Below are 57,532 nucleotides of genomic sequence, written 5' to 3' on the forward strand. Positions count from 1 at the left end.
TGCATTTCCGCTTTATTGTTATTTATTTAGCTCAATACTAAATAAATAAACGTGTTCATTTTCTTTTAAGAGTAAATCAATACCTGTTTCTTCATCAATTGTAGGGACACTTACAGTTTCTTTGCTTGTTTGGGTTACAGCAGCTAAAATCGTTTTCTGATTGTATTTTAAATTTTTTATAGATTGGATTGTAGTAGTTGCAGAGCTATTTACGCTTGGTGGCGCTTCTTCAGGAACAAGTGTTGAGCCACCATCAATATTAATATACCATTGACCTTTTCCTTGTATATCTTTATTAGATTGGAAATATGGTGCTATGAAAGAAAGCCTTATTTTCTTTTCTGAAAAATATGATGAAGATAGGTTAGCGATTTCTTTTACTTTTTTACCATTTTGATAATATTCAATCGTAGCCTGTAGTTCATCTTTATTATTTTTGATTGTAACATCATAAAACATTCTATTTCCTTCATCTATAGGAGTCATTTGTAAAATGTCAGATTGCTGTTTTGTTAACTTATATGGTTTAACAGTGGCACCTTCATTGTTTTTTAATGAGTTACAACTAGTGAGAAATAACAAAGAAAGAATAAATAGTAATTTTACACGCATATAACCCCTCCTTTTTACAATTATATTATTTTCTAGGACTAAAGACTTAGAAAAAACTCCGATTGTAGTGCGATGTTTAAAATGTCATATTTTTATACACTAGTAGTATAGAATGAGTATGTTATGAAATAAGGTAGGGGAAAGAATGTATGTCTTTATGTCGGTTAGTGAGAAAAAATATAAGAACATTCGCTGTCAAAAGGATGAAGCAATTCATGTGGATTGCTATGAGCACTATGATTTTGTTTTTTATGATATCGCTACAATTTAATGAAGTAGCTATTGGGGAATTAGGGGCTGCACTTTTATTTCAAATGTGTTTTTATGCGCTGTTTATTGCATTAATTTTCATATGTATTTTTACTACATATAAAATGATGTACTCTCTTTTGCAAGTGAGGAGAGAGGAGTTTAAATCTTATGTAGCAGAAAATATGAAAAGAAAAGAAATACTATGTTTATTATGTCAGGAGCAATTATTTATTTATGGAGCTGCGTTTGTTTTCGGATTAGTTAATGGGATGTTGTTTTTGAAATTATTCACGATTATCTTTATGAAAATAGCAGGGATACAAGGGATAAATAGTGCACCGATTGTAATATATGCGATAGCAGTTATTAGTGTAATTATGATGGTTATCGTTCTATTATCGATGATGCAGTGCTTTCGATTTGTTCAAAATTTACAAGATGAAAATTCGTTTCATTTCAAGGAAAAGGCATGAGAAATCATGCTTTTTTCCATTTTACACATAAAAATAATCATGTTACAGTGTAAAGACCTGACAAAGAATGGGAAAGAAAGGTTGTATAGAATGACAAATGAACAATCAATTATAAAAGTTGATCGGTTAACGAAGCGAATCGGCTCAAAGACACTTGTACAAAATATTAGTTTTGAAGTGAAAAAAGGTGAGGTTGTTGGTTTACTCGGACCCAATGGTGCTGGAAAAACGACTTTAATGAGAATGATGGTTGGCATGATTCGTATGACAGAAGGTGAAGTATGGATTGATGGTCAATCTGTGAAACAGCAATTTGAAAAGACTGCTGCGAAAATTGGAGCGGTAATTGAGACACCTGAATTTTATCCTTTTTTGAGTGGCTATGAAAATTTAACATATTTCGGACGAATGAATGGTAATGTGACCGAAGAACGTATCGATGAAGTAGTGAAATTGTTAGGAATGGGACAAGTAATTGATCGCAAAGTAAAAGCATATTCACTCGGCATGAGACAACGTTTAGGAATCGCTCAGGCGCTTATTCACGATCCAGACGTATTGATACTAGACGAACCGACAAATGGATTAGACCCTAGTGGAATACATGAAATGAGAATGTACATAAAAAAAATTGCACATGAACAAGGAAAAGCTGTACTTGTATCGAGTCACTTACTTTCAGAAGTTGAATTAATGTGTGACAGAGTTATCATTATTCAGCACGGGGAATATGTGGCTACGCAAAACATTCAGCATAGTCAAGGCGAAGAGATGGAGACGATCCGTATACGTGTAGATGATGCGAATAAAGCGGCGGAAATGTTGTGTCATGATGTTTTAGTAAAAGATAATGAATTACTTATTAAGGTAAAAGATGAAGAAATCCCAAATGTTATTCGTACATTGCTTGAGAAAGATATTCAAGTGTATCGTGTATATGAAGAAAGAAAAACGTTAGAAGAGCAATTTTTAGAATTAACAGGGGGAAAAGATATTGTTTAATTTAGTATATAACGAACTGTATAAAATATTTAAGCGGAAGCGAACGATCATTCCATTTGCAGTTATTGCAGTGTTAATAATTGGATTAGGATGGGTTACGGTAAAGTATTTTGAACCGGAAACAAAAGGATGGAAAGCAGATTATACAGAACGTACTGTAGAAATTGAGAAAAAGCTTGGCATGAAAAAAGAAGCTATTTTAGCAGAAAAATCAGGGGACGAGCTTGTAAAGGAATACCAGCTTAAGATGAAGCATTTAGATACGGATACAGCACCGGCAAGTAGTTCTCCACTTTCTTTCATGAGAGATACAGGTTTTATCGTATTTCCAATTTTACTCCCATTTATCCTCGTGTATGCAAGTACAATTTTCGCGAATGAATATAGCTGGGGAACATATAAATTTTTAACGATCCGCCCGGCAAGTCGATTTAAAATTTTAACAGCAAAATTTTTAGCAATCGTTATATTTGCAGCTTTATTGTTTATATTTAATATGATTTTCTCCACTTTATGTGGACTTGTTATTTATAAATTCCAACAGCCTGCATGGAGTGAGTTTATTTTCCAAGATGGAAATATTATTAAACAAAATATTTTTGTAGAGGCAAGTAAATATTATGTTTTATCGTGGTTACCAACAGTTGTGTACGCATCATTTGCATTTATGATTTCTGTGTTAACGAGATCTAGTGGAGGGGCGATTGGTATTTCACTATTTCTTGCTTTATCAGGCAATATTGCGCTATTAGCAGCCACTAGATATAACTGGGCGAAATATTTATTGCCGGCAAACACAGATTTATATAGTATTTCAAAGAATGGAAGTTTTATTGATGGAGTAACATTCCCATTCGCATCATGTATGTTACTACTTTATTTGTTCGTATTTTTATGTATTTCATATACTGTGTTTTTAAAACGCGATTTAACTTAATCAAAAAACCGTTCAGAGTGCTGAGATGCACTTTGAACGGTTTTTTTTATGAGAATTGTTTGAGTGCACTTTCGGCTAGTAAAGCAAAGTATTCTGCACTTATAGGCAGTGCCTCTTCATTAATTGTAAAAGCAGGATGATGCCATTCATGTGTACCACTCGTTCCCATAAAGACGAATGAACCTGGTACTTCCTGTTGGTAAAAGGAAAAATCTTCTCCAGCCATTGACGGACTAGGCGAGATGATATTAAGATTCAACTTTGTGGCAACTTGAGTAGATAAGTTTGTAAGAGCTTTATCGTTGTGAACAGCAGGAGGACCTGAATAAAAACGGAATTCCGTTTTTACACCTAATGCATCAGACACACCTTTAATAATACGCTCCATGAGTGCTGGAATCTTTTCGCGTGTTTCAGCTTGGAACGTGCGAATCGTTCCTTCTAACATAGCTTTTTCAGGAATTACGTTCCACGTATTTCCTGAATGAATATTTGTAACACTAACAACTGCATTATGAGATGAACTTATATTTCGGCTTACAATTGTTTGAAGTGCCATCACAATTTGAGAAGAGGCGACAATTGGATCTACGCCAGCATCGGGTACAGCCGCGTGTGTACCAACTCCGTGAATTTCAATTTCAAATCGATCAACTCCGGCCATCAGTGGTCCAGCTTTAATGCCAATTGTGCCTACTGGTAAATCAGGTTTATTATGCATGCCGAAAATAGCTTGCACATTATGTAAATGTCCAGCGTCAATAACTTTGCAAGCACCATTACTGCTTTCTTCAGCTGGTTGGAATATGAAGCGAACAGTTCCATTTAGGGAAGATTCTCTTTCTTTTAATAAGAAAGCAGTACCTAAAATAGCGGCTGTATGAAAATCGTGTCCACAAGCATGCATTTTCCCTGGCACTTTAGATGCATAGGACAAATGAGTTTCTTCTTGAATAGGAAGGGCGTCAATATCAGCACGAACTGCTACCACAGGCCCGTTTTTATTACCAGAAACTTCAGCGATAATTCCTGTTTCTAAATTGGAATCAATGATAGTAATGTTTTTTTCTTCTAACCAATTTTTTATTGCTTTTGTTGTTTCGAACTCTTCATATGATAGTTCTGGATACTCATGTAAATGTCGGCGGATGGAAATAAGTTTTTCTTTTAGCTGATTTGAAATAGATACCATATAGTATGCCTTCTTTCTTAAGCAAAATCTTTACCATAAGTATACAACAATAAAAGAGAGGATTCTCAAATGAAAATCCCCTCTCGTTCAGGCTGCTACTTTTTTATGTGTATGATGTTTACGATAACGTCCACGCATTGCATATGCAATTTGCGGGATTGCAATACCGATTAAAATAAGTGATACACCGAACCATTGTGAAGATAGTACAGCCTCTTTTAAAACGAATACTGACATAATTGTTGTAACTGGTAGTTCCGCTGCACCAAGAATAGTCGCTAAGCCAGAACCGATTTTTGGAATGCCGATTGTAAAGGCAATAGATGGAATTACGATACTAAATGTCCCTAATCCTAAACCGTATTTCCAAAGACCTTGAGAAATGGCACCACTAAAAATAAATGTTGGTGGGAATACAATCATGACTAAAGTTAAAGCACCAGCCATTAAAAGAACACCGCGTGGTAATGAAGGTACTTCAACAGCAACTTTTCCGCTCACGAAAATGTATGTTGCGAATGTAACAGCAGATAATAAACCTAAAATGATTCCAGTCGTATCGAAAGCACCTGCTGATTCTTCTAGTAAACCACTTGATAAAAATGTCCCTATAAGTAAGAAAATAACAGAAATAACTTTTTCTCTTGAAGGTAATGTTTTTGTTGCGACTGCTTCAATGATAATCCCGACCCAAACGAATTGGAATAAAAGAATAATTGCAATAGAAGCTGGTACAGTTTTTAATGAAGCATAATAAAAAATTCCGGTAAAACTTGCAGATGTTCCTGCAACGAATAAAAGTAGCGCTTGCTTTAAAGGAACGCGATGTCTAGAAAATAGAAGTGTAATAGCAAGCAAAATAATCCAACCGAATAAATATTGGCTGCCAATTACCTCTCCAAGTGAAAATCCTTCTGCATATGCAAGCTTTACAAAAATAGCTAAAATTCCATAACTACACGCTCCTAATAAAACTAAAAGAGAATAACGAAGCATGAAAAATTCCTCCCATCTATATGAAGTTGTTCCGTATCAAAAATATATAACTAGAGGGAGTATACAAAATTAGAAATAAAGGGTCAAATGAAAGAAAAGTATGAAATTTTATAGAATAATAATAAAAGTATGATATTTATGCATAATCTTGAAATTGTTAATAGTAGAAGTATTATAAAATCGACTTTACATTGTATAAAGAGAGCATTTTAAAAATATTTTTTAAATCAATATGTATATAGACGTACTAGTAACGTGCTAATTATTTGAGAAACTATGTTACCTTTGTTATGTTAATAACAATTAAAGGAGTTTCATAATCCATTTGATTTTTTTCTATATAAATAGAAGGAATTGAAAACGTTTTATTAGAAACTGTGAGAAAGCGCGGTTTTTCTTATTACCACGTTGTAAAAGTGATTTCACGAATTGTTCATAGTATTTTTATGTGTTTTTGTTACAATATTTAAGGAGAGGAGTGGAATGATGCAAGATATTAGTATTTTTTTAGCGTTTGGCGCCGGGTTCTTATCATTTATTTCCCCATGTTGCTTACCGCTTTATCCGGCATTTTTATCGTATATAACAGGTATGTCGGTTTCTGAATTGAAAGAAGAAAATGCAATGCTTCGCAAAAGAAGTATGATACATACAGCGTTTTTCTTACTTGGATTTTCAATTATATTTATTGCAATTGGATTTGGTACAAGTTTTATCGGAGGCATCTTTACAGATTATAAAGATTTAATTAGACAGTTAGGTGGTATATTTATCATTGTGTTCGGTTTAATTATTGTCGGGGTGTTTAAGCCGAAGTTTTTAATGCAAGACCGTAAATTTACATTTAAAAATCGTCCAAGTGGCTATTTTGGATCAGTACTTATTGGATTAGCATTTGCAGCAGGGTGGACGCCATGTACCGGACCAATTCTAGTGTCTGTAATTGGATTAGCAGCAACAAACCCAGAATCTGCAATGATTTATATGATTGCATACATACTTGGATTTGCTATCCCGTTTTTCGTACTTTCATTCTTTATTACGAAAATGTCTTGGATTAAAAGAAATAGTATGGCCTTCATGAAAGTCGGAGGATACATTATGATTGTTATGGGTGTCTTCCTATACTTTAATTGGATGACGAAAATTATCGTATATTTCTCAAGTTTATTTGGTGGTTTTACCGGTTTTTAGTATTATTCTGCGAAAATGTTGGAAATACTAACGGAAAAGCATATAATGAAAGTATATTTTGCATATAGCCACAAAAAAGGATGAGAAAATATGAACATAGTTCTTTTATCAAGTATCGTTGCTGTTTGTATGGCTGTCGGTGCGATGTTTATTCGTTTAAAAGCAGCTAAGAAACCTGCAACATTGAAAAAAATTATACTTCCGCCATTTTTTATGAGCACGGGAGCATTGATGTATGTTTTTCCTGAATTTCGATTAACTCCAGCGGAAATGTTAGAAGCAATTGGTGTCGGTTTGTTTTTCTCTATTTTTCTTATTAAAACATCTAAATTTGAAATTAGAGGGCAAGAAATTTATTTAAAGCGTTCAAAAGCATTTGTTTTTATATTAATTGGATTACTTGTAGTGAGGATTGTGTTTAAAACATACTTAAGTCAATCTCTTGATTTAGGACAACTTAGTGGCATGTTCTTCTTACTTGCGTTTGCGATGATTGTGTCATGGAGAATTGCGATGTACCGTTCCTTTACGAAATTACAAAAGGAAATGGAAAAAGAAGATGGTTTTTATAATGAAAAAGATATGAAGTTAACTTAAAGACTGTATATGTATTAAATAAAAAAGACAGCGTCAAAGGCGCTGTTTTTTTTATCGAAAATAATATGAATTTACTTTGCGAGTAAAGATTGATAGTTAGAATAATCAATCTTTTTTTCTTGTAGTTTTTTTATTAAAAATTTATGATCACGCTTTGGTGTGGCAATGATATATCCTTTAATAATTAAGTCTTGTGTAATTTGAGCGGCATTTTCTTGTAATGCAAGTTCCCCGATTTTTCCAGCAATCTTTGATTTTGCAACATCGCGAAATAGTTCTGGAACAGGACTTACAAGCTCTTCTAGCAATTGTTTTTGTTCGTCAGCCCATAAATGTCTCGTTTTATTTATGTAGTGTTCTTCCCAATCTAAAATGGACATGCCGTCTTCTTTTGGTAATCGTTTTAAAAATTTTCTGAACATAAAGTATCCACCGATAGACATAAGCCCTAATAAAATAATCGTCCATAATACAATGAACCAACTGAACCATCCTTCGAGCAAGCATATCCCCCCTTAATGATTGCGGTTTTCTTTTATTCATATTATATACAGTGAGATTCATAGAAAGCAAGAACGCTTGGTCATTTTGACCAAGCGTTATAGTTTAAACGAAGTATAGTTGTTCAACACATAAATTATTATTATCGTCTTCAACATACTCAATAATAAGTGTGCCAACTTTACGATCTTTATCTTCAGTTGTGAAAATAGAGTAAGAAGTAAAACGTGTTTTTGATAGGCCGCTTATATGTGTAGGTAAAGAAATGTAGTCATTATCGCTGAAGAATTCCATCAGTTCAATATCTTCAAATTTTTTTCGGTCAACTTGTTTGTTTGTATAGCGGCGTTGAAGTTGTTTTAAAGATTCATTCCAAGAAATTGCTTTTGTGTCGTATACCATTGCTCTATCTCCTTACTGTATGTAATCATTAAGAACATACGTTCTAATCTAGTATACTCTTTTTATTAGAAAAGGGAAAGCAAAAAATAATGTAAGCTTGGATTTCCAAGCTTACATTATTGATGCGTCCGTCATAATCTCTATTTTTCATTATAAGTTAGATAAGAATAAGAAACAAGATGATATATATATTGTTGATGATTTTCAAAGTTCTGTATATTATCAATGTATTATAGGGAAAAGGAATGAGTGGGATGGCATACGTAATTTCACTGCAAGGGCCGATGGCTAGCGGAAAAACAACATTGGCAAAAAGGCTAGAAAAGAGGGGGTTTCAAGTTATATATGAAAATCCATATCCAATTGTAGAGAAGCGGAAAAAAATGAATTTAGATATGAGTTTAAAAGAGGATTATATAACAAATCAAAAAATGTTCATTGAAGCAAAAATAAAAGAGTTTCAAAATATCGAGGAGTCGACTGTGATTTTTGACCGTGGGCCAGAAGATATTGAATTCTATACACTTTTTTATCCGAAATTAATAGGGGAGGAGTGGGATATAGAAACAGAATTAAAAGGTGAACTGTATAAATTAAGAGAATGCCGTTCGGACGCGGTTTTATATTTAGATGTTTTGAAAGAAAATGTATATGATAGAAAAAATAATGATAAGACAAAAAATCGAAGTACATTTGAGGAACAATGTAAATTAATAGAAATTGAAAAGGAATGGTATAAACAATTTCCTGTAACGTATGTGGACACGAATACATTAACAGTGAAAGAATTAGAAGCATATTTTATGGAATGGTTAAGGGAGAAAGGGCTATGAAAAAAATACTTTTATTTGTATATCCAACATTTGCGGAGTTTGAGATAACGGTAGCAACGGCATTGCTGAAAAAGAAGTATGAAATCATTACTGCCGGCCTAACAAAAGAATTGATTATAAGTGAAACGGGTTTGCAAGTGCAGCCGCATATAGAATTAGGTGAGGTACGTGTAGAAGAATATGAAGGAATTATCATTCCAGGCGGAGATGCAATACATATGAAAGATGCAGAAGTACTCTTTTCAATCATTCGTCAATTTTTTGAACAAGAAAAATTAGTGGCAGCTATTTGTGCCGGACCGTATGCGTTAGCAAAAGCAGGTTTATTCGAAGAAATTTCTTATACAGTGACCATGGATTATCAAAAAATAGATTGTTTTCCAGTAGAAAATTTTGTGTATGAGAAAGTTGTGCAGCACTCGAGTATTATTACCGCACAAGGACACGCTTTTGTGCCATTTGGAATAGCGATTGCTTCTTATTTTGGAGTAGCGAACGAACATAATATAAATTTTTATGGGGGTAAGGGCAATATGATGATGGAGAAGCTTTTACCTGAAAACATGTAAAAGCTAGCATTTGCTAGCTTTTTTTACATCGATAAATTACTAATGTTTTCGGATCACGCCATATATCGTTATGAAGAGATAATTCCTTGTTTATTTCTTCTTTTAGCCATTCTTTCATTTCAGAGTGAAGGTATATGTTATCGGGTATATTTAGCGATGGAAACATGCTAGAAATATAGTTTACTATTGGAGTAGCATGATGAAAAACGAGCGCATTCTGAATAACTGTTTCTTCAATAATTGGAAAAGCAGATTCTAATATCCCTTTACCATTTTCTAAACAAAATGGAGAGACTGCTGGTGATGTTTTCGGTAAATCAAATGCGTCTAGCATGTTGTTACACATTTCAACTATACGAGGTAATGAAACGTTAGAATTTGTTGTAGCTAAAAGTGTACCACCAGGACGAATGACTTTATAAAAGCCTTGAATTGTTTTTTCAACATCTTTCACATGGTATAACATATGTCTTGCAATTATTAGGTCATAACAATTTGTTTCGAAAGGAAGTTTACTAGCATCCCCTCGTTTCCATTCTATTAAGTTATTCGTTTTAGCGGCTTCAGCAAGCATAGCTTCCGATTGATCAAACCCGGTTAATGGGCCTTTATGACCATTTGTTTGTAAAAGGGCAAGGAATTTTCCGCTTGCGCACCCAATTTCTAATATTTTTTCTTCCCCTTGAAGTTGTAAATGTTCAATGACGATCTTATCTAAATCTACGTGTTTTTCTTCGTAATGTATATGTGTGTCTATACGTGTTTGTAAATGGTTGCTTACGTTGTATTGGCGTTTTACATCATTCATTTTTTCGCATTCCACTTTCGTACAAAATTGCTGAATCGCATGTGTTAATACATCTGTTTTCTTTAAACCTTCGTAATGGAGTGCTGATTCAAACCTTTCAAGTAATTTCTCTTCAATTCGAAAGTGAATATCTTTTCGTTTTGTCACTGAAATTTCGCCCCTTTGCATCTGTTAGTGAGACTATAGCATGCTTGGAAATTTTGTGTAAATCATTTGTGTACACAAAATTAGGGGAGGTGAAAAAATGTTTGAATATGATTTTAAACTATTGACGATTTAACCGTTTTCATATATTCTTAAATTAAGTAATATTCAAATAATTCAAAAGAAATGAGAGAGTCACATGCTTCTTCAAGGAACACATCGAATTGGTCGTATGGCCATGCTGTTGGCACTTGCGGATGAGAATGAAAGCCCTGTATTATCTATTCCAAAAGGTTGGAAATATTGTACGGGGAAAGTGGGTTCTATGAATTCGCAAAAAGTTGTAGCGGCAATGGAAACAGCGGCTAAAAGCAACCGAGTTATTGAAACGGACGTTTACAGAGAAACACATGCACTTTATCATGCAATTATGGAAGCTTTGTACGGAGTGACGAGAGGTCAAATTCAGTTAGCAGACGTTCTTCGTACAGTAGGACTTCGCTTTGCGATTGTGCGCGGTACACCATACGACGGAAAAAAAGAAGGCGAATGGGTTGCTGTTGCACTGTATGGAACGATTGGTGCGCCTGTAAAAGGATCTGAGCATGAGGCGATTGGTTTAGGAATTAATCACATATGATTTGCCCAGAGTCTATTAGTTAGAAGGGGGCCTTACTTTTTTAGGACAGAAGTCTGTCTTAAAAAGATAAGGTCCCCTTTTGTCTTTTTAAGGAGGAAAAATGATGATTACGTTAACAGGACATACATTGACAGTTGAAGAAATGAAGAGGTTGTTACTTGAAGGGGAAGGTGTAACAGCTTGCCCAACTAGTATGCAAAAGGTAGCGGAGTGCCGCGAAGTAGTTGAGAAAATCGTAGAGGACGGTAAAGTCGTTTACGGTATTACAACTGGATTTGGAAAGTTTAGTGATGTGCTTATCCAAAAAGAGGATGTAAAGGCACTTCAGCACAATTTAATTCAGTCACATGCATGTGGGATAGGTGATCCATTCCCAGAAGAAGTATCGCGCGGAATGTTAATTTTACGAGCGAACACGATGCTTAAAGGAGTATCAGGCGTAAGGCCACTTGTTGTAAATATGCTTCTTGAGTTTGTAAACCGTAAAATCCACCCAGTTGTCCCGCAACAAGGTTCACTTGGTGCGAGTGGTGATTTAGCGCCTTTATCTCATCTTGCGCTCGTATTATTAGGTGAAGGTGAAGTGTTCTATAAAGGGAAAAGAGTTCATGCAATGGTTGCTCTTACTGAAGAAGGACTTGAACCGATTGAACTTGAAGCGAAAGAAGGTCTTGCATTAATCAATGGTACGCAGGCAATGACAGCGCAAGGAGTTCTTTCTTATATAGAAGCAGAAGCAACGGCTTATCAAGCTGAACTAATTGCTTCCATGACAATTGAAGGATTACAAGGCATTATTGATGCATTTGATGAAAATGTTCATAAAGCACGTGGTTATAAAGAGCAAGTGGATGTAGCAAGCAGAATTCGTGACATCCTTCACGATAGTAAGTTAACAACAAAACAAGGAGAACTACGTGTACAGGATGCATATTCGCTTCGTTGTATCCCGCAAGTACACGGTGCTTCTTGGCAAGTTTTAAATTATGTGAAAGAAAAATTAGAAATTGAAATGAATGCAGCGACAGATAATCCACTTATTTTTGAGGGCGGGGAAAAAGTAATTTCAGGTGGTAATTTCCACGGTCAACCGATTGCATTTGCGATGGACTTCTTAAAAGTAGGGATGGCAGAACTTGCAAATATTTCAGAGCGCCGTATTGAGCGTTTAGTAAATCCGCAGTTAAATGATTTGCCACCATTTTTAAGTCCAGAACCAGGACTACAGTCTGGTGCAATGATTATGCAATATGCTGCAGCGTCACTGGTTTCTGAGAATAAAACGTTAGCACATCCGGCGAGTGTAGATTCAATTCCATCGTCAGCTAACCAAGAAGATCACGTAAGTATGGGAACAATTGCTTCACGTCATGCACATCAGATCATTCAAAATGCAAGACGCGTTCTTGCAATTGAGATGATCTGTGCGATGCAAGCAGCAGAATATCGTGGTATTGAAAACATGAGTACAGTGACGAAGAGCTTCTACCATCAAGGTCGTCAGCAAGTGCCATCTATTAAAAATGACCGTATATTCTCAACTGATATTGAAAATATTGCACATTGGTTAAAAACGAATTATTCGATAAAAGAAAGATTAGATGTAAACGCAGCACTATAAAATGAAAAAAGGGAGAGATTGAAATGGAAAAAGTACAACAAACAATTCGCGCGCCAAGAGGTACAGAGTTACAAACGAAAGGTTGGGTGCAAGAAGCAGCACTTCGAATGTTAATGAACAATTTAGATCCCGAGGTAGCTGAAAAACCAGAAGAATTAGTTGTATATGGTGGAATTGGCCGTGCAGCTCGTAACTGGGAAAGCTACAGTGCAATCGTAGATTCGTTAAAAACGTTAGAAAGCGATGAAACGTTACTTGTTCAATCAGGAAAACCAGTAGCAATTTTTAAATCACATGAAGACGCGCCGCGTGTTCTGTTAGCGAACTCAAACTTAGTACCGAAATGGGCAAATTGGGATCACTTCCGAGAACTAGAGAAAAAAGGTCTTATGATGTACGGACAAATGACAGCTGGTAGCTGGATTTATATTGGAACACAAGGGATTTTACAAGGAACATATGAAACGTTTGGCGAAGCGGCACGTCAACATTTCGGTGGTTCATTAAAAGGTACATTAACACTTACTGCCGGCTTAGGTGGTATGGGTGGTGCACAACCTCTTGCTGTTACGATGAACGGTGGTGTTGTCATTGCAATTGATGTTGATAAGCGAAGCATCGACCGTCGTATTGAAAAGAGATATTGTGACATGTATACAGAATCATTAGAAGAAGCATTAACGGTTGCGAACGAGTATAAAGAGAAGAAAGAACCAATTTCAATTGGCTTGTTAGGAAATGCGGCAGAGATTTTACCGGAACTAGTGAAGCGTAATATTACGCCAGATTTAGTTACGGATCAAACATCTGCTCATGATCCATTAAACGGTTATATTCCAGTAGGTTACACATTAGAAGAAGCAGCGAAACTTCGTGAAGAAGATCCAGAACGTTACGTACAATTATCAAAAGAAAGCATGACAAAACATGTGGAAGCAATGCTTGCGATGCAAGAAAAAGGCGCAATTACATTTGATTATGGAAATAACATTCGTCAAGTTGCTTTCGATGAAGGTTTGAAAAATGCTTTCGATTTCCCAGGATTCGTTCCAGCATTTATTCGTCCATTATTCTGCGAAGGAAAAGGACCATTCCGCTGGGTAGCTCTTTCTGGTGATCCAGAAGATATTTATAAAACAGACGAAGTAATTTTACGTGAATTCGCTGACAATGAGCATTTATGTAACTGGATTCGTATGGCACGTCAACAAGTTGAGTTCCAAGGACTTCCATCACGTATTTGTTGGCTTGGTTACGGTGAGCGTGCGAAGTTTGGCCGCATTATTAATGAAATGGTGGCAAATGGTGAATTATCAGCACCGATCGTTATCGGTCGTGACCATTTAGATTGCGGTTCAGTAGCATCTCCAAACCGTGAAACAGAATCGATGAAAGACGGTAGTGATGCAGTAGCTGATTGGCCAATTTTAAACGCATTAATTAATAGTGTAAACGGTGCGAGCTGGGTGTCTGTTCACCACGGCGGTGGCGTTGGTATGGGTTATTCACTTCACGCTGGAATGGTTATCGTTGCAGATGGAACAGAAGCAGCAGCAAAACGTATTGAGCGCGTATTAACTTCTGACCCTGGTATGGGTGTTGTTCGTCACGTAGATGCTGGATATGACTTAGCTGTTGAAACTGCGAAAGAAAAAGGCGTTAACATTCCAATGATGAAATAAGGAGGAGAAAACATGCTGGACACTTTACTAATAAATATCGGTCAATTACTAACAATGGATCAAGAAGATGGCTTGTTAAGACGGGAAGCGATGAACACGCTTCCTGTTATCGAAAACGGTGTAGTCGGAATTGAAAATGGCGTAATCACTTTCGTTGGAACAGCGGAAGAAGCAAAAGGATTACAAGCGAAAGAAGTTATTGATTGCGGCGGTAAAATGGTTTCTCCTGGCCTAGTTGATCCGCATACTCATCTTGTATTTGGTGGATCTCGTGAAAATGAAATCGCGCTGAAATTACAAGGAGTTCCGTACTTAGAAATTTTAGAACAAGGCGGCGGTATTCTTTCGACTGTAAATGCAACGAAACAAGCATCGAAAGAAGAACTTGTTCAAAAAGCGAAATTCCATTTAGACCGCATGCTATCTTTCGGTGTGACAACTGTAGAAGCGAAGAGTGGTTACGGATTAGATGATGAGACGGAATGGAAACAATTAGAGGCAACTGCACAATTACAAAAAGAGCATCCAGTCGATTTAGTTTCAACATTTTTAGGTGCTCATGCAGTTCCGAAAGAGTATAAAGGAAGATCAAAAGAGTTTTTACAATGGATGTTAGATTTATTGCCAGAAATGAAAGAGAAGCAATTAGCTGAGTTCGTTGATATTTTCTGTGAAACAGGTGTGTTCTCTGTCGAAGAGTCAAAAGAGTTTTTACTAAAAGCGAAAGAGCTTGGTTTTGATGTGAAAATTCATGCAGATGAAATCGACCCTCTTGGTGGTGCGGAAGCTGCTGCTGAAATCGGTGCAGCATCAGCAGATCATTTAGTTGGCGCTTCTGATAAAGGAATTGAAATGCTTGCAAACTCGAATACAGTAGCAACTCTATTACCAGGAACAACTTTTTATTTAAATAAAGAAAGCTTCGCTCGCGGTCGTAAAATGATTGATGAAGGTGTTGCAGTTGCATTAGCTACAGACTTTAACCCAGGTAGCTGTCCAACTGAAAACATTCAGCTTATTATGAGCATCGCAATGCTAAAGCTGAAAATGACACCAGAAGAAGTTTGGAATGCCGTAACAGTTAACTCTTCTTACGCAATTAATCGTGGTGATATAGCTGGGAAAATTAGAGTTGGTCGTAAGGCAGATTTAGTTTTATGGGATGCTTACAATTATGCTTATGTACCGTACCATTACGGCGTAAGTCATGTAAATACGGTATGGAAGAATGGGAATATTGCATATACAAGAGGTGAACAATCTTGGAGCACGGCCACTATTTAAAGAAAAATGCAAAGTTTATCGATCGTGAAGTGACGAAATGGAGTGAAATGATTAAAGATTGGGAGGAAGGTGTAGAAATATTCGGTGCTGCCTTAATTGGAGCACCCCTTTCTAAACCATCTATTAGTCATTCAGGGGCAAGTTTTGCTCCGAAAACAATTCGTGCGATGTTAGATGCATATAGCACGTACGCAATTACAGAAGAACACGATATGAAAGAAAGTGTTCTGTATGATTGCGGCGATATTACGATGCATGTGACGGATATAAAAGAAAGTCATAACCGAATTGCGAAAACGATTGGTCATGTAACGAAAGTAAATCCAGACATGATACCAATCGTACTTGGTGGTGACCACTCGATTAGTTTTCCGAGTATAACAGGATTTGCAAATAGTAAAGGAAAAGTCGGTATTATACAATTTGATGCCCATCATGATTTACGAAATTTAGATGATGGTGGTCCATCAAATGGTACACCGTTCCGTAGTTTACTAGAAAATGATGTTATTACAGGAAAACAACTCGTTCAAATCGGAATTCGTAACTTTTCAAATGCACGAGCGTACCATGAATATGCAAAAGAACATGGCGTGACAGTGTATACGATGAAAGATGTAAGAGAGCGAGAAATAAAAGATATTATCACGGAAAGTATTGAAGTATTAAGAAATCAAGGCGTGACTTCTATTTACATTTCTCTTGATATGGACGTACTAGACCAAGCATTTGCGCCAGGTTGTCCAGCAATTGGCCCAGGTGGGATGGATAGCACGACTTTACTCGATGCGATTGAATTTCTTGGCAAAGAACCCCTCGTTCAAGGGATGGATATAGTAGAAATTGATCCAACTCTTGATTTCAGGGATATGACGAGCAGAGTAGCAGCGCAAGTGATTATGAGTTTTCTTTTAGCACGAGAAATAATTCGTAAGCAGGTTAGTATATAGGTTGGAAATTAAAAGTGAATCTTTGGCCATGTCTTATAAAAACACATTACTATTTATATTGTAGTAATGTGTTTTTATATTGTAAGAGATTTGTAAAATTAGAATGGATGCGTATGAAAAAATTAGAGGAATTACGGTTTTTTTAGTGTTATTTTGCGGATAAATTTAATTACTTTGATTGGATTGACACAGGGAATAATTTCATGATAAAATAAAAATTTTGCTAAAAAAATGAATGTGTGTTAAGCTTAAGAAGGTTACCATATATGGAGGTGGATTATTTGTTTCAAATTGGCGATAACATTGTTTATCCAATGCAAGGAGCAGGTATAATTAAAGCCATAGAAGAGAAAGAAATCGCAGGAAAAAAACAACAATATTATGTTATAAAAATGTCGGCTAACAATATGGAAATAATGATTCCTGAAGGCAAAATATTGAACTCAAATATACGACCAGTTACGGATATCAAGGCATTACTACACATAATAGATATTTTTTTGCATGGGGAATCAGATAGATTACTTACGTGGAAACAAAGGTATAAAGTGAACACTGATAAAATAAAAACGGGTAAAATGCAAGAAGGTGCTGAAGTTGTGCGTGATTTAATGCGTATACAAAAAGAAAAAGCACTTAATGCAAGCGAAAAGAAAATGTTAGATAACGCACATGAATTTTTGATTAGTGAACTTGGATTAATTGAAGGTATCACAGAAAATCAAATAAAAAGCTTTTGTTAAGGTTCATTACAAATAATGTATTGCATCCCAAAAAAGATCTTGAATTTTTTGGGAACATAATTATAGAGAATCAATCATTTCAAAGACATTCAACTCTTTCAAACCACTTTTAAAGCATTAACCTCTTTTGTTATTACTACAATCAAATCCATTTTTATTTTAAATTTCTTTTACGAATGTTCGAAGTTTAATTCAATACTTCGATAAAATAGTTACTTGATTTTTGCAATCCTGATTCACACTGGCACGGACGAGGAGCCGTAAGGATGAAAGAGAGGTAGGGCTTTCATTGTTTTAGGTATATAAGTTATTATTTTTAGAAGAATACTGAACCATTTTCACTTCTATTGATAAGGGATTCTTTATATTAAAGAGATGAACAAATTGACAGCCATATATGATCAACTAAAAAAGGTTTCCTACTAAGGAAACCTTTTTAATTTTATTTATAGTATTCTATTTTTTTGATATTCGAATGTTTTATGGCAAAGTCGTATAAATTGACGTTACTATTTAAAAGTAAGTATGATGCGATTATAGTTAGAATTTTTAAGGGGGAAGAAAAATGGCAAGTTCAAATAATAAAGCGGCAAGTATTTATGAAGGAACAAATGTAAACGCTTGGGGATCTTTTGAAAACGTTGAAGAAACGAAGTTGTTTGATTCGACTCAAATTGGATCTTGGTCTCTTCGTAACCGTATTGCAATGGCACCGATGACAAGATGCTTTGCAAATAATGAGACTGGTGTAGTTGGTGCTGATGTAGTTGAGTACTATAGAAAGCGTGCTGCTGATGGAGTTGGACTAATTATTACAGAAGGAATTGTCATTAGCCCGAGAGCAAAAGGGAACCCGGGAGTACCAGGGATTTATACACAAGAACAAATCGATTCGTGGAAGCCAGTTACAGAGGCAGTACATAAAGAAGGCGGGACGATTATTGCTCAAATATGGCATGTTGGACGTATGAGTCATCATGAAATAATTGGTGGTCAATTGCCACAAGCACCGTCTGCTATTGCTGCAGAAGGGAATGTGCCACGTTTTCGTAAACCGTTTGATACACCAGAAGAAATGACAATAGAGGAAATAAAAAAAGTTATTGGGCAATACGCACAAGCTGCGAAAAATGCAATCGAAGCTGGGTTTGATGGAGTAGAAATTCACGGTGCACACGGATATTTAATTGATCAATTTACTTATGAGTTTGCGAATAAGCGAACAGATAAATACGGTGGTGATTTAAAACAAAGGTTAACATTTATGAAAGAAGTAACGGAGGCTGTAATAGAGGCAGTTGGAGCCGATAAAACACTTCTTCGTTTCTCTGCTTTTAAAGGTGATAACCCTACCTATATGTGGGAAAATCCAGAACTTGCGATTGAAACGTTTGTAAAGATGTTTAAAGAGGTTGGATTAACGATGATCCATCCTTCAACGATGAATTATACGCAAGAAATTGCTGAAGGAAAGAATTTTCATCAATTAGTAAGAAAATATTGGGATGGTACGATTGTTGGGGTTGGTAATTTGAATCCGAAAGAGGCTGAAGAAGCACTGCAAGAAGGAACAATTGATGTAGCGGCATTCGGAAGACCGTTAATTGCTAATCCAGACTTTGTTCATCGAATTAAACATGCTGAAAGTTTAGTTGAATATGATGCGAAAGAGCATCTTGCTACGTTAGTATGAATAAAGATAAAAGGAGAACACATCGAGTGTTCTCCTTTTATTATGGGATTTCATAGGAGGAAGCGGGATGAGTGAAGCGCTACTCGTTATTATTAGTATATTGCTCTTTTTGATGTTACTTTTAATCGTCTTTTTTATCATTACATTTTTTATTAAAAAACGAACACATCATTCTATATTAAAATTGCATCCATACTTAGGTAGAATGCGCTATTTACTTGAAAAGATAGGGCCTGAATTTCGGCAATATTGGTTTGATCATGATACGGATGGAAAGCCTTTCTCACGTTATGATTTTCAAAGTGTTATGTTTTTAGCGAAATATCGCTCTGAAATACTTGGTTTTGGATCGAAACGAAATTTTGAAGCTTCTGGCTATTATATTGCTAATACATTATTTCCGAAATTAACTGAGGAATTAAGTGTGAATCTTTCGCAAGAGCGGGAAGGTAAAAAGTACGTGATTCATAAAGAAGGATTATTTTCAAGAAGAGAAAAATTGACAGCGGATACAACAAATCTTTGGTTATACGAAGAAGACGATGCAATTACCGTCGGCGACAAACGCAAATATCCGTGGAAACTACATGGCATGTTTGGGGCTTCTGCGACTTCTTACGGCGCGATTGGAGAAAATTATATTTTAGCAAGTGGCTTTGGGGCGAAAATGGCAGGCGGATCATGGATTAATACAGGAGAAGGTGGCGTTATTCCCGAGCATTTACATACAGGTGCGAATATCGTTGCACAAATTGGTCCAGGGTTATTTGGATACCGTGATGAAGACGGGAATTTTTCAATGGGAAAATTTATGGAGAAAGCGAAAGAAAGTAATATTAAAGCATTCGAATTGAAATTTGGGCAAGGAGCTAAAATACGTGGTGGTCATTTAGAGGGACAAAAAGTAAATGAGAAAATTGCTTCTGTTCGCAACGTACGAAAGGGAGAGACGATTAATTCGCCGAATCGATTTTCATTTTTAAAGAATGCAGCGGATACACTTTATTTTATTCAACAGTTGCAAGAAAATGGTGGTAAGCCAGTCGGGATGAAAATTGTAATTGGACAGCAGGAGCCTTTGGAAGATTTAATAAAAACAATGAAAGAACTAAACATTTACCCAGATTTTATTACAATAGACGGTTCAGAAGGCGGATCAGGGGCAACGTATAAATCGATGGCAGATAGCATGGGAATCCCTCTTATTCCTGCTTTAATTACATTTATCGATACAGCAAACCATTATGGTGTCCGTAACAAGTTTAAAGTATTTGCATCGGGTAAATTAATCACACCAGATAAAGTGGCGATTGCTTTAGCGATTGGGGCAGATGCTGTAAGTTCAGCCCGCGGTTTTATGATGGCCAGCGGTTGTATTATGGCGCTACAATGTAATTCTGGACAGTGTCCATCTGGTGTTGCGACGACGAATCCGCATTATCAAAAAGCGTTAGATCCGTATGAAAAGAAATGGCGAGTAATGAATTATATTATTAGTATGAGATATAGTTTATTTTCATTAGCGGCAGCGGCAGGAGTGAAGAGCCCACGCCATTTGACGAGAGAGCACATTGTATTTAAAGATGAGATGGGGAGAGTAGTTCCTCTTTCGGAATTGTTTCCTGTAGTAAATCAAACCTAAAAGTATATTTGACATGTAAGATTTTTTAAGGGGATAATCATATTTTTTAGAAAATATTAGGAGTATAATGGGAAAGTATTTTAAAAATGATTATTTTTAGGGAGAGATTCACTTGCAACAAGGTTCGTACAGTATTACAATTTTTTTACTCGTCGTAGGGCTCGTGATATTTAGACGTATGCGTTCTATGAATCGACCAATTAAAAATAAAGGAAGACGACTATTATTGCCATTATTCTTTTTATTACCAGGTTTTTCTTTATATGTGGCACCGATACAACTTGCTGGTTGGCAAATTGGGATAGCTGCTGGGATTGGACTGTTATTGTCAATTCCACTTATTATTTTAAGTGGGTATGAAGTTAGAGAAGATGGTCAAATTTATGCAAAAAAAAGTATTGCTTTTATTGCTACATTTTTAGTTATCGTTCTTTTACGTGCTTATTTCAGACGACATTTACAAGGTTTAGATCCAAAGTCAATCGGTATTCTTTTCTATACTCTTGCGGTTTGTTATATAGTACCTTGGCGTATTGGGTGCTATATGAAATTTCGGAAAGTATATGTAGAGAAAGAGGAACTTGCAATGCCAATAAGCTAAAAGTCATACATTCGTATGGCTTTTTTAATTTAAAATGAAATGAGTAACTTATTGACAATGAAAAATAAGTAACTTATAATAAATATTAAGTTCGAGATAAATAATATTTTAAATCAAGATTTATTATGATTATAGAGTGAACAAATATTTTTTGAGTATTATCTCGAATTCGAGATAATTTCTATAGGTTAGATAACTAATACGTAATTTTATAATTAATATCTCGAATTCGAGATAAAATTATAATGACGGATTTTACTTTGCAGTATGGACAAAATGAATAGTGAATTTGAATGTAAAACAATTTTTATAATGAAATAAAAAAGGAGTGGAAGAAATGGAAAAGAAAACAATGGGGATCCATCATATTACAGCGATTGTAGGGCATCCGCAAGAGAATGTAGATTTTTATGCTGGTGTATTAGGGTTACGTCTAGTAAAACAAACAGTGAATTTTGATGATCCAGGTACGTACCACCTTTATTTTGGTAATGAAGGAGGAAAGCCTGGAACGATTATAACGTTTTTCCCATGGGCAGGTGCTCGCCAAGGAATTATTGGAGACGGTCAAGTAGGAATTACTTCATATGTCGTACCAAAAGGTGCAATGGAGTTTTGGGAAAAGAGACTAGAAAAGTTTGATATTCCATATACAAAGGTGACTCGATTTGGAGAGCAGTATTTAGAATTTGATGATCCTCATGGTTTGCATATAGAATTAGTTGAAAGAGAAGAAGGCGAATTAAATAATTGGACTTTTGGAGAAGTTACACCTGAAGTAGCAATTAAAGGATTTGGCGGCGCTGTACTTTTATCTGCACAGCCTCAAAAAACGGCTGAATTGTTAGAGCATGTTATGGGTCTTGAGAAAATTGGAGAAGAGGGTGAATTTGTTCGATTACGTTCTTCTGCTGACATCGGAAATATTATCGATTTGAAAGTATCAACAATCGGTCGTGGCCAAATGGGCGTTGGTACAGTTCATCATATTGCTTGGAGAGCGAGTGACGATGCTGATCAGCTAGACTGGAAAGAGCATGTGTCTCGTTTTGGATATCATGTAACTCCTGTACAAGACCGAAATTATTTTAACGCAATTTATTTTAGAGAACACGGCGAAATTTTATTTGAAATCGCAACAGATCCTCCTGGTTTCGCTCATGATGAATCGTTAGAGACGATGGGTGAGGAATTAAAGTTACCGGAACAATATGAACAACATAGAAAACAGATTGAACAAACGCTTTTACCATTTGAAGTGAGAAATTTAGATTAAAGTGATTGAAAGGGGAAAAGGATTATGATGAAACATGTTTTTCAAAAAGGAAAAGATACGTCAAAACCAGTGTTGTTATTACTTCATGGCACAGGTGGTAATGAATTAGATTTATTACCACTTGCAGAAATAATTGATCCGGAAGCTTCGGTATTAAGTGTTAGAGGTAATGTGTTAGAGCATGGGATGCCGCGTTTCTTCCGCCGATTAGCAGAAGGTATTTTTGATGAAGAGGATTTAATTTTCCGTACGAAGGAATTAAATGGATTTTTAGATGAAGCGGCTAAAGAATATGAATTCGATAGAAATAACATTGTAGCTATCGGTTATTCGAATGGAGCAAATATTGCAGCTAGCTTATTATTCCATTACGAAAATGCGTTAAAAGGTGCTGTGCTGCATCACCCAATGGTACCTAGAAGGGGAATGCAATTAGCAAATTTAGCAGGGAAATCGGTGTTTATTGCTGCTGGGACAAATGACCCAATTTGTTCATCAGCAGAGTCAGAGGAATTGAAGGTACTATTAGAAAATGCAAACGCTAATGTAACGATGCATTGGGAAAATAGAGGGCATCAATTAACAATGGGTGAAGTAGAACAAGCAAAAGAGTGGTATGACAAAGCATTTTAAAAAAGAAGCATCTGCTAACGATTAGCAGATGCTTCTTTTTATTTAAGACTGGATTGCAAGATGAGATGAAGAAAGTGGTAACTGAATATCGACGATAGTACCTTTATTTAATTCACTTGAAATGTGTAACTTACCATGATGTTCTTCAATTATTTTGTAGCATATCATTAATCCTAGTCCGGTACCCTTTTCTTTTAAACTATAAAATGGTTCGCCTAAACGAGAGATACGATTTTCTGGGATACCGCAACCTTCATCGATAATACGTATTAAGATAAAGGAATCTTCTACTGGTTTTGTTTGGATTAAAATATTTCCGCCATTTGGCATTGCTTCTATAGAATTTTTTAATATATTTATAAAAACTTGTTTTAATTGGTTACCATCACATTGAATATCATGTTTGTAATCAAAATGATCCATAATAATATGAACACTATGCATAATAGCAGTCGGTAAAATAAATGTGACTACCTCTTCGATTAAAGTTTGTATGTTACAAGTTTGGATAGACAATACTTGTGGTTTAGACATTGCCATAAATTGACTCGTGATAGATTCCATTTGTGAAATTTCACTTAACATCACATCGACATACCATTTATTTTCCGCATTTATTTCAGGGAGTAGTAATGTTAAAAAACCTTTTAGAGAAGTGAGCGGATTTCGAATTTCATGGGCAATTCCAGCTGTCAGTTGTCCGACTACTGCGAGCTTTTCTGATTTTCGTAATAGCTTTTCAGTTTCTTTTAGCTCGGTAACATCTCTTCCCATCACGATAAGACCTTTACGGGAACCGTCGGGATGATAAAGAGGGACTTTTGATATACTTAAGATTAGGTCGGAATCTTCCCTATGTATAATAAATTCTTCTCCGTGAAGAATTTGCCTTTGTTGCCATGCGAGTTCATCAACTTCTTCACAGTGTAAAAAACCTTCTCGGTACGCTTCGTTATATTGAATGAGTTCACTATCTTTTTTCCCATGGTAAGGTACATGATGGAAATTGAAGCATGTAAGGGCGTAGTCATTTGCTTCAAGCCAGCGACCTTCATGATCCTTAAATATAACAAAAGCAGGCATTGCATTCATTAATGTACGTAATCTTTTCTCGCTTTCTTTTAACCTTTTTTCAATTCTTTCTGATTTTTCAAGAGGTTTCATTATTGCATATACACCAGTTAACCGATTTTTTGAAAAGATAGGAACTAGTTTTGTTATGACATCTAGTAAATATCCGTCTTTATGATAAATAGATAGGATATACTCTTGTTGATTGTCCGCTTCAGTAGTTTTTATATATTGTAATACTTGCTCAGAAATATGAGCTTCTAAAATAGAGGTAATGTTTTTACGTTCTAATTCTAAAGAAGTGTAACCAAGTATTCTTTCAGCAGAAGGATTGATATGTAGAATAGATCCCTCTAAATTGAGTGAAATAATACTATCAGGATTGTGTTCGAACAGAGATGCGTACATTTCTGTTAATGAACGATCATGCATATGTTTTTGCAAACGTCCAGAAATATTCGAATGACGTTTTCTTTGAGTTGATGAATATTTTTTACGACTCATAATATTTCCTCCGTACAATTATCATCTAAAAAGATTTGTCTATTCATAACTATAATATAGGTATGGCCTATATTTCTATAAAAAACGAAGTTGCAGAATTAAATTTATTTTCTTTTTTTTCTGAAAACATAAAATGCAATAATAAGAGAATCTTATATCGCTTTATTATTTTTTTGTAAGTTACATTGAAATGCTTTCGTTATAACATAAGGATAGAGGAGGGGATGGAAAGTGAAAAGTTATATTAGAGGGATTGATCATGTGCAAGTAGCTGCGCCTGTAGGGTGTGAAGAAGAGGCGCGTGATTTTTATGGGAATAAAATAGGTATGGAAGAAATTCCAAAGCCAGAAGAGCTGAAAAAACGAGGTGGATGTTGGTTTAAGTGTGGAAATCAAGAAATTCATATTGGTGTCGAGCAGAACTTTACAGCAGCTAAAAAGGCTCATCCAGCTTTTTATGTGAATGAAATTAATGAATTTAAGCAAACGTTGATAGAGCAAGGGGTTAAAGTGATTGATGATTATGCACGACCAGATGTAATTCGATTTTACGTGTCAGATCCATTTGGAAACCGAATTGAATTTATGCAAAATAAAGACTAGGTGGATTCCCACCTAGTCTTTAGCCTCTTCTGAAAAGTCCTAACACTTCTACAGTTTCTGTAATATTAACGAATGCATTCGGGTCGATTTCAGAAATTGTTAGTTTCATACTTGCTAATTCTTCACGAGAAACGACTGTCATAAGCACACGTTTTTTCTCGCTTGAATAAGCACCTTCGCCATCAAGTAATGTGATTCCACGTACAACAGTTGAAAGAAGCTGTTTTTTCATTTTTTCTGCTTCATTTGTTACAATCATAAGTGTCACTTTACGATGTTTTGTATGAACAGCATCAATTACTTTACCAGTTACATAAATAGAAAGTAAGCTTGTAAGTGCAACATCCCAAGTGAAGAAGAATCCTGCGATTATTACAACAACTGTATTTAAAACAATAAGAAATCCGCCAAGTTTAATGTCTCGCTTGCGGGATAACAGCATACCGATAATATCAAACCCACCCGTGGATCCATTACAGTTAAAAACAAGACCAATACCAGCTCCGGCGATGACACCTCCGAAGATAGAAGATAAAAGTGGGTCTGTTGCTACGACTTTTACTGGAACGTAGTATAAGGCAACAGATAAGACAACTACAGAGACAACTGTGTTGAAAATTACTTTTTTTCCAAGACCTATGTACCCTAAAATAAGGATAGGTAAGTTTAATACAAAGTTAATAATACCTGTGTTTACAGGGGTTACAATCCCTAAAATAATGGCAATTCCGCCAATTCCACTACTTAAAATTTTGTGGGGGATAAGGAAAAGATTAAAGGCAATCGCAATAATAATAGAACCAATAATAACACCAAGAAATCTGACCATTTCTTTCCCGTCCTTCACTGAAAAATTCATATTATTTCAAGATTATATATGATATTGAAAGTTTTAGGGAAAAACAGTTTATTTCGGAAAATTAGATTAATCAAAAGAATTCGAGTATTTCATAATTTGAAAGGGGATACAGATATGAGGATAAAAACGTATCAACAGAAAAGCCCGTTAAAACATGAATGTGAGGATTCCTATTTTTGTAATGAGAATAAAAAGATGTATGGTGTATGTGATGGTGCAACACCCCTCGTTCCGTTTCAGGATGAAAAGGGACATAATGGAGCATACATCGCTTCGCATTTATTTGCAAGTTATTTTACTTCATTACGCGAAAATCATAGTTTACAAGTTTCAGTTGCAAAAGCAAATGAAGCACTGCAAAACAAAATGCTGGAATATAAAGTAGATACGGAAAAGAAAGAGCATTTGTGGTGTACATGTATTGCGGCAATTCAAATAGATGGTGAGAAAATTGAATATGCACAGCTTGGGGACTGTATGATTGTCGTAACTTTTCAAAATGGAATGATGCAAGTAGTAACGAAAGACACAGTTAAAGGAATTAGTAAACGAGCAAAAAAGAAGAGGGAAGAAGATCGTAAGAAAGGTTTATCTGTGCCAGAAGAACATATTTTTCAAGATGTTCGAGAACAGTTAAAGTACAATCGTTTTCTTGCAAATATGCCAAATGGTTATTCAGTTGCAAATGGAATGAAAGAAGCGATACATTATTTACAACATGGTGAATTACATATAGATGAAGTAAGTGGGATTTTTATTTGTTCAGACGGGTTATTTCACCCAGATTGGTCATTAGAACAAACTGTTGCATATGTAAGAAAGAATAGTATAAATGAGTATGTAGCAATCATTGAAGAGCTGGAAGGGGAAAAGAGAATAAGACCAGATGATAAAACGATTATTATGATTGATTTTTAAGAGGAGGCAGTTCAAATGGAAATTAAACGTGTCAATCTAACATTTCAAGATGAATTAGTTCCTTTAGAAAAAGTAAATAAACTTATTATTCACCATACAGCTGAAGATGGATGGGATGTGTATAAAACGCATGAATTTCATCAAGCTGTAAGAGGGTGGAGTGGGATTGGTTACAACTATTTTATCGAAGAGGACGGAATTGTAGTGGAAGGGCGAGGTTTACATATTGGAGCGCATGCGAAAGATCATAACCGTCATACAATTGGAATATGTATGACGGGAAATTTTGATAAATACGATCCAACTCCTGCACAAGTGAATGCATTATATTCTTTATGTAAACTGTTTATGAAGCAATTTGCTGTAAAGGAAGAAAATATACTCGGTCATAGGGAGTTAGAAGGAGTTACAAAAAGCTGTCCTGGTAATCGTTTTTCTATGGTAGAGTTAAGGAAGGTACTATCTTAAATATAGAGGAGTAACGAATGATGATGAATATAAAAATACCAAATGATAAAAAAGAAGAGCTGGTAGCACAAATTCAGCAATTTTTTATGGAAGAAGATTTAGATGAAATTGGACGTTACCAAGCAGAGCGTTTAATAGAAGAAATGATTAAATTAGTTGGACCATTTGCATACAATCAAGCAATTGGAGATGCAAGAAAGCTTGTAAGTGAGAAATTAACGAATATCGAAGAAGATTTATACGTGCTAGAGAAGAATGAAGGAAAATAAAAAAAGAGCCGATGGGCTCTTTTTTTATTTGATTGATAGCAAAAAAACATGGAGAAAACACGGAAAGGACATTGAAAATACACCTTTTATTTTTAGAATATTCTTAGTTTTAAAATACTTCAGAAAGGAAGATTGTAATGAGATTAACGCCAAGAGAAATTGATAAACTGCTAGTAGTTGTTGCGGCTGATTTAGCTTATCGACGAAAGGAGAGGGGGCTTAAGTTAAACTATCCAGAAAGTATCGCTATTATTACGTATGAAATTTTGGAAGGAGCAAGAGATGGTAAAAATGTAGCGGAATTAATGGAGCTTGGAAAAACCATTTTAAGTGCTGAAGATGTTATGGATGGTATTGCAGACATGATATCAGATATTCAAGTTGAGGCAACTTTTCCTGATGGAACAAAATTAGTAACTATTCATCAACCAATTCATTAAAGGAAGTGAATGTTATGATTCCAGGGCAATATATCCTTGCGAAAGAAGACATAGTATGTAATGGAAATAAAAAAGCAACGAAAGTCAAAGTGCTAAATCAGGGAGATAGACCTATTCAAATTGGATCTCATTACCACTTTTATGAAGTGAATGAGGCATTAAAATTCAATCGCAGTGTAGCAATTGGACAACATTTAAATATTCCAGCAGGTACAGCAGTAAGATTTGAGCCTGGTGATGAAAAAACGATTGAATTAGTTCCATATGCAGGGGAACAAGAAGTATATGGATTTAAAAATAAAGTGGATGGCGATATTCAATCTTACACAAAAAGAGGGAGATAGCATGAGTTTTAAGATGTCACGTAAACAATATGCTGATTTATATGGTCCAACTACAGGAGATTCTATTCGTTTAGCGGATACACAATTATTCGCACATATTGATTGGAATGCCACTGTATATGGTGATGAGGCTGTCTTTGGTGGAGGAAAATCAATTAGGGATGGTATGGGACAAAATTCACAACTTACAAGAGAACAGGGGGTTGTGGATGTTGTTATTACCAATGCAACTATTATTGATTATACAGGAGTATATAAAGCGGATATTGGTATAAAAGATGGAAAGATTTCAGCAATAGGTAAGAGTGGTAATCCTTCAGTTATGGATAACATTGATATCATCATTGGAACATCAACGGAAGTAATTTCTGGTGAGCGGAAAATCGTTACAGCTGGAGGTATTGATACACATGTGCATTTCATATCCCCACAACAAATTGATACAGCATTAGCTTCAGGTATAACAACTTTAATTGGTGGGGGAACAGGACCGGCAGAAGGGACTAAGGCAACTACAATAACACCTGGATCTTGGAACTTAAGAAAAATGCTAGAAGCAGCAGAAGCTTTTCCTGTAAACCTTGGGTTTTTAGGGAAAGGAAATAGTTCAAGTCTACCTGCCCTGGAAGAACAAATATTTGCAGGGGCTATCGGATTGAAAATCCATGAAGATTGGGGAGCGACTTCTTCAGCAATTAATCACTCGTTACAGATTGCTGATAAATATGATATTCAAGTCGCTATTCATACGGATACTTTAAATGAATGTGGTTTTGTGGAAGAAACGATAGAAGCTATTGATAATCGTGTTATTCATACGTACCACACTGAAGGAGCTGGAGGTGGGCATGCACCAGATATTATAAAGATTGCTGCGCTGAATAATATTTTACCATCTTCAACGAACCCGACCTTGCCATATACAGTGAATACGCTGGATGAACATTTAGATATGCTCATGGTATGTCATCATTTAAAAGCGAATATTCCAGAAGATGTAATGTTTGCAGATTCAAGGATTCGAAAAGAAACAATCGCGGCAGAGGATATTTTGCAAGATCTAGGGGTTTTCAGCATGATTAGCTCTGACTCACAGGCGATGGGAAGGGTTGGCGAGGTTATTATTCGCAATTGGCAAACTGCCGATAAAATGAAAAAGCAGATTGGTAGTTTAGAGGGAGATAAAGAATATAACGATAATAATAGAATTCAACGTTATATAGCTAAGTATACAATTAATCCAGCTATTACACATGGGATTTCAGAATATGTTGGCTCTATTGAAGTAGGAAAGTATGCAGACCTTGTAATATGGGATCCACAATTTTTCGGTGTTAAGCCAGATATGGTTTTGAAAAACGGGATGGTAGTGATGGCATTAATGGGAGACGAGAATGCTTCGATTCCTACCCCACAACCATATTATGAAAAAAAGATGTTTGGTGCATATGGAAAAGCAGTACAGTCAAGTTCGATTACATTTGTATCGAAAGTAGCTTATGAGAATAATATTAAAGAAAAATTAGGTTTAAATAAAGTTGTATTACCTGTTAAAAATACGAGAGAGATTTCGAAGCAAGATATGAAACTAAATAATGCAACACCAAAAATTGAAGTAGATCCGCAGACATATGAAGTTAAAGTTGATGGACAAGTAATCACGTGTGAAGCAGTAGATATACTACCTATGGCTCAAAGATATTTTTTATTTTGATATAACGGGGGAGATAAAATGATTATTGAAAAAATTAATAACAACGTATGTAATATGAATGATTTCTCAAATACAAAAAAGCATCTTGATAAAATATCGATTTCTAGTGAGCTTTTACTGAAGAGGGTTCAGAAATTATATTCAGAATCTGGTTTTGAAATTGGGGTGTCTTTAGATAGTGGAGAAACATTAAAGAACGGTGATATTTTATATGAAGATGAAAATCGAATTGTATATATTGAAGTATTACCAGAAGAGGTGATTGTAATTACTCCAACATCAATAAAAGAAATGGGAATTATTGCTCATAACTTAGGGAATAGACATTTACCAGCACAATTCGATGAAGGGTGCATGATTTTGGCAAATGACTACTTAGTAGAAGATTTACTTAAAAAGGAAGGTGTTCCTTATCAAAAAGAAAATAGAGTATTACCAAAACCGTTCAAGCATGCTTCACACAAACATATTTAACCTACTTAACCTACTCCAAATTAGTGATTCGAACTTCCCGACAGGAAGTTTTAGTCACTCTTTTGGATTAGAAACGTTTATTCAAGAGGGACAAGTTACAAATAAAGCCGAATTTTTCAAGTGGGTTAATCGATATATAAAAGTCCAATTAACATACACGGACGGCTTAATTTGCAAATATACTTACGAAGCAATTAAGACTAATGAGGGAGAACAAATTACATTTTTAGATGATTTAATAACAGCACAAACATTGCCTTTTGAATGTAGAAAAGCAAATAGAATGATTAGTAAAAGTACTTCTAAATTATTGTGTGAATTGTTCTCATTTGTAAATTTAAATATATATAAAGAAAATATTATGGGTAATAAATTACAAGGTCATCCGAGTATCGTATACGGAATATTAGGGGCGGAATTGAAAATGACAATAGAAGAAACGCTCTTAGTTTTCTTATACTCAAGTGTTGGCAGTATAATTCAAAACGGTGTGAGAGCCATTCCTCTTGGACAAACAGATGGTCAAAAACTATTACAAGAATGCCATGAATTAATCTGTGAATCTATTGATAGAATTCAAATACTTTCATTAGAGGATTTTGGATTGAATGATCCTGAATTCGAAATAAATCAAATGCAACATGAAGATGTAAATGTAAGGGTCTTCATGTCATAGGGAGGAAAAAATAAAATGATAAAGCCTATTAGAATTGGTATCGGTGGCCCAGTAGGTGCTGGGAAAACAATGTTAGTTGAAAAGTTAACAAAACATCTAAATACGGATTATGAAATTGCAGCAATTACAAACGATATTTATACGAAAGAAGATGCAAAGATTTTATTGAAAACAGGTGTTTTACCAGAAGATAGAATTATTGGTGTAGAGACAGGAGGGTGCCCGCATACAGCAATTCGAGAGGACGCTTCTATGAATTTTGAAGCAATTGAAGAACTTATGATTAGACATAATAATTTAGATATTATTTTTATTGAAAGTGGGGGTGATAATTTAGCTGCCACATTTAGTCCGGAGCTAGTGGATTTTTCAATTTATATTATTGATGTGGCACAGGGAGAAAAGATTCCGCGTAAAGGTGGACAAGGAATGATCAAATCTGATGTATTTGTGATTAATAAAACGGATTTGGCACCTTATGTAGGGGCTGATCTTGGAGTTATGGAGCAGGATACGAAAAATTACCGACATAATAAACCATACTTTTTTACAAATTTGAAGGATGAGGAAGGTTTACAAGAATTAATAAATTGGATGCGACAAAACATTATGTTAGAAGGATTGAAAAAATGAAATCCCCTACTGGTGTCTTAAATATTGATGTGATGGAAAAGAGACATAAAACCGTACCTATTAAGGTTTATCATAAAGATGCCTTAAAAGTAACGCAGCCAATATATTTGGACGAGTATGGTAGAGCATATTACTATATTATGAATTCTGGTGGAGGCTATTTAAAAGGAGATTTCTATTCTATAAATATAAATGTTGGTAAAGATGCGAAAACATATATAACAAGCCAATCGGCAACGAAAGTTTACAAGACTCCAAATAGTTATGCTTTGCAAGAATTGAATTTTTATATTGGTGAGAATGCTGTTATGGAATATCTACCAGACCCGTTAATTATGTACAAGGATGCAGCATATAAGCAAATAACAAATATATATATGCAAAATAATTCTACATTGATTTTATGCGATTCAGTTACGCCTGGTTGGTCGCCAAATATGGAGAAGTTCACATACCAATATTTTGATTCGTTAACAAAAATATATATGGAAAATAAACTTGTAGTATACGATCATCTATTGCTAAACCCTTTCAAAGAGTCGTTAGATCAAATGGGAATATTAAATCAATATTCCCATTATGGTACTTTCATAGTTATTAATGAGAACATTACAAATGATTTAATTACAGCATTGAAAACATCACTTTCTAACACTAACAATATGAAAATTGGAATATCTTCTACACCATGTAAAGGCTTTGTCATACGCATACTTAGTCATAATACAGAGGATATGGAGTCTATATTTTTTCAGTGTCATCGTTTTGTTAGAGAGAATTGTCTACATGAAGAATTAACATCCTATCGAAAATATTAAGTAAGAGAAGGGGATACTATGACTAATGTGGGATTATTGTTTGTCGGTGCAGTTCTATTTATGAATTCACTAGCAGCTTTTAAACTCATTGATAGCAAAAGTGTAGGATACTTTAATTTATTTGTAGGGGCATTACAAACTTTGACACCATTATATTTATTATTTACAGGAAGTCAATCCGATGAGTGGACTATCCTATCTAATGGAACTATTTTTTTATTTGGTTTTACTTATTTATATGTTGGTCTTACGAATATATTAAAACTTGATTCTTCAGGTGTAGGTTACTATTCTCTTTGGGTTGCTATCATTGCAACGGTTATGGGAATAGTGAATCAATTACATGAGAGTGGAAGTCTACAAAGTACAATAATTTGGTTCTTTTGGGCATTCCTTTGGTTTTTATTTTTCCTACAAGATGGATTGAAAAAGAAGATTCATATTTATGTAGGTATTGTTTGCTTCGTTGAATCCTGGATTACTGCAACAGTACCAGCTCTGTTAACACTTACAAATCATACAGACGTGTTAAATAATTTTGTAATTATTTTAGCGACTATTATAACGATTGTAGTTTTTATTATGGCACTTTTCTTTTTCAAAAGTATTCAATTTAAAGTAGAAAGGGTTAGTAACTATGTGGAAAAGTGAACTGAAAAAGGCAACTAACTTTTTTGTTATTATTATATTTCTTCATGTGCTTGGAATTCTCTTATTATTACCGGCACTGTATAAAGGTAATAGCATAATCGGAATGGCTATTATTGCATATTCTTTAGGATTGCGTCATGCGTTTGATAGTGATCATATTGTTGCAATTGATAATACTGTTCGGAAATTAATTGAAAAAGGTAAAAACTCACAGGGGGTGGGATTTTACTTCTCACTAGGACACTCTACGGTAGTATTTGTGATGATTGTATTAATTGCTTTAATTGGAAAAACTGCAAAACATGGAATGGAGAGTTTTTCAACTATAGGCGGTATTATCGGCACAATCGTTTCTAGTACATTCCTTATTATTATCGGTCTTACCAATCTGTTGTACCTTATTAAAGTGTTACGAAGTCACGAGGACAAACAGCCAGAAAACTTAGGGTTTATATACCGTTTCACGCAGCGCTTATTTACGTTTATTGATAGTCAGAAGCAATTGTATATGATTGGTTTTTTATTTGGGCTTGGTTTTGATACAGCGAGTGAAATTGGATTAATTGCTCTTTCTACAGTAACCGCAACAAGTCAATCTATTCCACTTGTCAGTATATTTGCTTTTCCTATTTTGTTTGCTGCAGGAATGTCATTGATGGATACATTAGATAGTACATTCATGAATACGAATTATAAGTGGGCAATGGAAAATAGTCGAATAAGAAATTCATATAATGTATTAATTACCTCAATATCTGTTATAACGGCTTTTTTAATAGGGGGATATCAACTACTATCTTTGCTTATTGAAAGCTATAATTTACAGGGACCGTTTTGGAATCTCATACAGGTAGTTAATTTTGATTATCTGGGTATATGTCTTGTTTTATTCTTTATTATTTCTCTTATTATTTTTGCTGTATGGAATAGAAATGTCTTTAAAGAACCACTTACAAAGAGTATAGAGAAATAAAAATATATCGTATATTATTTGGTTCATTATATATAAAGTAAAATAAAAAACACGTTAGATGAAAATGCATCTAACGTGTTTTTTATTATTTATGTTCCTTATATTCATGTACTTTTTCTTTCACATTACCGACTGTATCTTTAGCAGTGCCTTTCACCTTATCCCATTTTCCTTCGGCTTGTAATTTTTTATTGTCAGTTACTTTCCCGACAACTTCCTTTACTTCGCCCTTTACCTTATCGATGGCACCTTCTACTTTTTCTTTTAAACCGTGTTCGTGCTTAGTCATACATTTCTCCTCCTTGTAGTTTGATTAGAATTCTCTTTTCATATTGCAAGTTGAATGATGTATCTAGTAATAGCGTAACAAATTTAGTTTGAATATTCAAATGATTAATGGGATAGAAAAGAAATTGTCATAAAATGTATACATTCGTAATGGAAAGAAAAAGAAAGTAAATTATATGTCTTTCGCAGTCCATATTGATTTTGTATAAGCGATTTTCATATGAGCACGTTCCATATTATTTTGACTGCCGCTACCGAACCTTGCTTGTCCAACTAGTAAATTACAATGGGATTCAATAGCTGTCTTAATCCGTTTTTGAATTAATGCAGTATGACAGCCTTTACGCTGAAATTCTGGCAAAGTAGCAGAAGCAGCTAGTGATGCGATACCTTTATGTATATAGAGTACACCGATACTGGCTGGTGTGTTTTGGACTTCGGCTATGAAAAAATGCCACCCGGGTTTATTGTAAAGAATTTCGTTATTTTGGCGAACACCATCTTTTGTAAAGGATGGCATGTTAAATCCACGTACATATATATCTGCAAAAATATCAAACTCATTTTCTTTCAGTTTGAGTACTGTAATTTTAGAAGGAAGAAGGGATGAATCTTCTTTCGGTATACTATATAAAGCGGTATGGAAGCCCGATTGATAAAATCCTTTTTGAGATAAGTATTGAAATAATTCAGTTGTACCTTGAGCGGGTGTAATTTCAAATCGGCAAGGAATTTGTAGTGATTGATAATAAGAGATGATTTCATCTATCTCATCTGTATTTGTAAATGTAATACCTTTTACCGTATTAAAAGCAGGACCAGCAATTGTTTTTGATGAAAAGGCAGTGGCGTTCCCGAATTTTTTCATTTGTATTTGCATTGGGTTTCCACTTGTTGCTTGTAGTAGCGCTAATCTAGAAGAAAGCATATGTATTTCTGCGTTTTCTATTTCTTGTGCCGTATTGAGCGTCATAATTGTACGCATAAAATTCCTCCGTTAATTAATATATTTCATAGTACATATACGATGTTTGTTCTGAGATTCCTGTTGAAATGTAAGAGAATAAGAGGTTTTTTGGAAGGGAAATGGAAGCGAACTGTCGAAGGGAGTGGAAACAGATTAAAGGTGGTGCTCTCATGAAACAGAAAGACGTGCAGACATGCTCTAATTGTGGTTCTCATAACATAGGAGAAGGTGAGTTTGTCGGTTATGCACAAATACGGAAAAAGGAGACGATGTTCACATCTTCACCAGTAGATGCTTATATTTGCACAGACTGCGGGAATATCCTTTTATTAAAAGTACGACATTATGAAAAGTTTAAGCAGAAGCCGTTATGATTATTGAGAAGTGTTTTTATTATGGAAGTTAATAGGAGTAATATTTTACATATATATGAGTATGCCTTATATAAAGAGATGACAACTTATACTGTGTGGAAATCGTTGCATGACATACAAAAATGTATAGAAGAAATTGTGAATCAATATGAGGATGAAAAATTAGTCCTCATGGAATACTTTATATCGAAAACTCCTTTAAATAAATAAGGAGTTTTTGGTTTTTATTACAATAATAACCTTTAATTGCTATAATTAGTTATTGAGAGGGTTTGTTTTATTTAGGCCATAATCATAGAAGAAAAGTAGCTAAATCGTATATAAAACCGCTAAATAACACAATCGCAACCGTAAGTTGACAAAGTGCAACCGCAGGAAGATAGAGAGCTGGGCAATGTTTACATACAATTTAGTTAAGAAAACGAAGGGGGACACACATATGGGATTTGGTGAAAAGCTTTTTAAATTAAGAAAGGAAAAGGGTCTTTCTCAAGAAGCATTAGCTGAAAAATTAAACACAACAAGGCAAGCGGTGAGTAAATGGGAAAACGGTCAAGGTTTTCCTGAAACTGAAAAGTTAATAATGATTGGAAATGTTTTTGAAGTATCACTCGACTATTTATTAAAAGAAACTGCAGAGCAAAGTAATGAAAATGTGGATGGCTATTATGTAAGTCAGGAAATGGCAGAAGGGTATATAGTGTACGGGCAAAAGATGTCAAAATATATCGCGTTAGGATTTAGTTTGCTTATTTTATCTACAATACCATATTTAATATTTAAAGAAAATGCAACAATGTCGACATTCCTTGTCATTATCATTGCTGTTCTTGGAATTGGAGCAATGATGGCACCTGTAACGATAGAAGAGAGTCGATACAATGTATTGAAAAAAGAAGAACTACTATTTGATCAAAACTTCTTAAAAGAATTGACAAAAAGATATGCGATTATTAAGAAAAAGTATGTGGCAGTAGTGATCGTTGGATTTTGTTTTATTGCAGCAGGAGCGATACCATTTTTATTTGAGAAAAAACGAATCACTTCAGGAGAACTCGTGCAGTACTATCCTTATTGTGTTGTACTTATTGCTATCGGAGTTTATCTTTTTGTTCGTGTGTTAGGAGTATTAGAGGTGTATCGAATTTTAGTAGAAAATAAAGAATATAGTAATCGCCTTATTTTTAAACTGAAAAAGAAAGTGAGAGAAAAAGTGGATAATTTTTAATAGGAGAAAACCTATTTTTATTCGATTTTTTATTAAAAGATAAGATAGGAGTGTAATGATGTCAAATCTTCTAGAAATTAAAAACTTAAGTAAATCATTTGGAAACAAAGTTGTTTTAAGAGATATTTCCTTCAATGTGCCATCAGGGGCAATTGTTGGATTCATTGGTGACAATGGAGCAGGGAAATCAACAACCTTTAAAACAGTACTAGAATTGATTTCTAAAGATAGTGGTACAGTCAAAATATTTGGTGAAGAAAATATAAATAAAGATGCCAAGATTAAGGGGAAGATAGGAGTCGTATTTGATGCTATGAATCTACCGGCTCATCTTACAATAAAGCAACTAAATAAGGTTTTTGAAAAGATGTTTGAATCTTGGGACCAAGATAATTTTTATAGATTAGTTAATACTTTCTCTTTATCTACTAATGAGAAAGTAGGTAAATTCTCGCGTGGGATGTCAATGAAACTAACTATAGCTGTTGCGCTGTCGCATAATGCCAAATTATTAATCCTAGATGAAGCGACGGGGGGGCTTGATCCTTCCTCTAGGGATGGCGTGTTAGAGGAATTAAAAAGTTTTGTGAGTAAAAGTAATGGTGGTATATTACTTTCTTCTCATATTATGAGTGATGTAGAAAAAATAGCTAGCCACCTTATCATTATAAAAGATGGAGAAATTTTATTGAACGAAGAAAAGGATAAGGTTTTAGACAGTTACGCCATTGTGGATGTTGACGTGGAACAACTAGCTTTAATTAATAAAGATATAGTTGTGGCAAAGAGAGACCATGGTTCTTATTACAATGTACTCGTATCAGATGTACATAAATTACCAAGTGGCATTGTTCATAGAACTATCTCGATAGAAGAAATGAGTGTCTTATTAACGAGGAGTGAAAAATAAATGAGAGGTTTGTTATTGACCAACTATTATCTAGTGTATCGAACTTTCTTTATGTTCATGGGAATAGCGATATTAGGAGCCGGATTCATTTTTTATTTTGGTGATGCTTCAATGTACCGTTTAATCGCTATGTTCATTATCTTATTTGCTGCGATTCCTGCACTTGAAGTTATTAAACACGAGAGTAAGTCAGGTTATGAAAAATATGTACTTACTTTACCGGTTACTAGAAGTAATATTGTGCAAAGTCACTACTTTTTCTATTTTTCAGTTGTAATTATTGGTACTTTATTATCATATGGCATATTTTATGTACACGGTCTAGTTTCAGATACACCAATTGATGATAGTATATTTAAGAGTGTTTCTTTAGGGGCTTTCATAATTCTTAATGCCGGAGCAATATCCTATCCACTCCTCTATGTTTTTGGAGCAGAAAAATCTGATGCCATTACAATTGGAGGCGCATGTGGGGGACTTATTACTTATTTTGGATTACAAAGTGTAATTGGCTATCTAATAGAACAATTTCCAATATCAAATTTAAATTCATCTTTATACGTTTCAATTTTATATATGATATTTGGTGTTATCATATATATATTTTCTTTTGTTATTTCGGTATTTATATATCGTAAGAAGGAATTTTAGTATATTTTCTCTTAGTATTTTCTGAATTATTTCCAAAGAAATAATTCAGAAAATACAGAAAAATATCGTAATTATTTGTAGAAGTCTGTTATAATATACAAAAATGAAAACGCTTTAAAGGGGGATGTAATCAGTATGATGATGAATGTACCGCTAACAATTAGTTCTATGATGGAAAGAGCAGAGAAACTGTTTTCGAAGAAAGAAATTGTTTCACGGACACATGATACAGTTACGACGTTAACGTATAAGCAGTTAGGTGAAAGGACGAGAAGACTTTCTAGTGCACTGCAAAAGCTTGGAATTAAAGAAGGCGAACGTGTAGGAACATTAGCGTGGAATCATCATCGACATGTGGAAGCGTATTTTGCTATTCCAGGTATTGCTTCCGTTTTACACACAATTAATATTCGTTTATCTCCTCAACATATTTCATACATTATTCAGCACGCAGAAGATCGAATTCTACTTATTGATGAAGATCTCGTACCACTCGTTGAAAATATTCAATCACAATTATCAACTGTACAAGCCTACATTATTATGACTGATAGAGATGAACTTCCAAATACGACGCTGGAGCCTGTATATCATTATGAAAAGCTATTAGAAGAAGGCGATCCAAATTTCCAATTTGTAAAAGATATTGATGAAAATACACCTGCTGGTATGTGTTATACGTCAGCGACTACAGGAAATCCAAAAGGTGTTGTGTATACGCATCGTAGTACGGTATTACACTGTATGGCACTTGGTTTAGCTGATACAGCAGCTTTATCGGAAAGTGATGCAGCGATGGCAATCGTCCCGATGTTTCATGTAAACGCTTGGGGACTTCCTTTTGCAGCTACTTGGTTTGGATCAAAACAAGTTCTTCCTGGACCAATGTTTACTCCAAAAATTTTATTAGAAATGATTCAATCAGAAAAAGTGACGTTAGCTGCGGGTGTGCCGACAATTTGGCTTGGTGTATTACAAGAGTTAGAAAATAATAGTTACGATTTATCTAGTATGACGAGAATACTATGCGGAGGTGCAGCTGCACCAAAAAGTGTTATTAAAGCATTTGAACAGAAATACAATGTTCCGTTCATACATGCATATGGTATGACTGAAACGAGTCCACTCGTAACACTTGCACGTTTAAAAAGTTATGAAACAGAATTATCGTATGAAGATCAACTAGAAATCCGCTCAAAACAAGGATATCTTGTACCTGGTGTAGAGATGAAAGTAGTCGGTACAAATGGTGAAGTGAAGTGGGATGGTATGGAGATGGGAGAATTATGTTTACGAGCGCCATGGATCGCTGAAAGCTATTATAACGATGATCGTACTGTCGAAGGTTTTCGAGATGGATGGCTATATACTGGTGATGTTGTCACAGTTGATGAGGAAGGCTGCGTAAAAATCGTTGACCGTACGAAGGATGTTATTAAAAGCGGGGGAGAATGGATTTCCTCAGTTGATCTTGAAAATGCTTTAATGGCACATGATGCTATATTTGAAGCGGCTGTCGTTGCGATTCCGCACCCGCAGTGGCAAGAGCGCCCTGTTGCCTGCGTTGTTCAAAAGAAAAATAGTACGGTTACAAAAGAAGAAATATATGAGTTTTTAAAACCACAGTTTGCGAAGTGGTGGTTACCAGATGATATTGTATTTATGGAAGAAATACCGAAAACATCTGTTGGGAAGTTTTTAAAACAGGCGCTTCGGAAAGAACTTGAGCATTTGCATAAAGAGGAGTAATCGAATTCTTGTTTGTAAACTTAAATTCATTTTCAGTTGACAAAAAAGAAGTAGAAAGATAATATAATTTCTGTAATATGTTATCTGAAAACAATTTAAAGTTTACAAATAGGAGAAGCAAATATGAATACAAAAAACTTAGTTTTCGTCGCTTTATTTAGTTCTATTATGGGAGTGTTAGGGTTAATACCTCCGATTGCTCTTTCTATTACACCGGTTCCAATTACATTACAATCACTTGGTGTTATGCTTGCCGGTGGATTATTAGGATCTCGCCTTGGTGCGTTAAGCCAGGTAATATTTCTATTAGTTGTAGGAGTAGGAGCACCATTACTTTCAGGTGGGCGTGGGGGTCCAGGTGTATTTGTTGGACCAAGTGCAGGATATTTACTTGGTTATATCATTGGAGCGTTCGTCATTGGTTATTTAATTGAGCGTTTACGTGAAGTTTCTATTATAAAAGTATTATGTATTAATATAATTGGTGGTATTTTCGTAGTTTATGTATTTGGTATTACTGTACAAGCTTTCTTAATGGATGTTTCTGTATGGGAGACAATGAAAGTGAGTGCTGTATTTTTACCAGGGGATTGTATAAAAGCAATTATTGCGGCAGTTCTCATAACAAAATTACATCGTTCATTGAAACACATTATTACGCCCGCTCTAAAGAACGGGAAATATACAAATGCGGGATAAGAAAGAGAAGAAACACGTTCATTGCGTGTTTCTTTTTATTATTTTGTAAAGAAAGGATATCTCATATGGGAATTACGAAAGAATATAAAAAGTATGCCTCTTTACAACCGAATAAAATAGCGATTAGAGAAAATAATAGAGTATTAACATATAAAGAATGGTTCGAGTCGGTTTGTAAAATAGCAAATTGGTTACGCGCAACAGAATCGAAGAATAAAACAATAGCAATCATGTTAGAAAATCGTATAGAGTTTTTACAACTATTTGCGGGTGCCGCTATGGCCGAATGGATTTGTGTGCCATTAGATGTGAAATGGAAAAAGGATGAACTAAAGGAAAGACTAGCAATTAGTAATCCAGATATGATTGTGGCGGAACGATATAAATTAAATGATATATCAGATGAAGACGGAAGAGTAATTGAAATGGATGAATGGAAAAGAATAATAGAGAACTATCATTCTACAGATCATCCTGCAAAAAGTGTACAAAATGCTCCTTTTTATATGGGATTTACATCCGGATCAACTGGAAAAGCAAAAGCATTTTTACGTGCACAACAATCATGGGTTCATAGTTTTGATTGTAATGTACATGACTTTCATATGAAAAGGGAGGATTCAATTTTAATAGCTGGGACGCTCGTCCATTCTCTTTTCTTATACGGAGCAATTAGTGCATTATATGTAGGACAAACGGTGCATATTATGAGAAAGTTTATTCCGAATCAAGTGTTGGATAAGTTGAAAACTGAAAAAATTTCGGTCATGTATACAGTTCCAACAATGCTTGAATCTTTATATAAAGAAAATAGAGTAATAGAAAATAAAATGAAAATTATTTCATCAGGAGCAAAATGGGAAGCTGAAGCGAAAGAAAAAATAAAGAATATCTTTCCTTATGCGAAAAGATATGAATTTTATGGTGCATCAGAGCTAAGTTTTGTAACAGCATTAGTCGATGAAGAAAGTGAAAGAAGACCGAATTCAGTAGGAAAACCTTGTCACAATGTGCAAGTCCGAATATGTAATGAAGCAGGTGAAGAAGTACAGAAAGGTGAAATAGGAACTGTTTATGTGAAAAGTGATCAGTTTTTTATGGGTTACATATTAGATGGGATTTTAGTTCCAGAGTTGACTGCAGATGGCTGGATGACAGTGCGAGATGTAGGCTATGAAGAGGAAGAAGGCTTTATATATATTGTTGGTAGAGAAAAGAATATGATTTTATTTGGAGGAATTAATATTTTCCCAGAAGAAATAGAAAGTGTATTACATGAACATCCAGCTGTAGATGAAATAGTTGTAATTGGTGTGAAAGATAGTTACTGGGGTGAAAAACCTGTCGCCATCGTCAAAGGAAGCGCTACGAAGCAACAGTTAAAGAGTTTTTGCTTACAACGATTAGCTTCTTTTAAAATACCGAAAGATTGGCATTTTGTTGATAAAATCCCTTATACAAATAGCGGGAAGATTGCTCGTGTTGCAGCGAAAAGTATGATTGAAAATCGGGAGAAAATATATGAATAGAGCAGTTATTGTAGAGGCGAAAAGAACACCTATTGGTAAGAAGAATGGAATGTTAAAAGAGTATGAAGTTCAGCAATTAGCAGCACCACTTCTTTCATTTCTAGGTAAAGGGATTGAGAGGAAAATAGATGATGTCATATTAGGTAATGTTGTTGGACCGGGAGGGAATGTTGCAAGATTATCTGCTTTAGAGGCAGGACTTTGCTATCATATTCCTGGTGTAACGATTGATCGGCAATGTGGTGCTGGTTTAGAAGCAATTCGAACTGCGTGTCATCTCATTCAAGGCGGGGCAGGTAAGTGCTATATCGCCGGAGGAGTAGAGAGTACAAGTACGTCACCTTTTCAAAAAAGAGCACGATTTTCACCTGAAACAATTGGTGATCCTGACATGGGAGTAGCGGCTGAATATGTTGCGGAGCGTTATAACATAACGAGAGAAATGCAAGATGAGTACGCTTGTCTGAGTTATAAGCGGACACTGCAAGCGTTAGAAAAAGGCTATATACATGATGAAATATTTTCTTTTAATGGATTATTAGATGAATCTATAAAGCCAGAAATGAATTTTGAGCGAATCATTAAAAGAACAAAACCCGCATTTTTACAAAATGGTACAGTAACGGCAGGTAATTCATGTGGTGTAAATGATGGGGCATGTGCTGTTCTTGTAATGGAAGAGGGACAAGCCCTAAAGTTAGGTTATAAACCTGTCCTTCGTTTCGTTCGAAGTGCGGTAGTAGGAGTGGATCCAAATCTTCCGGGGACTGGTCCGATATTTGCGGTGAATAAATTATTAAATGAGATGAATGTAAAAGTAGAGGACATTGATTATTTCGAAATAAATGAAGCATTTTCTGCAAAAGTTGTTGCTTGTGCCAAGGAATTGCAAATTCCGTACGAAAAATTAAATGTAAATGGTGGTGCAATTGCACTCGGTCATCCGTACGGTGCATCTGGGGCTATGCTTGTAACACGTTTGTTTTATCAGGCGCAAAGGGAGCGTATGAAGTATGGAATTGTGACATTAGGAATAGGGGGCGGGATAGGGCTTGCGCTATTGTTTGAGAAAGTAGAAGACTAGCAAGGTAACTAGTTTTCTACTTTTTGAGGAACATAGGCATTGCTACCAGGTTTTGCTTTTGTTTCATTCCAAGCAGCGATAGCAGCAACTTTTGATTTTCCTTTATTATTTGGATCTTCGAAAAAGTCGCGAGTAAAGCGATTGTATTCAAACTGCGCGCTAATAGTTGTTTTGTATGTAGGATCTTTTTTTCGTTCGTTTTCTTCATACCAAAACGTTATCGCGTCTTCATATGTTTTTCCAACATTCTCTTTAAAAAACTTTTGAAGAGCTACTGTAAAGCGGAAGTTTGCTCCGATTTTTTCTTTGAAAAAGGAACGAACATCTTCGCTACAGCGGTGATTGTTAGTAATAATCGTTTGAAGAGAAAGGTCTTTATAAGAGAGGGAAGCTTTACTCACCTTTTGAGCAGAACTGTTTTTTAATATTTTACCAGTAGTTAAATAATGTGAGATGCGCTCGGCTATTTCGGTTTTAGAGCCACTAGCTGGTAAACCATGCTCACGACAAAATGCTTGGAGTTCTGCTTTTAACCAATAATAGCTTTGGAAATCTTCAAGAGATATAGATTTTGTTAAAGGTGGATGCATAGATGTAACAACTTCTTTCTTCCATAATTTCCTTTAATTATAAAACGTATGTTCTTTTTATGGAAGGGTTTATTTGTAAGTTTAATGAGAAGAGGAGATTGTATATGGAAAATGTAATGCAAGTTCGTGTTACTGGAATTTTAATTGAAGATGAAAAGTTATTGCTAGTAAAGCAAAAAGTTGCTAATCGGAATTGGTCTTTACCTGGAGGAAGAGTGGAGAATGGTGAAACGTTAGAAGAAGCGATGATTAGAGAAATGAGAGAAGAAACGGGATTAGAAGTTAAAATTAAGAAGCTACTCTATGTTTGTGATAAACCAGATGCTTTCCCGTCTTTATTGCATATTACATTTCTGCTCGAAAGGATTGAAGGTGAAATTACGTTACCTTCTAACGAGTTTGATCATAATCCAATTCATGATGTACAAATGGTGCCAATTATAAAATTAAGTCATTATGGTTTTTCAGAAACTTTTATTACTCTTATCAGTGCAGGTTTTTCGAATGCAGGGAGTTATCAAGGATTGAAACAAAATATTGGCCTATAAATATAGAGGAAGGATAGCATATAGCTATCCTTCACAAAAATATTTTACACCGCCGACTGTAAAGAAGAAACAAGTTGATTTAAAAATTCATCTCCGCTCATAATCACTTTCCCACCGCCGCGAGCACTCTTTTTATTTCCGCCCCCTTTTCCTTCAATTGTAGGAAGAGCATCTTTTAAAAGAGCATTCATATCGAGCGTTACGGTTTTTCCGCAAGCGAGAATACATTGTAGTTTGTCATCATTTTCAATAACGAAATACGTAATTGCATGCTCTTGTTGTTCTGTAATGATAGCTGATAGTTTTGCAATTTCTTGCATAGAACGATCTGTAAATGCTTTAGAAATAAGTAACCCAGCATGTATTTCTATAGACTGTTGCAGTAATTCATTTGCCTCTGCAAATAATAATTTTTCATTCATTGTTTGTATTGCTTTTTCGTTTTCTTTTTGAGAAGTAAGCAGTTGTGCTACTTTTGCCGGAATATCATTCTCGCTACTGTTTAATTGTTTAGAAACATCTTTCATAATTTGTTGCTGTTGTCTCATTAATTTAAGTGTACGCCAACCAGCGATAAAGGTTAATCGTATACCACCTTTATTGCGCTCCCATCCTAATATTTGAATAGGACCAACTTCACCAGTATGTTTCGGATGTGTTCCACCACAGCCGTTGTAGTCGTAATTTTCGATAATAACAACACGTATATTCTCTGTCACAGTTGGTTCTTTACGAAGAGGTAATGTTTTTGCTTCTTCTAAGTCCATCCACTGGATATGAATTGGATGGTTTTCAAAAATGATTTTATTGGCAATTTGTACGGCCTTGTCAACCGTTTCTGTAGGCAAGTTTGCTGTTTCTAAATCAATTGTTATCGTTTCTTTTCCAAGATGGAATCCAATAGTAGGTATGTTGAAATAGTCCCAAAAAGCAGCAGATAAAATGTGCTGAGCTGCATGTTGCTGCATATGATCAAACCGGCGCTCCCAATTGATTTTACCTTCTACGTCTTCTGTGTGTAATTGTTCTGCAATGAAGTGGCGGATTTCTTCGTCGACTTCTTCAACATCAAATACAGTAATACCATTTAAAGTTCCAGTGTCATGTGGTTGTCCGCCACCAGTCGGATAAAATGCTGTTTCGTTTAAAACAACGTATAAGTTACCGTTTTTATCATAATCTTGCTTTATAACTTTAGTAGTAAATTCTTGCTTATAAGCGTCAGTGTAATATAATTTGTGCTCCAATTTTCTTTCTCCTCTCGCATTAACTAGTTTCATTGTAAAGCAATTGAAATTAGTTTCCTAATATTTCAGAAGAAAGAAACTATTTTTAGAATTTTCTTGCTATAATAAGAAGAAAATGCGGGGGTGGAATGAATATGTTATATGAAAATGGCGTAGATAAATTGCTTAGTTTAGGCAGAAATATTTCTGAATTATATCGAGAATTAAACGAAATGACCCGGATTTTAACGGATTGTAATCAAGAAAGTGTGAAGTTTGATCGATTATATGTAAAAGAGTTACTTTGGAAGAAAGAAGATGTAATAGAGAAATATGACCAGCTACTTGTACAACTTTGTATTAATGAATGCTTTGATCTAAAAAGTGTCATTACAGGGGAGTATAAGTATACATATGAAGAAGTAGAAAACATCGTTTTACAATTTAATGAGAAGTATAATGTTGCAATATTAATTAAAGATGTTTGTAAAGAATTACAGTTTACATATGGCATAGATATGGATATAACGAGAACAGCGAGGGTATCAACAGCTCAAGTATAAAAGGGAAAAGAAAGCAGATCCTTTGCTTTCTTTTTTTATGTAAAAATAGGGAGAGAAGGTTTGAAGATGAAGGGGAAGTTACAAAATATTCATCCGTTAGGAATGACAATTATAATAGGAACTTTATTTGCGAGGTTCGCCACGTCAATGAGTATTCCTTTTTTAGCAATTTATTTAACTACTGTTAAAGGCGTATCAGCTGGAATGACGGGTGCTATTATCGGAATGAGTGCACTTGTGGGAGTGTTTGCTAGTTTTATCGGAGGGAATTTATCAGATCGATTTGGCCGAAGTACGATTATAATATGGTCCATGATCGTTTGGGTGTTTGTATTTATAGGTTTTTCGCTTGCGAATCATGTTTTAAGTTTCTTTTTATTAAATGCTTTGAATGGATTATGTCGGTCTTTTTTTGAACCGACGTCAAGAGCATTATTATCAGATTTAACAAAACCAGAGTATCGTTTACTCGTATATAATTTGCGTTACGGTGCAATAAATGTTGGCGTAGCGATTGGTCCGCTTGTCGGATTGCAGATTGGAAGCGCAAAATCAACAATTCCTTTTTTAGTAGCAGCTGGAGTATACATTCTATATACAGCTATATTAACGTTCCAATTTAAGAAGTACCCAATTGAAAAAAAGAAAGTAAATGCAGAAAAGCCTGTCACAATGTTAAATGCAATTCGCATTTTGCGGAAGGATGTAGTATTTTTAGTTGCCTTAGTCGGTATTATTTTGAGTAATTGTGGTTTTTCTCACTTAACGACAACGGTATCTCAATATTTTGCAAATGCACATATATTTCAGGATGGGGTAAAATTATTTTCATATATGTTAGCTTTAAATGCGATTGTTGTAGTAGTAATTCAATACCCTGTTATTCAAATATGTAAAAAGTATACACCGTTAGTATCCATTATGGTGGGAACTTTATTTGTGAGCGGGGGATTATTTGGCTTTGGAATAGTAGAATCTATGCTAGGTGCTGCAGTCTGTACAATTATTTTTACAATTGGAGAAGTCTTAATGTTTTCAATGACGGATGTATTTATTGATGATATTGCTGTTGCGCATCTAAAAGGAACATACTTCGGAGCGATGGGCTTTTCAGGAATTGGAGCAGTAATTGGTCCGTGGTTTGGGGGAGTACTTCTCGATTACTACGGATATCAAAATGGATTTATTGTCTTTTCAGCGCTAGCTATATTTTCAACTGTAGCATTTCCTGTACTTTTAGTTACAAAAGGTTTATTGAAAAAAAGATATGATAGAAATTGTAATTTAGAAATACATGCGAAATAAAATAGGCCCCAGCAGATGACTGGGGCCTATTTTTGTATTTATTTTACTTCTCAATTTGAAAAAGAACTTTTTTTTCATGTTTATTAGCAACTTCATTTTTGGAAATATGAATGGCTAAATATCCATTCTCTAAGCAGGCTAGCATCTTCTTATAAATGATAGTAGCGGGTAAGGGAATAATCCGCTGCAAAGAAATATTTTTATGAAGTATGCAAATGTTTAGGCCTGTCTCCATCTTTTTAATGAGTACATTTTGTTCAGTTACATTTGGTACATCTGTTTCCAAAATGTATTCTTGTTCAGTTTCACAAAGATCAATATGAATTTGATTTGGAAAACTAAAGTTACTACAAGAATCAGAACAAAATTGATCCATCCATTCTTCGAAACCATCAACATGAAAAAGACAATCCTTCTTTTTCTTGCCCATGTAAGACACCCTCCGTAAAATCTCAATTCATACTATGTTATGCATGAATGAAGTAGGGGTGAAGAATAAATGGAAAAATATAAACATTGTATGTGGCAAAGATAACTAATGTGAATGCTTTGTTTTACATATCATGATGCGCATGTTTTTTTTGGCGTGAATGGTTACGGTTTTTCACTTTATGAGATCCACTTAATGGTTCAGGTTGTCCTTTATTTTCTTTCGTTTCACGATTGTTTTTGCTCATTGTCTGTGACACCTCCTCTTTCTCTTTAGAATGAGAGAAGTTGGTGATTTTATACGAGAATGTTTTTAGAAAAAAAGGTAAAGATAAATGAGACTAACTATTATGGAAAGGGGATTGTATAATGCCATATCATAAAGATAAGCAACAAGCTTTTCAAGCAGCGCAGCAAGGAGTTACACAAGCAGAAAACGCATTTAACAACATTGTAAAAAATGATCCAAACTACGGTCATGATTTAAAAGAGTTACGCCAAGAGGTTCAGGAAGCATATGAACAAATTCAAAATGCATTAGAAGTAGCTTCAGAAACACAACGTCCACAACTTGAGCAATATGAAAATAATCTCCAAAATATTATGCGAAATGTAGATCAATTAGAAAAGTAAATAAGGTTGTTGTTTATTCGACAACCTTGTTGCTTTCATGAATGTTATGTTAAAACAGAAAATTTTTTTAATCGTTTTTTCTTTATTATGCGCAGTACATATATTTCAAGTGGAAAAAGTGGAAGCGAAAATGTTGCTCAGAAAAGAGCTAGAACCAACCGGTTATGTAACATGGGAAGTACCTAATAATGAAAAAATTATTGCCATTACATTTGATGATGGACCAGATCCAACGTATACACCACAAGTTTTAGATTTATTACGTCAATATAAGGCTGAAGCGACATTTTTTATGATTGGATTTCGAGTTCAGCGTAATCCATACTTAGTAAAGCAAGTTTTAAAAGATGGGCATGAAATTGGAAATCATACGATGAATCATTTGTATGCAAATAACTCATCTGATGAAAAATTAAAAAATGACATTCTGGACGGAAAGAAATATTTTGAAAAATGGGTGAAAGAGCCTTTGTTGTTCCGTCCTCCAGGCGGATATATTAACGATGCTGTATTTAAAACAGCTAAAGAAGCCGGTTATCAAACTGTTCTATGGTCGTGGCATCAAGACCCACGTGATTGGGCAAATCCAGGGGTTGAATCCATTGTCAATCATGTAGTGAAAAATGCTAAAAGTGGAGATATAGTATTGTTACATGATGGTGGAAATGATCGTAGTCAAACAGTAGCAGCGCTAGCAAAAATTTTGCCTGAGCTTCACAAACAGGGCTATCGATTTGTAAAGGTTTCGGAATTGCTACGTTATAAACATTAGAAAAAATCCCAAAAGGCAGGTGTACCTTTTGGGATTTTTCGTTACTGGTTTTTTTTACGTTTCTTATTATTTTGTCGCTCTGCAGGAGTTAAATTCTCATTTGCAAATTCTTCGTTATAACCAACACCTTGTCCTTGTGCGGATGCAGCATTCATTCCTGAAATAGTATGATTTGCTTTTCGTTTACCCATTTTATTTCACCTCTATAACATTTTTTGTATGTTGCATGATGAACAGTCCATAGTATGTATGAACTGTAAGTAAACCGCTGATAGAGCACTTTACTTTATGATAATAGTATTCATAAGGAGCATGAAAGCTATTCAAATTTAGAAACATAAAGAAAACTTATGATAATCTATAAGTTTCTTATTATTTACTTATTTAGAAAGTTGTAATAAGATATTATCGTAAGGTATTGAAAAGTTTGTCTACATTTTATATTCAGACAACTTAGTCACGTTTAACAGGGGGGAAACATAATGGTCAAACATAATCCATTTCAATCACGTGCAACTTTCGAAGTAGATGGAAAAACGTATCATTATTATGATTTGAAAGCGCTTGAAAATACAGGGGTTGGCAACGTATCTCAATTACCATATTCCGTGAAAGTTTTACTTGAATCAGTACTTCGTCAAGTAGACGGACGTGTAATCACAGAAGAGCATGTTACAAATTTAGCGAAATGGGGAACGAAAGATGTGCAAGATATCGATGTTCCATTTAAACCATCTCGTGTAATTTTACAAGATTTCACTGGTGTTCCAGCTGTTGTTGATTTGGCTTCGCTTCGTAAAGCAATGGCGGACATGGGCGGAGATCCTGATAAAATTAATCCTGAAATTACTGTAGACCTTGTAATTGACCACTCTGTACAGGTTGATAGAGCGGGTACGGCAGACGCGCTTGCATTCAACATGGACTTAGAGTTTAAACGTAATGAAGAACGTTATAAATTTTTAAGCTGGGCACAAAAATCATTTGATAACTATCGTGCGGTTCCACCAGCAACAGGTATTGTACACCAAGTAAACCTTGAATATTTAGCACCAGTTGTTCATGCTGTGAAAAATGCTGAAGGTGATTTAGTTGCATACCCAGATTCATTAGTTGGAACAGATTCACATACAACAATGATTAACGGTATCGGTGTTCTTGGATGGGGTGTTGGTGGTATTGAAGCAGAAGCAGGAATGCTTGGACAGCCTTCATACTTCCCAGTACCTGAAGTAATAGGTGTGAAATTAACTGGTACACTTCCAAGTGGTACTACAGCAACAGACGTTGCATTAAAAGTAACACAAGTATTACGTCAAAAAGGTGTAGTTGGTAAATTCGTTGAGTTCTTCGGTAATGGACTACAGAGCATGCCTTTAGCTGACCGTGCAACAATTTCAAATATGGCACCAGAATACGGCGCAACTTGTGGATTCTTCCCAATCGATGATATTTCATTAGAATACTTACGTTTAACAGGTAGAGATGAAGAGCAAATTCGCATTGTTGAAGAATACTGTAAAGCGAACGGTTTATTCTATACAGCAGACAGTAAAGATCCAATCTACACTGATCTTGTTGAAATTGATTTAAATACAATTGAATCTAACCTTTCTGGACCGAAACGCCCACAAGATTTAATTCCACTTTCAGATATGAAAGATGCGTTCCACAAAGCCGTTGTAGCACCAGTTGGAACACAAGGACTTGGATTTAATGAGCAAGAGTTCGATAAAGAAGTGAAGGTTACATTAGAAGATAAAGAAGTAACGATGAAAACAGGTGCAATTGCAATCGCTGCAATTACAAGCTGTACAAATACATCAAACCCATACGTATTAATTGGAGCAGGTCTAGTTGCGAAGAAAGCAATTGAAAAAGGACTTGTAGTACCTGAGTACGTAAAAACATCATTAGCACCAGGATCTAAAGTTGTTACAGAGTACTTAGATAAGTCAGGTTTAACAACGTATTTAGATCAATTAGGTTTCCAAACAGTTGGTTACGGCTGTACGACTTGTATCGGTAACTCTGGTCCATTAGCGCCAGAATTAGAAGAATCAATCGCAGCAAATGATTTATTAGTAACATCTGTTTTATCTGGTAACCGTAACTTTGAAGGTCGTATTCATCCGCTTGTAAAAGCAAACTACTTAGCATCACCACCACTTGTTGTGGCATATGCACTTGCAGGTACTGTTGATATTGACCTGAAAAATGATGAAATCGGTAAAGATGCAAATGGCAATGCTGTTTACTTCAATGATATTTGGCCATCAGCTAAAGAAATTGAAGATGTAGTTCAAAATGTTGTTACATCTGAACTGTTCAAGAAAGAATATGCACAAGTATTTAACAGTAATGAACGCTGGAATGAAATCCAAACTTCAAACGAAGCTTTATATACTTGGGATAATGATTCAACATACATTCAAAACCCACCATTCTTTGAAGGGTTATCTAAAGAGCCAGGTGAAGTTGAAACGTTATCAGGTTTACGCATAGTTGGTAAATTTGGTGATTCTGTAACGACAGACCACATTTCACCAGCAGGTTCAATTGGTAAGCACACGCCAGCTGGACGCTACTTATTAGAAAACGGCGTACAACCAGTTGACTTTAACTCTTACGGTTCTCGTCGTGGTAATCATGAAGTTATGATGCGTGGTACATTTGCAAACATCCGTATTAAAAACCAAATCGCACCAGGAACAGAGGGCGGATATACAACATATTGGCCAACTGGTGAAGTAACATCTATCTATGATGCTGCTATGAAATATAAAGAAGATGGAACAGGTCTTCTAGTTGTTGCTGGTAAAGATTACGGTATGGGAAGCTCTCGTGACTGGGCTGCGAAAGGTACTAACTTATTAGGTATTAAAGCAGTAATCGCAGAAAGCTTCGAACGTATTCACCGCAGTAACTTAGTGTTAATGGGCGTATTACCACTTCAATTTAAAGATGGCGAAAGCGCTGAAACATTAGGTCTTGTTGGTAACGAGTCATTTGAAATTCAAATCGACAAAACAGTTAGACCACGCGATCTTGTAAAAGTAGTTGCAACTGATTTAGATGGAAACGAAAAACAATTTGAAGTAGTAGCTCGTTTCGATAGTGAAGTTGAAATTGACTACTACCGTCACGGTGGTATTCTGCAAATGGTTCTTCGTGAGAAAATCGAAGAGTCTAAAGTGTCAAACTAAATAATTGAAATGAACGATAAGGAAGCTGACAATTGTTAGCTTCCTTATTTTATGGAAAGGGATGAAACCATATGGTTTCATCCCTTTCTTTTTACTATAAAAAATGGGGGGAACGTCATGAAAGAGTATAAAAGAATATTGTTACCATTACGACAGGAGAAAATATTAGTTATAGCAGCCATTTGTAGTGGAATTATAGCTGCTATTTTAAACTTATCGCGCCCAATCTTCATGGGGGTAATTGTAGACAATCTTATTCAAAGGGAGTTAAAAGGTGCCTATTTATATATAGCTTTGTTTTCGGGTAGTCGCTTTTTGATGTGGACGAACAATCTTCTATTTGATTATATAAGTTCAAAAGCGAGTCAACGTATATTACAAACGAAACGTATAGAATTATTGCGTCACTATTTCTCATTACCGTTTGAAGAGAGTGAGAAGATTAAGCAAGGAGAGTTAGAAACTTTGGTCGTGTCTGATATTCCGAATTGGGTCAGATTATATGGCTCTATATTAATAGAGTATATACACGCTATTGCCCAATTTATTGGAGCTTTCATAGCATTACAACATATAGATATACAGTTTATATTGTGGGTAACTCCGTTTTTATTTTTAAGTGCAATTGTTCCAATACTGATGGGAGAAAAGGTAAGGGATATTGCAAGCATTGCTCAAAGCAATCAATCGAGTGTTGTAGAGATGGTGTCACAGTTTGTAAAAGGTATACAAGATTTACGGAGTTTACAAAAAGAAAAATGGGCCATTCGCTTATTTAAAGGAGTAACAGCACAATCTTATAAAACAGAAGTAAAGAAGACGATGATGCAACACTGCATTGGAGTAGTTGGAACAGCGATTGAAACAGGAGCATATATCGTTGTTCTCATTATAGGCACGCAAAAAATAATGAAGGGGGAAATGGAAGTTGGTTCAATTGTTGCCGTGTTAGCCACAATTGAACTGCTCTTTTTTCCAGTTCGTTACGTTGGCGATTTATTAATGATGACACAAGTAGCGGCCGCTTCGGCAAATAGAGTTTTTTGTTTTTTAGATAAACGAGCGGCAGATAGTAATGTAGAAAGAGCGATGGGGATGAGGATAACAAATGTTTCATTTCAGGAAAATGATGGAGAGAAATGCAGAATTCATAATATTGATTTGCACATTCGTCCTGGTGAACTCGTTATGATTGTAGGAGAAAGTGGTGCAGGAAAAACAACGCTTTTAAAATTAATGACAGGGTTGTATAAACCAACTAACGGTAGCGTTGTTTATTATGGTAATGAGGCTCGTATGACTACAGTGTGGCAAGAACCTCGTTTCTTTCGGACGACAGTAAAAGAGAATATGTATTTCGGAGAAGAGTATTTAGAAAAACAGTTAGAAAAAAATATTGAACTCGTTAATGTGAAGCCGATAATTAGGGGGATATCTGAAGGGATTCAAACTGTATTACATAAAAGTGGTGAAGAGTTTTCGGGAGGAGAAAGGAAACGTCTTGCATTATTACGTGCCATTGTTTCAAATCCGAATCTTATTATTTTAGATGAACCGACCGCTGGACTAGATCTGGATAATCAAGAAGTAGTTTGGAATATGCTTAAAGGGTTAGGAAGAAATGTAACGAGAATTGTGACAACACATGATGTCGAGAGGGCGATGATAGCGGATCGAGTTGTTGTCATGAATAATGGAATTGTTGTGGAATGTGGGGACCCTAGAGAATTATTAACATATAAGTCGTTTTTCAAAAAGATGTTAATAAAAAGATAAGAGCGACATAGTGCTCTTATCTTTATTCATTCTTATTAAGTTGATACGTATAAGACTCAGTATCGTTAGTACTAAACTCTTTCATTAGAGTCAGTTGGTTTGTATCTGGATTATATTTGAAAATTTTGACCGTATGTTCACTACTTAGAGATGGATTATATTCTTGAATGGCAAATGTATTTTCAGCAATCTGTGTCATATTACTGGTCGAAACATTTTCTATAGAATCATGATTTGTAGAAATTTCAACGACTCTTTCACCATTGAAAAATAAAAGAACAATTACTAAAACAACTAAACATATTCGTATATAACGAAGTTCTTTACTTATAGGATGTTCTCCCAAAATAATAATCCCTCCTATAACTATTGTATAGTAGTGGTGGTAGTCGTCATGAAGACACTAAGAACACCAAGGCCGGCTAATAGGATAAATGAGATTAAAGCGATATAGAGGCAAATACGTCCCACTTGCTTTTTTTCAGGATCTTTACTGAAGAGCGAGATGATCCAAGTAATAATACCGATTGGGGAAATATAAAGCTAAGAATATATAATAGTATTTTTTCAAATAAATTCATAAAAACATCCTCCTTTTTGAAATTTCTATATGTGCAGTTTTCTTCTAATTAATGCTGTCGTTATGTAGGAAAGTACAGAATAAACAGCACTAAAAACGATCCAAGCATCAAAGCTTTGTAAAGCTAGGTGTAAGTCAAATTCAGAGACGATAATGAAAAATATAAAAGGGGCAGTAAAAGAAATAATAATAGCAGCCCATTTAAATTTGTATAGCAAACTGCTCAAACAAATACATAGTAATGGTAAAGTGAAAAAAACGAAAGCGAAAGGGTTGATAAGTAATTGTAAAATACATATCACCTCGCAATTTTTGTATATATTTCTAATTATATGATAAAAAGGTAAATATTTCATTAGAATTACAAATATTCCGATTATTTCGACTGTGAATATTTCCAAGCTCGTCCGTATAAGCTAAAATAAGGTATATAGCATTTTGATGAATGTGTTAAAAGAAGATAAATACGTTAGGGTGATATAAAATGTGGCGGAAGCTTACGATTATTGTAGTGTTACTTTGTTTAGCCGGATATGCAGCTTATGAACAGTTTGGTAAAAAAGAGCAGTCGGTACAAGGAAAACAAGAAAAAAGTGAAGCTGTTATGAAAGAGATGATTGCAAGAAATGGTATTGAAATAGGGAAGGTAGCACCTGATTTTGAATTAGCGAAGTTAGACGGAACAAAAGTGAAATTATCGGACTTAAAAGGAAAGAAAGTGATTTTAAACTTTTGGGCAACGTGGTGTGGACCTTGTCAGCAAGAAATGCCTGATATGGAGGCTTTCTATAAAGAACATAAAGGAAACGTAGAAATTTTAGCAATCAATTATACGCCTTCAGAAAAAGGTGGGGGAGAAGAAAAGGTAAGCAATTTTGCTAAAGAAAAAGGAATTACTTTTCCTGTTTTATTGGACAAGAACATTGATGTAACGACAGCGTATAAAGTAATTACGATCCCAACTTCGTATTTTATAGATACAAAAGGTGTCATTCAAGATAAGTTTATTGGGCCGATGACGCAAAAAGAGATGGAAAAAAGGATTACGAAATTAAAGTAATGGTGAAAAGGTAGAGATGGAAAGTAGCCATTTCTGCCTTTTCTTTTTCAAGTAGTGAAAGCTTCATGATATGATAAAAGAAATATAATTGTTAAGAGATAAAGGAGTGTATGGAGTGGGGAATATATCCTTACCGTTAGATTATGTTGTAATTGATTTTGAAACAACAGGATTTAACCCTTATAATGATAAAATTATTCAAGTTGCAGCAGTGAAATATCGTAATCATGAACTAGTAGATCAATTTGTTTCCTATGTGAATCCAGAACGTCCAATTCCGGACCGAATAACGAGTTTAACGGGTATTACTAATTATCGTGTTTCAGATGCGCCGACGATTGAAGAAGTGTTACCTTTATTTTTAGCATTTTTACATACAAATGTTATTGTCGCCCATAACGCTTCTTTTGATATGCGCTTTTTGAAAAGTAATGTAAATATGCTGGGGCTGCCCGAACCTACAAATAAAGTAATTGATACTGTATTTTTAGCAAAGAAATACATGAAGCATGCGCCTAATCATAAACTTGAAACGTTAAAACGAATGCTTGGAATTCGTTTAAGCTCCCATAATGCATTTGACGATTGTATTACATGTGCTGCTGTTTATCAAAAATGTGCATCTTTTGAAGAAGAAGGACAGAGAAAAGTAAATAAGGTCTTACTCGATGAA

At 35.0% G+C, this 57,532-nt stretch carries 64 protein-coding genes and 3 pseudogenes (1 of these 67 running past the window's edge); 50 read left to right on the forward strand and 17 right to left on the reverse strand.

Annotated features, from left to right (window positions below; translation table 11 throughout):
• Positions 1-18 precede the first annotated feature (18 nt).
• Entirely contained in the window at positions 19-612 is a 594-nt protein-coding gene (locus COK05_RS00315; protein WP_098611002.1) for a histidine kinase, read from the reverse strand.
• A 149-nt stretch (positions 613-761) separates the two neighbouring features.
• Between COK05_RS00315 and COK05_RS00320 the strand changes: the two genes are divergently transcribed.
• From COK05_RS00320 to COK05_RS00330, 3 genes are all read left to right on the forward strand, one after another.
• Complete coding sequence (locus COK05_RS00320) at positions 762-1,337, forward strand: FtsX-like permease family protein (RefSeq protein WP_098611003.1); 576 nt, start codon at positions 762-764, stop codon at positions 1,335-1,337.
• Between the two features lie 90 nt (positions 1,338-1,427).
• Positions 1,428-2,339, forward strand: coding sequence for an ABC transporter ATP-binding protein (locus COK05_RS00325; protein ID WP_141538836.1), 912 nt, complete (start codon positions 1,428-1,430; stop codon positions 2,337-2,339).
• Complete coding sequence (locus COK05_RS00330; RefSeq protein ID WP_098611005.1) at positions 2,332-3,276, forward strand: ABC transporter permease; 945 nt, start codon at positions 2,332-2,334, stop codon at positions 3,274-3,276. Before COK05_RS00325 ends, COK05_RS00330 begins: the two co-directional genes overlap by 8 nt.
• 46 nt (positions 3,277-3,322) lie before the next feature.
• Here COK05_RS00330 and COK05_RS00335 read toward each other — a convergent pair whose 3' ends face one another.
• Positions 3,323-4,468: a M20 peptidase aminoacylase family protein gene (locus tag COK05_RS00335; protein WP_098611006.1), complete on the reverse strand. Its 1,146-nt coding sequence runs from the start codon at positions 4,466-4,468 to the stop codon at positions 3,323-3,325.
• A gap of 87 nt (positions 4,469-4,555) precedes the next feature.
• Positions 4,556-5,464 (reverse strand): EamA family transporter, encoded by a 909-nt coding sequence (locus COK05_RS00340; protein WP_098611007.1) that lies wholly within the window; start codon positions 5,462-5,464, stop codon positions 4,556-4,558.
• 319 nt (positions 5,465-5,783) lie between these two features.
• Between COK05_RS00340 and COK05_RS32130 the strand changes: the two are divergent.
• The 3 genes and pseudogenes from COK05_RS32130 (at position 5,784) to COK05_RS00355 (ending at position 7,255) form a co-directional block, all read left to right on the forward strand.
• A pseudogene (locus tag COK05_RS32130) lies at positions 5,784-5,934 on the forward strand (peptidase T).
• Positions 5,935-5,950: 16 nt separating this feature from the next.
• Entirely contained in the window at positions 5,951-6,658 is a 708-nt protein-coding gene (ccdA, locus tag COK05_RS00350) for a cytochrome c-type biogenesis protein CcdA (protein ID WP_001152676.1), read from the forward strand.
• A 90-nt stretch (positions 6,659-6,748) separates the two neighbouring features.
• Positions 6,749-7,255 (forward strand): CcdC family protein, encoded by a 507-nt coding sequence (locus COK05_RS00355; protein WP_001028439.1) that lies wholly within the window; start codon positions 6,749-6,751, stop codon positions 7,253-7,255.
• Between the two features lie 71 nt (positions 7,256-7,326).
• On the opposite strand, the gene COK05_RS00360 is transcribed toward COK05_RS00355, so the two are convergent.
• A complete protein-coding gene (locus COK05_RS00360) occupies positions 7,327-7,758 on the reverse strand; it encodes a DUF2621 domain-containing protein (RefSeq protein WP_098611008.1) in 432 nt (143 codons plus the stop codon).
• Between the two features lie 103 nt (positions 7,759-7,861).
• Positions 7,862-8,158: a hypothetical protein gene (locus COK05_RS00365; protein WP_098611009.1), complete on the reverse strand. Its 297-nt coding sequence runs from the start codon at positions 8,156-8,158 to the stop codon at positions 7,862-7,864.
• A gap of 245 nt (positions 8,159-8,403) precedes the next feature.
• Between COK05_RS00365 and COK05_RS00375 the strand changes: the two genes are divergently transcribed.
• Both COK05_RS00375 and COK05_RS00380 read left to right on the forward strand, forming a co-directional pair.
• The gene (locus COK05_RS00375; RefSeq protein WP_141538837.1) at positions 8,404-8,991 is read left to right on the forward strand and encodes an AAA family ATPase; all 588 of its coding nucleotides are present in this window, start codon (positions 8,404-8,406) and stop codon (positions 8,989-8,991) included.
• Entirely contained in the window at positions 8,988-9,560 is a 573-nt protein-coding gene (locus COK05_RS00380) for a DJ-1/PfpI family protein (RefSeq protein ID WP_098611012.1), read from the forward strand. Before COK05_RS00375 ends, COK05_RS00380 begins: the two co-directional genes overlap by 4 nt.
• 13 nt (positions 9,561-9,573) lie before the next feature.
• Here the strand turns inward: COK05_RS00380 and COK05_RS00385 are convergent, their stop codons facing one another.
• Positions 9,574-10,515: a class I SAM-dependent methyltransferase gene (locus COK05_RS00385; protein WP_141538838.1), complete on the reverse strand. Its 942-nt coding sequence runs from the start codon at positions 10,513-10,515 to the stop codon at positions 9,574-9,576.
• Between the two features lie 196 nt (positions 10,516-10,711).
• Here COK05_RS00385 and hutP point away from each other — a divergent pair, with 196 nt between their 5' ends.
• From hutP to COK05_RS00440, 11 genes are all read left to right on the forward strand, one after another.
• Positions 10,712-11,152, forward strand: a complete 441-nt coding sequence (hutP, locus tag COK05_RS00390; protein WP_000926519.1) for a hut operon transcriptional regulator HutP — start codon at positions 10,712-10,714, stop codon at positions 11,150-11,152.
• 103 nt (positions 11,153-11,255) lie between these two features.
• Positions 11,256-12,773: a histidine ammonia-lyase gene (gene hutH / locus COK05_RS00395; RefSeq protein WP_098611014.1), complete on the forward strand. Its 1,518-nt coding sequence runs from the start codon at positions 11,256-11,258 to the stop codon at positions 12,771-12,773.
• Between the two features lie 23 nt (positions 12,774-12,796).
• The gene (gene hutU, locus COK05_RS00400; RefSeq protein WP_098611015.1) at positions 12,797-14,455 is read left to right on the forward strand and encodes a urocanate hydratase; all 1,659 of its coding nucleotides are present in this window, start codon (positions 12,797-12,799) and stop codon (positions 14,453-14,455) included.
• Between the two features lie 12 nt (positions 14,456-14,467).
• Positions 14,468-15,739, forward strand: a complete 1,272-nt coding sequence (gene hutI / locus COK05_RS00405) for an imidazolonepropionase (protein ID WP_098611016.1) — start codon at positions 14,468-14,470, stop codon at positions 15,737-15,739.
• On the forward strand, positions 15,718-16,689 hold the full coding sequence (gene hutG / locus COK05_RS00410; protein ID WP_098611017.1) for a formimidoylglutamase: 972 nt from the start codon (positions 15,718-15,720) through the stop codon (positions 16,687-16,689). Before hutI ends, hutG begins: the two co-directional genes overlap by 22 nt.
• Positions 16,690-16,970: 281 nt before the next feature.
• Positions 16,971-17,432 (forward strand): CarD family transcriptional regulator, encoded by a 462-nt coding sequence (locus COK05_RS00415; RefSeq protein WP_175056340.1) that lies wholly within the window; start codon positions 16,971-16,973, stop codon positions 17,430-17,432.
• A 565-nt stretch (positions 17,433-17,997) separates the two neighbouring features.
• Positions 17,998-19,125, forward strand: coding sequence for an alkene reductase (locus COK05_RS00420; RefSeq protein WP_098611018.1), 1,128 nt, complete (start codon positions 17,998-18,000; stop codon positions 19,123-19,125).
• A gap of 67 nt (positions 19,126-19,192) precedes the next feature.
• The gene (locus COK05_RS00425) at positions 19,193-20,767 is read left to right on the forward strand and encodes an FMN-binding glutamate synthase family protein (protein ID WP_098611019.1); all 1,575 of its coding nucleotides are present in this window, start codon (positions 19,193-19,195) and stop codon (positions 20,765-20,767) included.
• A gap of 112 nt (positions 20,768-20,879) precedes the next feature.
• Entirely contained in the window at positions 20,880-21,368 is a 489-nt protein-coding gene (locus tag COK05_RS00430; protein WP_098611020.1) for a cytochrome c biogenesis protein CcdC, read from the forward strand.
• A 337-nt stretch (positions 21,369-21,705) separates the two neighbouring features.
• Complete coding sequence (locus tag COK05_RS00435; protein ID WP_098611021.1) at positions 21,706-22,644, forward strand: ring-cleaving dioxygenase; 939 nt, start codon at positions 21,706-21,708, stop codon at positions 22,642-22,644.
• A 24-nt stretch (positions 22,645-22,668) separates the two neighbouring features.
• The gene (locus COK05_RS00440) at positions 22,669-23,277 is read left to right on the forward strand and encodes an alpha/beta hydrolase (RefSeq protein ID WP_098611022.1); all 609 of its coding nucleotides are present in this window, start codon (positions 22,669-22,671) and stop codon (positions 23,275-23,277) included.
• 42 nt (positions 23,278-23,319) lie between these two features.
• Here COK05_RS00440 and COK05_RS00445 read toward each other — a convergent pair whose 3' ends face one another.
• Entirely contained in the window at positions 23,320-24,852 is a 1,533-nt protein-coding gene (locus COK05_RS00445) for a BA3702 family sensor histidine kinase (protein ID WP_098611023.1), read from the reverse strand.
• A 231-nt stretch (positions 24,853-25,083) separates the two neighbouring features.
• Between COK05_RS00445 and COK05_RS00455 the strand changes: the two genes are divergently transcribed.
• Positions 25,084-25,455 (forward strand): VOC family protein, encoded by a 372-nt coding sequence (locus tag COK05_RS00455; protein ID WP_098611024.1) that lies wholly within the window; start codon positions 25,084-25,086, stop codon positions 25,453-25,455.
• A 19-nt stretch (positions 25,456-25,474) separates the two neighbouring features.
• Here COK05_RS00455 and COK05_RS00460 read toward each other — a convergent pair whose 3' ends face one another.
• Positions 25,475-26,284: a YitT family protein gene (locus COK05_RS00460; protein WP_098611025.1), complete on the reverse strand. Its 810-nt coding sequence runs from the start codon at positions 26,282-26,284 to the stop codon at positions 25,475-25,477.
• A 144-nt stretch (positions 26,285-26,428) separates the two neighbouring features.
• Between COK05_RS00460 and COK05_RS00465 the strand changes: the two genes are divergently transcribed.
• From COK05_RS00465 to COK05_RS00520, 12 genes are all read left to right on the forward strand, one after another.
• Positions 26,429-27,232: a protein phosphatase 2C domain-containing protein gene (locus tag COK05_RS00465; RefSeq protein WP_098611026.1), complete on the forward strand. Its 804-nt coding sequence runs from the start codon at positions 26,429-26,431 to the stop codon at positions 27,230-27,232.
• A gap of 15 nt (positions 27,233-27,247) precedes the next feature.
• On the forward strand, positions 27,248-27,700 hold the full coding sequence (locus COK05_RS00470; RefSeq protein ID WP_098611027.1) for a peptidoglycan recognition protein family protein: 453 nt from the start codon (positions 27,248-27,250) through the stop codon (positions 27,698-27,700).
• 17 nt (positions 27,701-27,717) lie between these two features.
• The gene (locus COK05_RS00475) at positions 27,718-27,969 is read left to right on the forward strand and encodes a DUF2164 domain-containing protein (RefSeq protein ID WP_141538839.1); all 252 of its coding nucleotides are present in this window, start codon (positions 27,718-27,720) and stop codon (positions 27,967-27,969) included.
• Positions 27,970-28,106: 137 nt separating this feature from the next.
• Positions 28,107-28,409 carry an urease subunit gamma gene (locus COK05_RS00480; protein ID WP_001241328.1) on the forward strand — a complete coding sequence of 101 codons (303 nt, stop codon included), beginning with the start codon at positions 28,107-28,109 and terminating at the stop codon, positions 28,407-28,409.
• Positions 28,410-28,423: 14 nt separating this feature from the next.
• Positions 28,424-28,753 carry an urease subunit beta gene (locus COK05_RS00485; protein WP_098611029.1) on the forward strand — a complete coding sequence of 110 codons (330 nt, stop codon included), beginning with the start codon at positions 28,424-28,426 and terminating at the stop codon, positions 28,751-28,753.
• Between the two features lies 1 nt (position 28,754).
• Entirely contained in the window at positions 28,755-30,467 is a 1,713-nt protein-coding gene (gene ureC / locus COK05_RS00490; RefSeq protein WP_098611030.1) for an urease subunit alpha, read from the forward strand.
• Between the two features lie 18 nt (positions 30,468-30,485).
• Complete coding sequence (locus tag COK05_RS00495; RefSeq protein ID WP_048655782.1) at positions 30,486-30,941, forward strand: urease accessory protein UreE; 456 nt, start codon at positions 30,486-30,488, stop codon at positions 30,939-30,941.
• Positions 30,919-31,617: an urease accessory protein UreF gene (locus COK05_RS00500; protein WP_016080653.1), complete on the forward strand. Its 699-nt coding sequence runs from the start codon at positions 30,919-30,921 to the stop codon at positions 31,615-31,617. Before COK05_RS00495 ends, COK05_RS00500 begins: the two co-directional genes overlap by 23 nt.
• A gap of 15 nt (positions 31,618-31,632) precedes the next feature.
• Positions 31,633-32,250: an urease accessory protein UreG gene (ureG, locus tag COK05_RS00505; RefSeq protein ID WP_097953692.1), complete on the forward strand. Its 618-nt coding sequence runs from the start codon at positions 31,633-31,635 to the stop codon at positions 32,248-32,250.
• Positions 32,247-33,068 (forward strand): urease accessory protein UreD, encoded by an 822-nt coding sequence (locus COK05_RS00510; protein ID WP_098611031.1) that lies wholly within the window; start codon positions 32,247-32,249, stop codon positions 33,066-33,068. The genes ureG and COK05_RS00510 overlap by 4 nt, the downstream gene beginning before the upstream one ends.
• Positions 33,069-33,086: 18 nt before the next feature.
• Complete coding sequence (locus COK05_RS00515) at positions 33,087-33,719, forward strand: AmiS/UreI family transporter (RefSeq protein ID WP_098342928.1); 633 nt, start codon at positions 33,087-33,089, stop codon at positions 33,717-33,719.
• The gene (locus COK05_RS00520; RefSeq protein ID WP_098611032.1) at positions 33,706-34,692 is read left to right on the forward strand and encodes a HoxN/HupN/NixA family nickel/cobalt transporter; all 987 of its coding nucleotides are present in this window, start codon (positions 33,706-33,708) and stop codon (positions 34,690-34,692) included. Before COK05_RS00515 ends, COK05_RS00520 begins: the two co-directional genes overlap by 14 nt.
• A gap of 85 nt (positions 34,693-34,777) precedes the next feature.
• Here COK05_RS00520 and COK05_RS00525 read toward each other — a convergent pair whose 3' ends face one another.
• Positions 34,778-34,981, reverse strand: a complete 204-nt coding sequence (locus COK05_RS00525; protein ID WP_095690377.1) for a CsbD family protein — start codon at positions 34,979-34,981, stop codon at positions 34,778-34,780.
• Between the two features lie 171 nt (positions 34,982-35,152).
• Positions 35,153-35,965, reverse strand: a complete 813-nt coding sequence (locus COK05_RS00530) for a GNAT family N-acetyltransferase (RefSeq protein WP_098611033.1) — start codon at positions 35,963-35,965, stop codon at positions 35,153-35,155.
• 152 nt (positions 35,966-36,117) lie between these two features.
• Here COK05_RS00530 and COK05_RS00535 point away from each other — a divergent pair, with 152 nt between their 5' ends.
• The 9 genes and pseudogenes from COK05_RS00535 to COK05_RS00575 all read left to right on the forward strand — a co-directional run bounded on the left by COK05_RS00535 (position 36,118) and on the right by COK05_RS00575 (position 44,171).
• Positions 36,118-36,321, forward strand: a complete 204-nt coding sequence (locus COK05_RS00535; protein WP_000810206.1) for a hypothetical protein — start codon at positions 36,118-36,120, stop codon at positions 36,319-36,321.
• A 21-nt stretch (positions 36,322-36,342) separates the two neighbouring features.
• Positions 36,343-36,486, forward strand: a pseudogene (locus tag COK05_RS32025) (GNAT family N-acetyltransferase); the annotation flags it as partial.
• Positions 36,487-36,760: 274 nt separating this feature from the next.
• Positions 36,761-37,549: a helix-turn-helix domain-containing protein gene (locus COK05_RS00545; protein WP_098611034.1), complete on the forward strand. Its 789-nt coding sequence runs from the start codon at positions 36,761-36,763 to the stop codon at positions 37,547-37,549.
• Positions 37,550-37,607: 58 nt separating this feature from the next.
• A complete protein-coding gene (locus COK05_RS00550) occupies positions 37,608-38,459 on the forward strand; it encodes an ABC transporter ATP-binding protein (RefSeq protein ID WP_098611035.1) in 852 nt (283 codons plus the stop codon).
• Positions 38,460-39,110, forward strand: a complete 651-nt coding sequence (locus tag COK05_RS00555) for an ABC-2 transporter permease (protein WP_098611036.1) — start codon at positions 38,460-38,462, stop codon at positions 39,108-39,110.
• A gap of 135 nt (positions 39,111-39,245) precedes the next feature.
• The gene (locus tag COK05_RS00560) at positions 39,246-40,859 is read left to right on the forward strand and encodes a long-chain fatty acid--CoA ligase (protein ID WP_098611037.1); all 1,614 of its coding nucleotides are present in this window, start codon (positions 39,246-39,248) and stop codon (positions 40,857-40,859) included.
• 123 nt (positions 40,860-40,982) lie between these two features.
• Positions 40,983-41,558 carry a biotin transporter BioY gene (locus tag COK05_RS00565; RefSeq protein WP_098611038.1) on the forward strand — a complete coding sequence of 192 codons (576 nt, stop codon included), beginning with the start codon at positions 40,983-40,985 and terminating at the stop codon, positions 41,556-41,558.
• A 65-nt stretch (positions 41,559-41,623) separates the two neighbouring features.
• Positions 41,624-43,087: an acyl-CoA synthetase gene (locus COK05_RS00570; RefSeq protein ID WP_098611039.1), complete on the forward strand. Its 1,464-nt coding sequence runs from the start codon at positions 41,624-41,626 to the stop codon at positions 43,085-43,087.
• A complete protein-coding gene (locus COK05_RS00575) occupies positions 43,080-44,171 on the forward strand; it encodes an acetyl-CoA C-acyltransferase (RefSeq protein WP_098611040.1) in 1,092 nt (363 codons plus the stop codon). Before COK05_RS00570 ends, COK05_RS00575 begins: the two co-directional genes overlap by 8 nt.
• An 8-nt stretch (positions 44,172-44,179) precedes the next feature.
• On the opposite strand, the gene COK05_RS00580 is transcribed toward COK05_RS00575, so the two are convergent.
• Positions 44,180-44,761 carry a DUF6434 domain-containing protein gene (locus tag COK05_RS00580; protein ID WP_098611041.1) on the reverse strand — a complete coding sequence of 194 codons (582 nt, stop codon included), beginning with the start codon at positions 44,759-44,761 and terminating at the stop codon, positions 44,180-44,182.
• 104 nt (positions 44,762-44,865) lie between these two features.
• Between COK05_RS00580 and COK05_RS00585 the strand changes: the two genes are divergently transcribed.
• Positions 44,866-45,309, forward strand: a complete 444-nt coding sequence (locus COK05_RS00585) for an NUDIX hydrolase (RefSeq protein ID WP_098611042.1) — start codon at positions 44,866-44,868, stop codon at positions 45,307-45,309.
• A gap of 44 nt (positions 45,310-45,353) precedes the next feature.
• Here the strand turns inward: COK05_RS00585 and COK05_RS00590 are convergent, their stop codons facing one another.
• Entirely contained in the window at positions 45,354-46,556 is a 1,203-nt protein-coding gene (locus COK05_RS00590) for an alanyl-tRNA editing protein (RefSeq protein WP_176539398.1), read from the reverse strand.
• A 134-nt stretch (positions 46,557-46,690) separates the two neighbouring features.
• Between COK05_RS00590 and COK05_RS00595 the strand changes: the two genes are divergently transcribed.
• Positions 46,691-47,098, forward strand: a complete 408-nt coding sequence (locus COK05_RS00595) for a hypothetical protein (protein WP_141538840.1) — start codon at positions 46,691-46,693, stop codon at positions 47,096-47,098.
• Between the two features lie 66 nt (positions 47,099-47,164).
• On the forward strand, positions 47,165-48,403 hold the full coding sequence (locus COK05_RS00600; RefSeq protein WP_098611045.1) for an MDR family MFS transporter: 1,239 nt from the start codon (positions 47,165-47,167) through the stop codon (positions 48,401-48,403).
• Positions 48,404-48,446: 43 nt separating this feature from the next.
• Here the strand turns inward: COK05_RS00600 and COK05_RS00605 are convergent, their stop codons facing one another.
• Complete coding sequence (locus tag COK05_RS00605; protein ID WP_141538841.1) at positions 48,447-48,833, reverse strand: Hsp20/alpha crystallin family protein; 387 nt, start codon at positions 48,831-48,833, stop codon at positions 48,447-48,449.
• 124 nt (positions 48,834-48,957) lie between these two features.
• Entirely contained in the window at positions 48,958-49,080 is a 123-nt protein-coding gene (locus tag COK05_RS00610) for a small acid-soluble spore protein P (protein WP_141538842.1), read from the reverse strand.
• 121 nt (positions 49,081-49,201) lie between these two features.
• Between COK05_RS00610 and COK05_RS00615 the strand changes: the two genes are divergently transcribed.
• Together COK05_RS00615 and pdaB are read left to right on the forward strand one after the other, a co-directional pair.
• Complete coding sequence (locus COK05_RS00615; protein ID WP_001146295.1) at positions 49,202-49,465, forward strand: hypothetical protein; 264 nt, start codon at positions 49,202-49,204, stop codon at positions 49,463-49,465.
• A 46-nt stretch (positions 49,466-49,511) separates the two neighbouring features.
• Positions 49,512-50,237, forward strand: coding sequence for a polysaccharide deacetylase family sporulation protein PdaB (gene pdaB / locus COK05_RS00620; protein WP_141538852.1), 726 nt, complete (start codon positions 49,512-49,514; stop codon positions 50,235-50,237).
• A gap of 41 nt (positions 50,238-50,278) precedes the next feature.
• Here the strand turns inward: pdaB and sspO are convergent, their stop codons facing one another.
• On the reverse strand, positions 50,279-50,428 hold the full coding sequence (gene sspO / locus COK05_RS00625) for an acid-soluble spore protein SspO (RefSeq protein ID WP_098611048.1): 150 nt from the start codon (positions 50,426-50,428) through the stop codon (positions 50,279-50,281).
• Positions 50,429-50,719: 291 nt separating this feature from the next.
• On the opposite strand from sspO, the gene acnA reads away from it, so the two are divergent.
• Positions 50,720-53,443 carry an aconitate hydratase AcnA gene (gene acnA / locus COK05_RS00630; RefSeq protein ID WP_098611049.1) on the forward strand — a complete coding sequence of 908 codons (2,724 nt, stop codon included), beginning with the start codon at positions 50,720-50,722 and terminating at the stop codon, positions 53,441-53,443.
• A 51-nt stretch (positions 53,444-53,494) separates the two neighbouring features.
• Positions 53,495-55,219 (forward strand): ABC transporter ATP-binding protein, encoded by a 1,725-nt coding sequence (locus COK05_RS00635; protein WP_141538843.1) that lies wholly within the window; start codon positions 53,495-53,497, stop codon positions 55,217-55,219.
• 22 nt (positions 55,220-55,241) lie between these two features.
• On the opposite strand, the gene COK05_RS00640 is transcribed toward COK05_RS00635, so the two are convergent.
• Both COK05_RS00640 and COK05_RS00645 read right to left on the reverse strand, forming a co-directional pair.
• Complete coding sequence (locus COK05_RS00640) at positions 55,242-55,574, reverse strand: YmzC family protein (protein WP_098611051.1); 333 nt, start codon at positions 55,572-55,574, stop codon at positions 55,242-55,244.
• Between the two features lie 11 nt (positions 55,575-55,585).
• A pseudogene (locus COK05_RS00645) lies at positions 55,586-55,800 on the reverse strand (hypothetical protein).
• Positions 55,801-56,283: 483 nt separating this feature from the next.
• Between COK05_RS00645 and COK05_RS00655 the strand changes: the two are divergent.
• The gene (locus COK05_RS00655) at positions 56,284-56,859 is read left to right on the forward strand and encodes a TlpA family protein disulfide reductase (protein ID WP_098611053.1); all 576 of its coding nucleotides are present in this window, start codon (positions 56,284-56,286) and stop codon (positions 56,857-56,859) included.
• A gap of 115 nt (positions 56,860-56,974) precedes the next feature.
• Positions 56,975-57,532 carry the 5' portion of a 3'-5' exonuclease gene (locus COK05_RS00660; RefSeq protein WP_098611054.1) on the forward strand. Its footprint extends 390 nt past the window's final position, so 558 of the gene's 948 nt are visible here — the first part of the coding sequence; the start codon lies at positions 56,975-56,977; its stop codon lies beyond the right edge, outside the window.

The organism is Bacillus cereus, from assembly GCF_002567495.1.
GTDB classification, from domain to species: domain Bacteria; phylum Bacillota; class Bacilli; order Bacillales; family Bacillaceae_G; genus Bacillus_A; species Bacillus_A cereus_AQ.

Coding starts and splice junctions, on each gene's coding strand:
- COK05_RS00315 (WP_098611002.1), bottom strand. CDS start 612: ATGCGTGTAAAATTACTATTTATTCTTTCTTTGTTATTTCTCACTAGT.
- COK05_RS00320 (WP_098611003.1), top strand. CDS start 762: ATGTCTTTATGTCGGTTAGTGAGAAAAAATATAAGAACATTCGCTGTC.
- COK05_RS00325 (WP_141538836.1), top strand. CDS start 1,428: ATGACAAATGAACAATCAATTATAAAAGTTGATCGGTTAACGAAGCGA.
- COK05_RS00335 (WP_098611006.1), bottom strand. CDS start 4,468: ATGGTATCTATTTCAAATCAGCTAAAAGAAAAACTTATTTCCATCCGC.
- COK05_RS00340 (WP_098611007.1), bottom strand. CDS start 5,464: ATGCTTCGTTATTCTCTTTTAGTTTTATTAGGAGCGTGTAGTTATGGA.
- ccdA (WP_001152676.1), top strand. CDS start 5,951: ATGCAAGATATTAGTATTTTTTTAGCGTTTGGCGCCGGGTTCTTATCA.
- COK05_RS00355 (WP_001028439.1), top strand. CDS start 6,749: ATGAACATAGTTCTTTTATCAAGTATCGTTGCTGTTTGTATGGCTGTC.
- COK05_RS00365 (WP_098611009.1), bottom strand. CDS start 8,158: ATGGTATACGACACAAAAGCAATTTCTTGGAATGAATCTTTAAAACAA.
- COK05_RS00375 (WP_141538837.1), top strand. CDS start 8,404: ATGAGTGGGATGGCATACGTAATTTCACTGCAAGGGCCGATGGCTAGC.
- COK05_RS00380 (WP_098611012.1), top strand. CDS start 8,988: ATGAAAAAAATACTTTTATTTGTATATCCAACATTTGCGGAGTTTGAG.
- hutP (WP_000926519.1), top strand. CDS start 10,712: ATGCTTCTTCAAGGAACACATCGAATTGGTCGTATGGCCATGCTGTTG.
- hutH (WP_098611014.1), top strand. CDS start 11,256: ATGATTACGTTAACAGGACATACATTGACAGTTGAAGAAATGAAGAGG.
- hutU (WP_098611015.1), top strand. CDS start 12,797: ATGGAAAAAGTACAACAAACAATTCGCGCGCCAAGAGGTACAGAGTTA.
- hutI (WP_098611016.1), top strand. CDS start 14,468: ATGCTGGACACTTTACTAATAAATATCGGTCAATTACTAACAATGGAT.
- COK05_RS00420 (WP_098611018.1), top strand. CDS start 17,998: ATGGCAAGTTCAAATAATAAAGCGGCAAGTATTTATGAAGGAACAAAT.
- COK05_RS00425 (WP_098611019.1), top strand. CDS start 19,193: ATGAGTGAAGCGCTACTCGTTATTATTAGTATATTGCTCTTTTTGATG.
- COK05_RS00435 (WP_098611021.1), top strand. CDS start 21,706: ATGGAAAAGAAAACAATGGGGATCCATCATATTACAGCGATTGTAGGG.
- COK05_RS00440 (WP_098611022.1), top strand. CDS start 22,669: ATGATGAAACATGTTTTTCAAAAAGGAAAAGATACGTCAAAACCAGTG.
- COK05_RS00445 (WP_098611023.1), bottom strand. CDS start 24,852: ATGAGTCGTAAAAAATATTCATCAACTCAAAGAAAACGTCATTCGAAT.
- COK05_RS00460 (WP_098611025.1), bottom strand. CDS start 26,284: ATGGTCAGATTTCTTGGTGTTATTATTGGTTCTATTATTATTGCGATT.
- COK05_RS00465 (WP_098611026.1), top strand. CDS start 26,429: ATGAGGATAAAAACGTATCAACAGAAAAGCCCGTTAAAACATGAATGT.
- COK05_RS00470 (WP_098611027.1), top strand. CDS start 27,248: ATGGAAATTAAACGTGTCAATCTAACATTTCAAGATGAATTAGTTCCT.
- COK05_RS00475 (WP_141538839.1), top strand. CDS start 27,718: ATGATGATGAATATAAAAATACCAAATGATAAAAAAGAAGAGCTGGTA.
- COK05_RS00480 (WP_001241328.1), top strand. CDS start 28,107: ATGAGATTAACGCCAAGAGAAATTGATAAACTGCTAGTAGTTGTTGCG.
- COK05_RS00485 (WP_098611029.1), top strand. CDS start 28,424: ATGATTCCAGGGCAATATATCCTTGCGAAAGAAGACATAGTATGTAAT.
- ureC (WP_098611030.1), top strand. CDS start 28,755: ATGAGTTTTAAGATGTCACGTAAACAATATGCTGATTTATATGGTCCA.
- COK05_RS00495 (WP_048655782.1), top strand. CDS start 30,486: ATGATTATTGAAAAAATTAATAACAACGTATGTAATATGAATGATTTC.
- COK05_RS00500 (WP_016080653.1), top strand. CDS start 30,919: ATGCTTCACACAAACATATTTAACCTACTTAACCTACTCCAAATTAGT.
- ureG (WP_097953692.1), top strand. CDS start 31,633: ATGATAAAGCCTATTAGAATTGGTATCGGTGGCCCAGTAGGTGCTGGG.
- COK05_RS00510 (WP_098611031.1), top strand. CDS start 32,247: ATGAAATCCCCTACTGGTGTCTTAAATATTGATGTGATGGAAAAGAGA.
- COK05_RS00515 (WP_098342928.1), top strand. CDS start 33,087: ATGACTAATGTGGGATTATTGTTTGTCGGTGCAGTTCTATTTATGAAT.
- COK05_RS00520 (WP_098611032.1), top strand. CDS start 33,706: ATGTGGAAAAGTGAACTGAAAAAGGCAACTAACTTTTTTGTTATTATT.
- COK05_RS00525 (WP_095690377.1), bottom strand. CDS start 34,981: ATGACTAAGCACGAACACGGTTTAAAAGAAAAAGTAGAAGGTGCCATC.
- COK05_RS00530 (WP_098611033.1), bottom strand. CDS start 35,965: ATGCGTACAATTATGACGCTCAATACGGCACAAGAAATAGAAAACGCA.
- COK05_RS00535 (WP_000810206.1), top strand. CDS start 36,118: ATGAAACAGAAAGACGTGCAGACATGCTCTAATTGTGGTTCTCATAAC.
- COK05_RS00545 (WP_098611034.1), top strand. CDS start 36,761: ATGGGATTTGGTGAAAAGCTTTTTAAATTAAGAAAGGAAAAGGGTCTT.
- COK05_RS00550 (WP_098611035.1), top strand. CDS start 37,608: ATGTCAAATCTTCTAGAAATTAAAAACTTAAGTAAATCATTTGGAAAC.
- COK05_RS00555 (WP_098611036.1), top strand. CDS start 38,460: ATGAGAGGTTTGTTATTGACCAACTATTATCTAGTGTATCGAACTTTC.
- COK05_RS00560 (WP_098611037.1), top strand. CDS start 39,246: ATGATGATGAATGTACCGCTAACAATTAGTTCTATGATGGAAAGAGCA.
- COK05_RS00565 (WP_098611038.1), top strand. CDS start 40,983: ATGAATACAAAAAACTTAGTTTTCGTCGCTTTATTTAGTTCTATTATG.
- COK05_RS00570 (WP_098611039.1), top strand. CDS start 41,624: ATGGGAATTACGAAAGAATATAAAAAGTATGCCTCTTTACAACCGAAT.
- COK05_RS00575 (WP_098611040.1), top strand. CDS start 43,080: ATGAATAGAGCAGTTATTGTAGAGGCGAAAAGAACACCTATTGGTAAG.
- COK05_RS00580 (WP_098611041.1), bottom strand. CDS start 44,761: ATGCATCCACCTTTAACAAAATCTATATCTCTTGAAGATTTCCAAAGC.
- COK05_RS00585 (WP_098611042.1), top strand. CDS start 44,866: ATGGAAAATGTAATGCAAGTTCGTGTTACTGGAATTTTAATTGAAGAT.
- COK05_RS00595 (WP_141538840.1), top strand. CDS start 46,691: ATGTTATATGAAAATGGCGTAGATAAATTGCTTAGTTTAGGCAGAAAT.
- COK05_RS00600 (WP_098611045.1), top strand. CDS start 47,165: ATGAAGGGGAAGTTACAAAATATTCATCCGTTAGGAATGACAATTATA.
- COK05_RS00605 (WP_141538841.1), bottom strand. CDS start 48,833: ATGGGCAAGAAAAAGAAGGATTGTCTTTTTCATGTTGATGGTTTCGAA.
- COK05_RS00610 (WP_141538842.1), bottom strand. CDS start 49,080: ATGAGCAAAAACAATCGTGAAACGAAAGAAAATAAAGGACAACCTGAA.
- COK05_RS00615 (WP_001146295.1), top strand. CDS start 49,202: ATGCCATATCATAAAGATAAGCAACAAGCTTTTCAAGCAGCGCAGCAA.
- pdaB (WP_141538852.1), top strand. CDS start 49,512: ATGTTAAAACAGAAAATTTTTTTAATCGTTTTTTCTTTATTATGCGCA.
- sspO (WP_098611048.1), bottom strand. CDS start 50,428: ATGGGTAAACGAAAAGCAAATCATACTATTTCAGGAATGAATGCTGCA.
- acnA (WP_098611049.1), top strand. CDS start 50,720: ATGGTCAAACATAATCCATTTCAATCACGTGCAACTTTCGAAGTAGAT.
- COK05_RS00635 (WP_141538843.1), top strand. CDS start 53,495: ATGGAAAGGGATGAAACCATATGGTTTCATCCCTTTCTTTTTACTATA.
- COK05_RS00655 (WP_098611053.1), top strand. CDS start 56,284: ATGTGGCGGAAGCTTACGATTATTGTAGTGTTACTTTGTTTAGCCGGA.